Annotated in this window: 55 protein-coding genes, 1 pseudogene and 1 other annotated feature (1 of these 57 running past the window's edge); of the genes and pseudogenes, 29 read left to right on the forward strand and 27 right to left on the reverse strand. The window is 66.4% G+C overall.

Going from position 1 to position 56,291, the window contains the following annotated elements; translation table 11 throughout:
* Together ACWIGI_RS34385 and ACWIGI_RS34390 are read right to left on the reverse strand one after the other, a co-directional pair.
* A pseudogene (locus tag ACWIGI_RS34385) lies at positions 1-282 on the reverse strand (hypothetical protein); the annotation flags it as partial.
* Complete coding sequence (locus ACWIGI_RS34390; protein WP_454207492.1) at positions 283-1,200, reverse strand: ParA family protein; 918 nt, start codon at positions 1,198-1,200, stop codon at positions 283-285.
* Positions 1,201-1,425: 225 nt separating this feature from the next.
* On the opposite strand from ACWIGI_RS34390, the gene ACWIGI_RS34395 reads away from it, so the two are divergent.
* The 4 genes from ACWIGI_RS34395 (at position 1,426) to ACWIGI_RS34410 (ending at position 8,501) form a co-directional block, all read left to right on the forward strand.
* On the forward strand, positions 1,426-1,740 hold the full coding sequence (locus ACWIGI_RS34395; protein ID WP_454207494.1) for a hypothetical protein: 315 nt from the start codon (positions 1,426-1,428) through the stop codon (positions 1,738-1,740).
* Positions 1,741-4,532: 2,792 nt separating this feature from the next.
* Complete coding sequence (locus tag ACWIGI_RS34400; RefSeq protein WP_454207495.1) at positions 4,533-6,653, forward strand: hypothetical protein; 2,121 nt, start codon at positions 4,533-4,535, stop codon at positions 6,651-6,653.
* Between the two features lie 455 nt (positions 6,654-7,108).
* Positions 7,109-7,573 carry a hypothetical protein gene (locus tag ACWIGI_RS34405; RefSeq protein WP_454207497.1) on the forward strand — a complete coding sequence of 155 codons (465 nt, stop codon included), beginning with the start codon at positions 7,109-7,111 and terminating at the stop codon, positions 7,571-7,573.
* 109 nt (positions 7,574-7,682) lie between these two features.
* A complete protein-coding gene (locus ACWIGI_RS34410) occupies positions 7,683-8,501 on the forward strand; it encodes an alpha/beta fold hydrolase (protein WP_454207499.1) in 819 nt (272 codons plus the stop codon).
* A gap of 135 nt (positions 8,502-8,636) precedes the next feature.
* Here the strand turns inward: ACWIGI_RS34410 and ACWIGI_RS34415 are convergent, their stop codons facing one another.
* The 3 genes from ACWIGI_RS34415 to ACWIGI_RS34425 form a co-directional block, all read right to left on the reverse strand.
* Positions 8,637-9,281, reverse strand: a complete 645-nt coding sequence (locus ACWIGI_RS34415; protein WP_454207501.1) for a class I SAM-dependent methyltransferase — start codon at positions 9,279-9,281, stop codon at positions 8,637-8,639.
* Between the two features lie 168 nt (positions 9,282-9,449).
* On the reverse strand, positions 9,450-10,244 hold the full coding sequence (locus ACWIGI_RS34420) for a phytanoyl-CoA dioxygenase family protein (RefSeq protein WP_454207503.1): 795 nt from the start codon (positions 10,242-10,244) through the stop codon (positions 9,450-9,452).
* A 152-nt stretch (positions 10,245-10,396) separates the two neighbouring features.
* Positions 10,397-10,771 (reverse strand): STAS domain-containing protein, encoded by a 375-nt coding sequence (locus ACWIGI_RS34425; RefSeq protein ID WP_454207505.1) that lies wholly within the window; start codon positions 10,769-10,771, stop codon positions 10,397-10,399.
* Positions 10,772-11,051: 280 nt separating this feature from the next.
* On the opposite strand from ACWIGI_RS34425, the gene ACWIGI_RS34430 reads away from it, so the two are divergent.
* Positions 11,052-11,855, forward strand: a complete 804-nt coding sequence (locus ACWIGI_RS34430) for a SigB/SigF/SigG family RNA polymerase sigma factor (protein WP_454207507.1) — start codon at positions 11,052-11,054, stop codon at positions 11,853-11,855.
* Between the two features lie 68 nt (positions 11,856-11,923).
* On the opposite strand, the gene ACWIGI_RS34435 is transcribed toward ACWIGI_RS34430, so the two are convergent.
* On the reverse strand, positions 11,924-12,079 hold the full coding sequence (locus tag ACWIGI_RS34435) for a hypothetical protein (protein ID WP_454207509.1): 156 nt from the start codon (positions 12,077-12,079) through the stop codon (positions 11,924-11,926).
* Positions 12,080-12,410: 331 nt separating this feature from the next.
* Here ACWIGI_RS34435 and ACWIGI_RS34440 point away from each other — a divergent pair, with 331 nt between their 5' ends.
* Complete coding sequence (locus tag ACWIGI_RS34440) at positions 12,411-12,635, forward strand: CDGSH iron-sulfur domain-containing protein (RefSeq protein WP_454207511.1); 225 nt, start codon at positions 12,411-12,413, stop codon at positions 12,633-12,635.
* A gap of 9 nt (positions 12,636-12,644) precedes the next feature.
* Here the strand turns inward: ACWIGI_RS34440 and ACWIGI_RS34445 are convergent, their stop codons facing one another.
* Positions 12,645-13,634, reverse strand: coding sequence for an iron-containing redox enzyme family protein (locus ACWIGI_RS34445; protein ID WP_454207648.1), 990 nt, complete (start codon positions 13,632-13,634; stop codon positions 12,645-12,647).
* Positions 13,635-13,765: 131 nt separating this feature from the next.
* Positions 13,766-15,025: a carboxylate-amine ligase gene (locus tag ACWIGI_RS34450; RefSeq protein WP_454207513.1), complete on the reverse strand. Its 1,260-nt coding sequence runs from the start codon at positions 15,023-15,025 to the stop codon at positions 13,766-13,768.
* Between the two features lie 1,815 nt (positions 15,026-16,840).
* Here ACWIGI_RS34450 and ACWIGI_RS34455 point away from each other — a divergent pair.
* Positions 16,841-18,244 (forward strand): FAD-dependent oxidoreductase, encoded by a 1,404-nt coding sequence (locus ACWIGI_RS34455; RefSeq protein WP_454207515.1) that lies wholly within the window; start codon positions 16,841-16,843, stop codon positions 18,242-18,244.
* Positions 18,245-18,298: 54 nt separating this feature from the next.
* Entirely contained in the window at positions 18,299-18,772 is a 474-nt protein-coding gene (locus ACWIGI_RS34460; RefSeq protein WP_454207516.1) for a CinA family protein, read from the forward strand.
* Positions 18,773-19,347: 575 nt separating this feature from the next.
* Here the strand turns inward: ACWIGI_RS34460 and ACWIGI_RS34465 are convergent.
* The 4 genes from ACWIGI_RS34465 to ACWIGI_RS34480 all read right to left on the reverse strand — a co-directional run bounded on the left by ACWIGI_RS34465 (position 19,348) and on the right by ACWIGI_RS34480 (position 22,411).
* Positions 19,348-19,644 (reverse strand): tetratricopeptide repeat protein, encoded by a 297-nt coding sequence (locus ACWIGI_RS34465; RefSeq protein WP_454207518.1) that lies wholly within the window; start codon positions 19,642-19,644, stop codon positions 19,348-19,350.
* Entirely contained in the window at positions 19,644-20,570 is a 927-nt protein-coding gene (locus ACWIGI_RS34470) for a serine/threonine-protein kinase (protein WP_454207519.1), read from the reverse strand. Before ACWIGI_RS34470 ends, ACWIGI_RS34465 begins: the two co-directional genes overlap by 1 nt.
* Before the next feature lie 822 nt (positions 20,571-21,392).
* Positions 21,393-21,848: a DUF2834 domain-containing protein gene (locus tag ACWIGI_RS34475; RefSeq protein WP_454207521.1), complete on the reverse strand. Its 456-nt coding sequence runs from the start codon at positions 21,846-21,848 to the stop codon at positions 21,393-21,395.
* A gap of 89 nt (positions 21,849-21,937) precedes the next feature.
* Complete coding sequence (locus ACWIGI_RS34480; protein ID WP_454207523.1) at positions 21,938-22,411, reverse strand: tetratricopeptide repeat protein; 474 nt, start codon at positions 22,409-22,411, stop codon at positions 21,938-21,940.
* A gap of 202 nt (positions 22,412-22,613) precedes the next feature.
* On the opposite strand from ACWIGI_RS34480, the gene ACWIGI_RS34485 reads away from it, so the two are divergent.
* The 7 genes from ACWIGI_RS34485 (at position 22,614) to ACWIGI_RS34515 (ending at position 28,092) form a co-directional block, all read left to right on the forward strand.
* On the forward strand, positions 22,614-23,069 hold the full coding sequence (locus ACWIGI_RS34485; protein WP_454207525.1) for a nitroreductase/quinone reductase family protein: 456 nt from the start codon (positions 22,614-22,616) through the stop codon (positions 23,067-23,069).
* Positions 23,070-23,297: 228 nt separating this feature from the next.
* Positions 23,298-23,594 carry a hypothetical protein gene (locus tag ACWIGI_RS34490; RefSeq protein WP_454207526.1) on the forward strand — a complete coding sequence of 99 codons (297 nt, stop codon included), beginning with the start codon at positions 23,298-23,300 and terminating at the stop codon, positions 23,592-23,594.
* 103 nt (positions 23,595-23,697) lie between these two features.
* On the forward strand, positions 23,698-24,087 hold the full coding sequence (locus ACWIGI_RS34495; RefSeq protein WP_454207527.1) for a hypothetical protein: 390 nt from the start codon (positions 23,698-23,700) through the stop codon (positions 24,085-24,087).
* 154 nt (positions 24,088-24,241) lie between these two features.
* Positions 24,242-24,457, forward strand: a complete 216-nt coding sequence (locus ACWIGI_RS34500; protein WP_454207529.1) for a hypothetical protein — start codon at positions 24,242-24,244, stop codon at positions 24,455-24,457.
* 121 nt (positions 24,458-24,578) lie between these two features.
* The gene (locus ACWIGI_RS34505) at positions 24,579-25,412 is read left to right on the forward strand and encodes a SigB/SigF/SigG family RNA polymerase sigma factor (protein ID WP_454207531.1); all 834 of its coding nucleotides are present in this window, start codon (positions 24,579-24,581) and stop codon (positions 25,410-25,412) included.
* Positions 25,413-26,024: 612 nt separating this feature from the next.
* The gene (gene mbp1, locus ACWIGI_RS34510) at positions 26,025-26,270 is read left to right on the forward strand and encodes a microaggregate-binding protein 1 (RefSeq protein WP_454207533.1); all 246 of its coding nucleotides are present in this window, start codon (positions 26,025-26,027) and stop codon (positions 26,268-26,270) included.
* Between the two features lie 1,381 nt (positions 26,271-27,651).
* A complete protein-coding gene (locus tag ACWIGI_RS34515; RefSeq protein WP_454207535.1) occupies positions 27,652-28,092 on the forward strand; it encodes an ATP-binding protein in 441 nt (146 codons plus the stop codon).
* A gap of 115 nt (positions 28,093-28,207) precedes the next feature.
* Here ACWIGI_RS34515 and ACWIGI_RS34520 read toward each other — a convergent pair whose 3' ends face one another.
* A complete protein-coding gene (locus ACWIGI_RS34520; protein WP_454207537.1) occupies positions 28,208-28,438 on the reverse strand; it encodes a hypothetical protein in 231 nt (76 codons plus the stop codon).
* A gap of 178 nt (positions 28,439-28,616) precedes the next feature.
* On the opposite strand from ACWIGI_RS34520, the gene ACWIGI_RS34525 reads away from it, so the two are divergent.
* Positions 28,617-28,892, forward strand: a complete 276-nt coding sequence (locus tag ACWIGI_RS34525; RefSeq protein WP_454207539.1) for a GlsB/YeaQ/YmgE family stress response membrane protein — start codon at positions 28,617-28,619, stop codon at positions 28,890-28,892.
* 68 nt (positions 28,893-28,960) lie between these two features.
* Here the strand turns inward: ACWIGI_RS34525 and ACWIGI_RS34530 are convergent, their stop codons facing one another.
* From ACWIGI_RS34530 to ACWIGI_RS34545, 4 genes are all read right to left on the reverse strand, one after another.
* Positions 28,961-29,332: an STAS domain-containing protein gene (locus ACWIGI_RS34530; protein ID WP_454207541.1), complete on the reverse strand. Its 372-nt coding sequence runs from the start codon at positions 29,330-29,332 to the stop codon at positions 28,961-28,963.
* Positions 29,333-29,413: 81 nt separating this feature from the next.
* Entirely contained in the window at positions 29,414-30,325 is a 912-nt protein-coding gene (locus ACWIGI_RS34535; protein ID WP_454207649.1) for an anti-sigma factor RsbA family regulatory protein, read from the reverse strand.
* Positions 30,325-31,164 (reverse strand): MEDS domain-containing protein, encoded by an 840-nt coding sequence (locus tag ACWIGI_RS34540; RefSeq protein WP_454207543.1) that lies wholly within the window; start codon positions 31,162-31,164, stop codon positions 30,325-30,327. The genes ACWIGI_RS34535 and ACWIGI_RS34540 overlap by 1 nt, the downstream gene beginning before the upstream one ends.
* 128 nt (positions 31,165-31,292) lie before the next feature.
* Positions 31,293-31,613, reverse strand: coding sequence for a MerR family transcriptional regulator (locus ACWIGI_RS34545; RefSeq protein ID WP_454207544.1), 321 nt, complete (start codon positions 31,611-31,613; stop codon positions 31,293-31,295).
* Positions 31,614-31,749: 136 nt separating this feature from the next.
* Here ACWIGI_RS34545 and ACWIGI_RS34550 point away from each other — a divergent pair, with 136 nt between their 5' ends.
* The 6 genes from ACWIGI_RS34550 to ACWIGI_RS34575 all read left to right on the forward strand — a co-directional run bounded on the left by ACWIGI_RS34550 (position 31,750) and on the right by ACWIGI_RS34575 (position 35,118).
* On the forward strand, positions 31,750-32,211 hold the full coding sequence (locus tag ACWIGI_RS34550; RefSeq protein WP_454207546.1) for an Hsp20/alpha crystallin family protein: 462 nt from the start codon (positions 31,750-31,752) through the stop codon (positions 32,209-32,211).
* A gap of 338 nt (positions 32,212-32,549) precedes the next feature.
* The gene (locus ACWIGI_RS34555; RefSeq protein WP_454207548.1) at positions 32,550-32,684 is read left to right on the forward strand and encodes a hypothetical protein; all 135 of its coding nucleotides are present in this window, start codon (positions 32,550-32,552) and stop codon (positions 32,682-32,684) included.
* Positions 32,656-33,018 carry a cold-shock protein gene (locus ACWIGI_RS34560; RefSeq protein WP_454207550.1) on the forward strand — a complete coding sequence of 121 codons (363 nt, stop codon included), beginning with the start codon at positions 32,656-32,658 and terminating at the stop codon, positions 33,016-33,018. The genes ACWIGI_RS34555 and ACWIGI_RS34560 overlap by 29 nt, the downstream gene beginning before the upstream one ends.
* A gap of 35 nt (positions 33,019-33,053) precedes the next feature.
* Positions 33,054-33,284, forward strand: a complete 231-nt coding sequence (locus ACWIGI_RS34565; protein ID WP_454207552.1) for a hypothetical protein — start codon at positions 33,054-33,056, stop codon at positions 33,282-33,284.
* 108 nt (positions 33,285-33,392) lie between these two features.
* Entirely contained in the window at positions 33,393-34,229 is an 837-nt protein-coding gene (locus ACWIGI_RS34570; protein WP_454207554.1) for a SigB/SigF/SigG family RNA polymerase sigma factor, read from the forward strand.
* Between the two features lie 691 nt (positions 34,230-34,920).
* On the forward strand, positions 34,921-35,118 hold the full coding sequence (locus ACWIGI_RS34575; RefSeq protein ID WP_454207556.1) for a hypothetical protein: 198 nt from the start codon (positions 34,921-34,923) through the stop codon (positions 35,116-35,118).
* Between the two features lie 23 nt (positions 35,119-35,141).
* On the opposite strand, the gene ACWIGI_RS34580 is transcribed toward ACWIGI_RS34575, so the two are convergent.
* Positions 35,142-35,498 (reverse strand): STAS domain-containing protein, encoded by a 357-nt coding sequence (locus ACWIGI_RS34580; protein WP_454207558.1) that lies wholly within the window; start codon positions 35,496-35,498, stop codon positions 35,142-35,144.
* A gap of 744 nt (positions 35,499-36,242) precedes the next feature.
* Between ACWIGI_RS34580 and ACWIGI_RS34585 the strand changes: the two genes are divergently transcribed.
* Positions 36,243-36,440, forward strand: a complete 198-nt coding sequence (locus ACWIGI_RS34585) for a hypothetical protein (protein WP_454207560.1) — start codon at positions 36,243-36,245, stop codon at positions 36,438-36,440.
* Positions 36,441-37,257: 817 nt separating this feature from the next.
* On the opposite strand, the gene ACWIGI_RS34590 is transcribed toward ACWIGI_RS34585, so the two are convergent.
* Together ACWIGI_RS34590 and ACWIGI_RS34595 are read right to left on the reverse strand one after the other, a co-directional pair.
* A complete protein-coding gene (locus tag ACWIGI_RS34590; RefSeq protein WP_454207561.1) occupies positions 37,258-38,163 on the reverse strand; it encodes a hypothetical protein in 906 nt (301 codons plus the stop codon).
* 35 nt (positions 38,164-38,198) lie between these two features.
* Complete coding sequence (locus ACWIGI_RS34595) at positions 38,199-40,247, reverse strand: ATP-binding protein (RefSeq protein WP_454207562.1); 2,049 nt, start codon at positions 40,245-40,247, stop codon at positions 38,199-38,201.
* 439 nt (positions 40,248-40,686) lie between these two features.
* On the opposite strand from ACWIGI_RS34595, the gene ACWIGI_RS34600 reads away from it, so the two are divergent.
* Entirely contained in the window at positions 40,687-41,211 is a 525-nt protein-coding gene (locus ACWIGI_RS34600; RefSeq protein WP_454207563.1) for a GNAT family N-acetyltransferase, read from the forward strand.
* Positions 41,212-41,357: 146 nt separating this feature from the next.
* On the opposite strand, the gene ACWIGI_RS34605 is transcribed toward ACWIGI_RS34600, so the two are convergent.
* Positions 41,358-41,849 (reverse strand): hypothetical protein, encoded by a 492-nt coding sequence (locus ACWIGI_RS34605; protein ID WP_454207565.1) that lies wholly within the window; start codon positions 41,847-41,849, stop codon positions 41,358-41,360.
* Between the two features lie 747 nt (positions 41,850-42,596).
* On the opposite strand from ACWIGI_RS34605, the gene ACWIGI_RS34610 reads away from it, so the two are divergent.
* Positions 42,597-43,022 (forward strand): actin-binding ADF family protein, encoded by a 426-nt coding sequence (locus ACWIGI_RS34610; protein ID WP_454207567.1) that lies wholly within the window; start codon positions 42,597-42,599, stop codon positions 43,020-43,022.
* A gap of 317 nt (positions 43,023-43,339) precedes the next feature.
* Here the strand turns inward: ACWIGI_RS34610 and ACWIGI_RS34615 are convergent, their stop codons facing one another.
* Entirely contained in the window at positions 43,340-44,149 is an 810-nt protein-coding gene (locus ACWIGI_RS34615) for an abortive infection family protein (protein WP_454207569.1), read from the reverse strand.
* A gap of 340 nt (positions 44,150-44,489) precedes the next feature.
* Between ACWIGI_RS34615 and ACWIGI_RS34620 the strand changes: the two genes are divergently transcribed.
* Positions 44,490-45,377: a hypothetical protein gene (locus ACWIGI_RS34620; protein ID WP_454207571.1), complete on the forward strand. Its 888-nt coding sequence runs from the start codon at positions 44,490-44,492 to the stop codon at positions 45,375-45,377.
* Positions 45,378-45,389: 12 nt separating this feature from the next.
* Here ACWIGI_RS34620 and ACWIGI_RS34625 read toward each other — a convergent pair whose 3' ends face one another.
* Complete coding sequence (locus ACWIGI_RS34625) at positions 45,390-46,244, reverse strand: DUF1266 domain-containing protein (protein ID WP_454207573.1); 855 nt, start codon at positions 46,242-46,244, stop codon at positions 45,390-45,392.
* A gap of 305 nt (positions 46,245-46,549) precedes the next feature.
* A protein-coding gene (locus tag ACWIGI_RS34630; protein WP_454207575.1) for an IS3 family transposase occupies positions 46,550-47,793 on the reverse strand; the annotation gives its coding sequence in 2 pieces (ribosomal slippage) (positions 46,550-47,499 and positions 47,499-47,793; 1,245 coding nt in all).
* Positions 47,378-47,506: a sequence feature (AL1L pseudoknot), on the reverse strand. It overlaps the preceding gene by 129 nt.
* A gap of 344 nt (positions 47,794-48,137) precedes the next feature.
* Between ACWIGI_RS34630 and ACWIGI_RS34635 the strand changes: the two genes are divergently transcribed.
* A complete protein-coding gene (locus ACWIGI_RS34635) occupies positions 48,138-48,581 on the forward strand; it encodes a hypothetical protein (protein ID WP_454207576.1) in 444 nt (147 codons plus the stop codon).
* A gap of 66 nt (positions 48,582-48,647) precedes the next feature.
* Here ACWIGI_RS34635 and ACWIGI_RS34640 read toward each other — a convergent pair whose 3' ends face one another.
* Positions 48,648-51,854, reverse strand: coding sequence for an NACHT domain-containing protein (locus ACWIGI_RS34640; protein ID WP_454207578.1), 3,207 nt, complete (start codon positions 51,852-51,854; stop codon positions 48,648-48,650).
* Between the two features lie 924 nt (positions 51,855-52,778).
* On the opposite strand from ACWIGI_RS34640, the gene ACWIGI_RS34645 reads away from it, so the two are divergent.
* Positions 52,779-53,333 (forward strand): hypothetical protein, encoded by a 555-nt coding sequence (locus ACWIGI_RS34645; RefSeq protein ID WP_454207580.1) that lies wholly within the window; start codon positions 52,779-52,781, stop codon positions 53,331-53,333.
* Positions 53,334-53,540: 207 nt separating this feature from the next.
* Here ACWIGI_RS34645 and ACWIGI_RS34650 read toward each other — a convergent pair whose 3' ends face one another.
* On the reverse strand, positions 53,541-53,909 hold the full coding sequence (locus ACWIGI_RS34650) for a hypothetical protein (protein ID WP_454207581.1): 369 nt from the start codon (positions 53,907-53,909) through the stop codon (positions 53,541-53,543).
* Between the two features lie 546 nt (positions 53,910-54,455).
* On the opposite strand from ACWIGI_RS34650, the gene ACWIGI_RS34655 reads away from it, so the two are divergent.
* A complete protein-coding gene (locus tag ACWIGI_RS34655) occupies positions 54,456-54,878 on the forward strand; it encodes a hypothetical protein (RefSeq protein WP_454207583.1) in 423 nt (140 codons plus the stop codon).
* Between the two features lie 1,322 nt (positions 54,879-56,200).
* Here ACWIGI_RS34655 and ACWIGI_RS34660 read toward each other — a convergent pair.
* Positions 56,201-56,291 carry the 3' end of a DUF4189 domain-containing protein gene (locus ACWIGI_RS34660; RefSeq protein WP_454207651.1) on the reverse strand. It continues 350 nt past the right edge of the window, so only the last 91 of its 441 coding nucleotides appear in the window; its start codon lies off the right edge, out of view; its stop codon occupies positions 56,201-56,203.

Raw genomic sequence — 56,291 nt, forward strand, 5'->3', positions numbered from 1 at the left:
ACCGACGTGTGCCTCGGGGGTGGACTGCGCGGCTCGCGCCCGGGGGGCCTGGCGGGCGCGCTTGGTCGCTGCGGGCTCGGCCGCGGGGGCCGGGCGGGCCGCCGCCTTGCGAGCGGGCTTGGGCGCCGGTGCGGGCTCCGGGGTTTCGGCGACCCGGAGGGGTTCCACGAGCGCGGGTGGCGTCGGCAGTGTCGGAGGCACCGCTGCCGGGGGCGGCGGCGGGGGAAGCAGATCGTCGATGTCGTCGAGATCGTCGGCCTTGAAGGCGCCCTTCCTGCTCATTTACACAACCTCCTTCGCGCGTTCGCCGGCAGCGAGGCGAACGAGAATTTCCTTGGTCAGCGCCTGGTAATCCGAAGCCAAGGGTTCCGCGTCACGTGACCAGCGTTTGGCGGGCGCCTCGGTCGAATCCTCGCCGCCCTTGGGCGGAGTGAAGTCGATGAGCTCCTGGGGCGTGAGGTGGAAGGCGCGCGCGTCGAGCGCCGTCGCCTTGTCCTGCCGCACGAAGTTCCGGAACGGCTCGATACCGGTGCCCTCGAGCAGATCCATGATCTTGCCGAGGGTGTCCTCGTTGCGACGGACCGCGCGCGGATTGCAGTCGAACAGAATCATTCCCATGAGTTCGACGAGCGCGCCGTTCTTGCGGGCCCACAGGTAGCGGCGGGCGAGCAGCTCGGCGCCGTCGATGCTGCCGTCGTCCTCCTTGGTGGGAACGACCAGCCAGCTCACCACCTGCAGCAGCAGATCCAGGACGCCGCGGTCGCCCGGGCCGGAGTCGATGAGCACCAGATCGTACCGACCGGTGTCGATGAGCGCGTCGAGCGCGTTGAGCAGATTCTCGCGCGGATCGATTCCGTGCTGTTCGGCGTTGGACACCACCGTGCCCGCCATCGCGAGCAGCTTTCCGCCGCAGACGAGGTCGAGACCCGGGCGGACGTCGAGCACCGGTTCGAGAGCGGAGCCGTACTGCAGGGTCATCGCCAGCGAGCGCCCCTCATCGGAGTTCTTCACCCCGAGATCGCGCATCGTGCAGTTGCCCTGCTGATCGGCGTCGACGACGAGCACGCGCTTGTTGCGCTTGGCCACCGCCACGGCGATCGCGGCGACGATGGATGACTTGCCCACTCCCCCCTTCTGATTGGCCACGAGGATCGTTCGTCTGGCGGCTCGGGAAACGGGTAGCAAACGCGTACTGGTCACGGCGGCGACAGTACCCGAGCGAAGATCGTCGAAACAACAACCGCGAGGGGGTGTGTCGCGGTATGTGCCCGGGTCGGAGCGGGTGTCGGAGCTACCGCCAAATGCACTCCACTACAACTGATCTGCTGGTCAGCCTATTAAAGGGTCGTAGCTCGCGGCGTCGGAACGGCGGGTGCGGCGGTCCGGAAACAGATCGGTGTGTCGACACGCCGAAGGGGCGTGCACGTGGTCATCGATTCGGCCGTCGGCACGGTCCTGAGCTTGGGCTGTACGAAGGTCGGCGAAAACACCTGTGGGACAGCCCTGAGAGGTGTCGTGCTCGAGACCGGCGGCTCGGTCGGATACGTGGTCGAAGGCACGGCGATCAGGAAGGTAGATGATCCGCCCCTGAATTCGGCCGAGAGTGTGGTCTTTTCGACGGCCGAGATACGGACACCGTTTCGTGTCATCCTGAAGATCTGCGGTGAGGCGGAATGCGCGGCCGTATCCACGCGCGTACCGGGTGCTTTGCATCGGGTACGAGGAAAGCCCTTGGGGTAGCCCTGTTCCCGGACCGTTGTGGTCGCCTGACGTATTGCCTTCCGCACTGCCGAATCAGCGGTCGTGAGTACGACCGAGATATCGGCCCGAGGAACGGTCTTCATGGTGGTCTCGGATGCTGTCCGTGACAAGGGCCCGGTGACGACCTGTTCCATGGTCGAAGTCATGGGGGTTTGATCGACCGGATCAACTGTGCGTGAACGGGTATCAGTACAGGCGTTGTGACCTGTCGTAGAAGTCGCCCGTGCTGACCCCGTAGGAAATGTCGCTGAACAAGTCGATTCGAAGGTCTGGCACACGCCTCTACGGCAGGTCGTACTCACTGCCGTGGAGTGGGCGTCAATTAGGACGGTCGTAAAGACCGCATCGCACGTCGTCGCAATTGCCTTGCCGAACCCCGTCTTTGCGGTCGAATCGATGACCTGCGTCAGGGGGTACCGAAGGGTGGTGTCTACGGCAGCAGGTGAAGCACTGCCCAGGGTATGGAACAAGCCGCTTGATACGGCAACGCCTCCGGTCGATCTGAAGGTGGTTCCTCTGACTCTCGATGCGACCTCGAAGAGTGCTTTGCATCGGGGAATGAATGCGGCGTTCTCAAAGTCCTTGCGAGCGACCGAATCAGCGACGATTTCTACGTCCGTAGAATCCGTCGATCGTACTGCCTTACCTAACGTCGTATCTAACGTCGTACCGATAGTCGTAAACAGTGTCTTGCGTACGACGTTACATACGACCTTAGGTATGGAGGCTGATGCGGTAGCTGCTACGGCATATCCGAAAACAAGCAGTTCAAGGCAGATATTTGAACCACATCTCGAGTCTCTGAGTGCGGTGTATCTGCCTCTGAAACCACTGGGGTGCACGACTCTGGAAGGGGCTGCAGTGAGGGTCTCGCCAGTACCGAAGCGTCTCATCTGGTTGCCTCCTTCCTTCGGTTCAGGGTTCGTTCTTCGTCGATGGAAGTCTAACCATCTCGCAGGTGAAAAGCCTGTTGCGACAACCTATGAATCGTGACGGGCCGCCCGGTGGGAGAGGGGATCGCAACCCCTCCCCCATTCGGTAGGGCGGTAGCTGTCGGCGCCTGCGCCCGTCTTTCTCTGACCGGCTGTCCTCTGCCGTGTCGAAGGGGTTGGCGGCGACCAGGCGGCGCTGCCGGTGTCGCTCGCCGCGGCGTATCACGCGGAGAGCTTCAGCGCATCGAATGCCAAGTTGCCGACGGGAGTCGGTGCTTCCCCCGGGCGGCCTGGACGACCGTTCCGAACCTTGCTTCCCGCGGACAGATACACGGTTCCCGGGCGAACACGAACGGTTCCCATCGACACCGACAAACCCTGGGTTGTGTGCACCGGACTCGGCCGCGATGCGCTGTGCGCAGACTTGCACGGTCGCGATCACGACGGGCGCGTCCACGCGTGGTGCACACGCTGCTCGCGCAGTCGGAGCTTCGCTACCGGAGGTGACTTTCCACGCCGGCGGGTGTGAGTGCGCGGAACCTCCTACGAGAAGTGCTGCGTCCGAATCGATGAGATCGTCCGGCTGATGTGCGCGGGCGACAGCCGGCGCAAGGCTCGAACCTGACGGCCGGGTGCGGATCGATGCCTCCCCCGAGTCGCCGATCAACTGTCGCCCGTGTTGACAAATCCGTCGGCCCGGGGAAAGCACTGCGATTGTCCGAACCGATCCGTGCGCCGAGCCGTGGATCGTCGCCGCGGGTCGAGGTGCGAAGCAGGCCGCTCGTCGTCGCGCAGGACATGCGGGGTAGGGGAGTGGGAGTCACACCGACAGTGCACGAGTGAAAGGGCCCAGCGGCCGAAGCCCGCCCGCCCATGAACTCCCACGCCTATTCGTGCTCTCGAGCCGGAGCTCGTGGCGAGCCGCGACACCGTACGATCGCGCGGTGATTCCGGCATCCGGGCGACCGGCCGCAGCGAGTGCACGCGGGCATCGCTCGAAGGCCCAACCGGGTCAGGAATTCTCGACCAGGAAGGTCGCGCCGAGCGGGTAGACAGCAGTCACGGCATCGGCACTCGGCCGGTCGTATCGATGGCGTGCGGGCGCGACCGGGGCGGCGGGACGGTCCCGGAATCGTGCTTCACCGAGTGAACGGCTGCTGAGCACGGCGTTTGCTGGCGAGATGCTCAAATTCGCTCGAAAACAGCCGTTTTCGTCGCTGTTCACCCCGTCCGCCCGCCCCAAAACCCGGAAATGCCCCCTGAATGATCTTCTGCGCGAACAACACCGCGATCCGGGACCCGTGTGCGATTTTGCGGAGAAAGTCGCTCAGCGTCGAATCTGGCGGCATCAGGCCCCTGGCCTGCGGATTCGATGACCGCCGCGCTCGGATGCGGCGTTCGGACCCTTAGGCCGGGCCGGGTGGGGGAGGGGAGTGGCCGTCGGAACGCGAGCGAGCTCGGGCGCGCAAGCTCGCCGGCTCCGTGCCACGGCCCGGGTCGAGCGGGACCGTTGAGGAACGCGCCACCGATCGCCGCCCGCGGGCCGGATTCCGTGCTCGTGCGGCGGGATTCGACACGGTAAGATTCTCCGTGTCGAATCCCGCGAAATCGGCAGGTCAGCAGCATGATGGAGCCGGTGGCGAACGACGGAGGGGTCGTTCACGCGGCTACCGGACGTCGGGGTTGTCCGCCACGAATCACGGCCGGTCCCAGCCACATTGACGTTTTTTGTTCTGGCGCATGATAATTTGCGTGCGGAGGGCTCGAAACTGAATCGCCGCAGCTCAGTTCGTGTATTCGTGTCGGATTACGGCTGTTTCCCGGGCAGGAAGGCGCATCGTGACGACCGACCTCGCGGTGTTCGAGGGCGAAAACGGCGGCGAAACAGCCGTTCCGGCGGTATCGCCGAGTACCCGGCGGATGTACGACTCGTCCTGGCGGCGCTTCGAAACGTGGTGCGCGGACAACGGGCGCCGGGCACTGCCCGCCGACGCCGAGAGCGTCATCCGGTACCTGACCGAGGCGGCGGCCCCGCGCGCCCGCGGTGCACGCCGGTACCGGGCGGCGACCTTCGGAGCCTGGCTCGCCGCCATCGGTGATCGGCACCAGGCCGCCGGATACCCCCATCCGGGCAAGGATCCCCGGGTCACGATGGCGCTGCGCGACATTCGCGACCGTGCGAACCGGGCGGGGGGCCCGGTGGGGGAGTCCACCCGACCCGCCGTCGCGGACCTTTCCGCGCTGGTGCACGCCACCGAAGCCGCCGCCCACGGCTGGGCCGCCCGGGTGCTCGCTTGCCGCGATATCGCGCTCCTGGTCCTGGGGGAGCGGCTGAGTCACAGCGCGCTGACCCGGCTGCGGGTCGAGGATGTGCGCCCGGCGGACGGTGGGGGAGGGGAGGGGCTGACTATCCGGGTCCGCAGAACACGCGGTGACAGTGCCGAATACGTGTTCCTGGCCGGGAACCCGGCGGACAGCCGCCGCTGCCCGCCCTGCGTGGTGTACCGGTGGCTCAGCGTCCTGGCGGCCTACGACCGGGCCGAAGACCGGTCCGGGGCGGCCGCCGGGCACGTCGGCCCGGATGCCCCGCAGGATGACGGTCCGATCCCCGAGGATGGAGCGCTCGCGGTCACCCGGTTGATGACACGGGATACCGGCGATTCCGGGACCCACGTCTGTGCCGGCCCCTGGCCCGGTGCGGTGGCTCCGGCCGCACCGCTCTTCCGGCCCCTGCAAGGCGGTGTCCCGCGCGAAAAACAGCCTCTGACGGCGAGTTCCGTCGGTCGGGTCTGGCAGCGAAGGGTCACGGCGACGGTATCGGAAGCGGATTCGATGACCGTCGCGGATCACGGCGGAACCGTTCGATCGACGCGGGCGGGACAGCCTGCCAGCCGACCCGATGCCCGCCACGGCGACGACATGCCCGAAAAAGCACCCGCGCAGCCCGATTCGGCCGACATCGACCGCCCGGCGGGTCTCGCTCGGCGATACCACCGCCCCTGGGACGTGTTCGCGCGCTGGTGCGCGGCAACCGGGCGAACCTCCCTACCGGCGACGCCGACCACCGTGGCGGCGTTCCTGCACGACCATCCCGGCACGCGGGCCACCCAGCGCGGGCGGCTGACCGCGGTGAATCGGGCGCATATCGCGGCAGGCAGGCCCGCGCCGGGTCGCGCGTCGGCCCTGCGCGACGCGCTCAACGACCATCGCGCGCACCGCCGTTCGGAGCTGCGCCGGCGCGTCGAGCGACTGCTGCCGCAGCTGCCGATCTGGGGATGGACCGCGGGCCTGTTCGGCCGCCGGAACGCCGCGCTGCTGGTCCTGGCCGGGGCCGGGCTCAGCTATCCCCAAATAGCCGCTCTCACACAGCGTGACCTGCGCTCGAGCGGCGAACAGGTGATCATCGGCGACCATCTCGCGGTCCTCGAGGCGACCGGCGATCCGGTGACCTGCCCGATCGAGGTGCTGTGCCGCTGGACCGATGTGCTGCGCCTGGCTCCCCATCCCGCCGGTCGCGGCCGCCTTGCTCACCACCTGGCCCACCGCGACCTGCCCGCCACCGGCTTCGATGTCACCCACGCGCATCTACCGCTGTTCACCAGCTTCGACTCGCGCGGCTACACACCCATGCACGACCACGAGACCCTCTGGCTACACCCGTTGTCCGCCACCGCCATTGCCGCGATCGTCGCCACCCACCTGCGCGGCCCGGTCCCGGCCTACCGCCTGATGTCCGCCGCCGCCCGCGCCGAACAGCTGCCCGAGCCCCTCGAACCGGTCTACGCCGAGCCGGTCCTGGCCGACACCTACGACGCCGGGATCGCCGCCCGCCATCGCGATCACGAGCGCCTCGGCGAACTCGAGGAGCTGTGGGACGACTTCGACGATCAAGCCGACGAGGTGGCCCGAATGCTCGAACGCGCACTCGAACTCGCCCAGGGCGGCTCCGTCGCCACGTGACGAATCATCGCCGGTGTCGAGCCTCGGCGGCCCTCAAACGTGGGAACATGTATATATGCGCAATTAACCACTTAAGTCGCGTATGTCCGTATCTCGGACACTGACAAACCTCACGACCCAAAACACCGCCTGGACGACAGCCGGCCCTGGCCACGCGGTCGTCGTGACGACGATGCCCTGGCGCCGGCCGATCGGGTCGCGGTGCTGGACGGCAGGCGGATCGCCGAACTCGGTACGCTCCTCGACCGCAACGCTCCAGCCCCGGCCAAGCCGGTCGTGGGGGCGCAGGCGCCGTTGTGTCCGCGCGGTTGATCGAGGGGGACGAGCAGGTCCGCGCCGGGCGACCTCGTCGCGGCCTTGTCCACTCGCCACAGTCTCGTCGAGGGGTCGAAAATCCGCCTAATATGTTGGGGCAGAACGGGTCCGGGTGACCTTGCGGGGGATAGGGTGTGCACATGCGAACCGCGGTGCTGCGAGTGAACGTCGATCCCACGAAGGAACTCGACGACGTCCGGCTCGCGGCGGGCCTGGCATGGTTGCGGGAGCAGGCGGGGGAGCGCGGGGTCGTGATCGAGGCCGCTGCGGGTGCGCTGGACTCGCGGGAGATTCAGGTTCTGGTCGACACCGCCGATGCCGGGCCGGCGCGGCGGGAGGTCGTGCGGTGGTGCGCAGGGGTTTTCGGGACCGTGCCGACGGTGGGTCCGGTGACCTTCCTGAGCCGGGGCACCGACGCCGACGCCCAGGGCGTGCTCGCGGGGTTCGGGCTCACGGGTGCAATCGAACGCTCCGCGGACGCCGACGGATTCGACGTCGTGTCGGTGACGCTGCGCGCGGACGATCTGGAGCGGGTGCCGGAGAGCCGGGTGCAGACCGCGTTGGAGGCGGCGCTGAATTGCGAGGTGCGAATCCTCCTCGCATGACCCGTAGCCGCGGACACGATCCGCGTGCATGACCTCGGAGGTTATCGCCCCCGGGCATCGCTGCGGATTAGCGTCGGGATCGACAGCGACTCGACGATCGGAGCGATGAATGGGCAAGGGCGGCGACGAGTTCGAGGTGACCGAGGGCGTGCTGCGGCACGGAATGCCGTACCTGGCGTTCGGCAGCGGACTTCCGCTGGTCTTTCTGCGCTGGTTCACTCCCGATCACGCGAATCCGACCGGCTGGATGCGGGCCTCGGAGCTGAAGAAATTGGCCGGGCTCGCACGGTATTTCCGGGTGTACGCGGTGGGTCGGGCGCCAGGCACGGCGGCAGGCGCCACCATGGCCGACCTCGCCACCGAGCACGCCGAGGCGTTGCGGGCCGAGTTCGGCGAGCCCGTGGACGTCATCGGCGTGTCCTCCGGCGGTTCGATCGCGTTGCAACTGGCCGCCGATCATCCCGACGTGGTGCGCCGCCTTGTGGTGGTGTCGGCGGCGGCCCAACTGGATCCGGCGCTACGCCGCGGTCAACGCCGCTACGCCGAGGCGGTGCTGGCGGGCAACCGCGCCCTCCACCACATGGCGCCCGCGACCGTCGCCAACCCTGTCGCCGCCCGCCTGGCCGCCGCGGCGATGTGGCTGGCCGATCCGCTGGTTCGCCCGAAGTCCCCCGCCGACACCCACCATTTCCTGCTCGCCGAAGACGGTTTCGACCTCACCGACCGCCTCGCCGAGATGAAGGTTCCGGTGCTGGTCATCGGAGGTGAGCGCGATACCGCCTACAGCGCAGAGACTTTCCGTCGGACCGCCGACGGGGTTCCGGACGGTCGCCTGATCCTGTATCCGCGCACCAGCCACATGGGCGCGGTCACGCATCCGGCCTTCGTCGATGATGTCGTGCTATTCCTGAGCGGCACAACGGAGTAGACGGTGCCGGCCGATCGGCGGACAGGTCGGAGAGTGCGGGTGATGGCGGCCGTCTGTGCGGGGCGGGACAGGCGCTGGCAAGCCTTCGTGGCGACGCGGGTGTTCGCAGATGAGGAGTTGGCGCGGCGGCGGAAGTCAGTACTTACTGCGTGCGAAGAGAATCGCTTGCTGAGCTTTCGCATCCGGGTCGAGCAGCATCTGGGCCTCGACCACGAATCCGGCATCGTGCAGCCAGGATGCCACCTGGTTCGGCCGGCGGTGGTGGACATGGACCTGCATCGGGTGACCGCCGTAGCCCTCCGTCTTCAACAGCGACTCGTCGCCGACGTGAAACAGGAGTTGCAACGGTCCGCCGGGACGCAATGCTTGGTGGAAGCGCTCGAATACAGTCGGCACCTCGTCGTCGGGGATGTGGATCAACGACTGCCAGGCGAGCAGGCCGGCCACCGAAGCGACGGGCAGGTTCAGTTCCGTCATCGAGCCCACCTCGAACCGCAGGCCGGGGTGGTCGCGCCGGGCCACGTCGATCATCGCCGGGGAGAGGTCGATACCGAAGGCGTCGACACCGAGCTCATGCAGGTGGGCGGTGACTTCACCGGGGCCGCAGCCGATGTCCGCGACCGGTCCGCCGCCGGCGGTCCGCACGCTGTCGGCGAACAATGTCAGCGCCGCGCGAAGGTACTGGTGTCCGGCGAGGGCGCCGCGCACTTGGTCGGCATAGCTGACCGCGACCGTGTCATAAGAGGTTCGGGTGTCGGCCAACCAATCATCCGTGGTCATGACCGGCACGATATTCCATGATCGCGGCGGACTCGGCGCGACCCGGAACGGCGCCATACTTCAAACCGTTCCCACAGGCGATGCGCGAGCTGACTTCGATCGTGGGACCGGGAGCCGAACGCCGACGCTGACCAGCAGCTACGTCATCCGTTGATTTTTCGGCGGTTATTACACTCCTCGTACCGACTTCGCTTCCAGTCCCAGGCGGATGGCCTGCTCGACCGGCGAGTAGGCGCCGTCAATCCGGTCGAGCTCCAGTGCCATCGCGGGCGCCACCTTCTGGGTGGCCAAGAAGCGCGGCGTCGTGCCCCTGTGGGCGCTGGCGGCATGAACCAGAAACGGGTGGCACAGGTAGATGTCCCCGGCGTGCCCGGTCGCCTCGACGACCGGCAATTCGGCTGTCGCCTCCAGGATCCCGGTCTCGGCGATCCGGCTGGCATCCACACCCGCCTCGCCATAGGCGAGTAGCCGGCGGGGTACGGCCAGGTGGGAACTGGCGCGCAAGCGCGTGGGCGCGTCGGCAGCGGTGACGTCGGTGAAGAGAACAAGCAGGAACAACGCAAGGGCCCGGGAACGGTAGTTGGTGAATGTGTGACCGGTCCAGCCTTCGGGTAGATAGCTGCCCTCGAAGTGCCAGTAGTCGTCGGGCTGAGGGCCGGTGTGGGGGAAGCGCACCGGAATGGGACCGAACCCGGATCCACGCACCCAGCGCCCGGGCCCGATGAGCTGGTCGAGGGCCTTCTCCAGCACCGGTTCTCGGGCCGCGGCGCGGAACGGTTCGCTGTCGTACCCGGGCAACCGCACCAGCGGTGCGGTCCAGTTGGCCGAATCACCGGGCGAACACCCGGTTCCCGGCCACATGATCCGCACACAGCGTTCCGCGATCGAAGCGGCGAAGACAGTTTCCAGCTTGACGAACCCGCGCTCGATGAAGGTATCGATTTCCTGCTGTCCTAGACCCACCACATCCGCCTTCGGTCACCGAGAGCGGCTCTCTCGAAACGTCATTCGGCAAGGCACCGGCCCTCGAACGGGTACGACAGGGTACTTGCCGGCACCGTGCGCACCAAACACACTCCCGCGTGGCCATCCCACGTACGAACCCGCAGGGTGAGTCAGGTCCCGGGTGGGGCGACCGCGGCCGCGGTGCACACCATTGCCATCGCCCGGTACGGGTAGACCGCTATCAGGGTGTCGACGCCGACGGTGTGCAGTACGTCGGCGGTGGGCCCGGTGGCGATGACCGCCACCAGCGTGTCCCCGGCGTCGGCGTACGCATCGAGCAGAACTTCGATACCGGCGGAACCGATGTGGGCGACGCCGGTCAGATCCAGCAGCACACGGCGCGGGCCCGCGTCGACCGCGCGCGCGAGTTCGGTTGCCAGCTCGGGAGCGCTGTGGGTGTCGATCTGTCCACTGACCACCAGCATGGGCCCGTAGTCGTGGTCGTCCTCGAGGTGAATGTGCAGGCGTCCGGCACCGGTGATCATCGCGCACGTCCTGTCCCGGCAGCATCGTGCCGAATTCGGATCGGTTGTGTTCGGTGAAGGCGTGCCCGGATCGAACCGGTTCTACACCCGCGCGCCGGGGCGCCGAGGGGCCCACGCGCATCTGCTGGTGGGCTTCGGAGTGCGCGCAGTCTTTATCGGAGCGGTCTTGAACTGCCCGTACAGGTGATTACCATGATCAACGCGTGAAGTTTCTGGACTACCGAGGACGAGCAAGGCCCGGACTATCCATGAACGGCTCCCCGAATCCGAGGACACGCTCATGTCGACCGCACACACATCCAGCACACGAGCCGACGGCGATTCGTACGACCACCTCGAACCCCGGCTCACCGAACTCGCGAACCTGGGCCCGGACGACCCCGAGCGGGCGCGGCTGCGCGAGCACATCATCGAGGCCGCGCTGCCCCTGGCCGAGCACATCGCCTCCCGCTACGGCGGCCGCGGTGTCGAGCACCAGGACCTGGTCCAGGTCGCCGCGTGCGGAGTGGTCCTGGCGGTCGACCGGTTCGACCCCACGCACGGCTCGTCGTTCCTGGGATTCGCCATCCCCACGGTGATGGGCGAGGTCAAACGGTATTTCCGGGACAGCACCTGGGCGGTGCGGGTACCGCGCAGGGTCAAGGAACTGCGCCAGCGCGTCACCCTCGCCGTACCGGAGCTGATCCAACGCCTCGACCGCGAACCCACCGCCCGCGAACTCGCCGCGCACCTGGACACCGACATCGACGAGATCACCCAAGCGCTGATCGCCAACAACGGCTACACCGCCCACTCCTTCGACACCGCCCTGCCCACCGACGACGGCGACACCACCACCCGGATACCCGACGCGCTGGCCGTGATCGAGAACGGATACGCGTTGATGGAGGACTCGCTGACCCTGGGCCCGCTGCTGGCCGGGCTCACCGACACCGAACGCACGATCCTGTGCATGCGCTACGGACGCGAGATGACCCAGAACCAGATCGGCAACATTCTCGGCGTCTCCCAGATGCAGATCTCCCGAATTCTGGCCCGCGTCCTGGACACCCTTCGCGCACAAGCACTCGAGCCCGCTGCCTAGCGGCGAGGCGGTGATCCCCACCGGCGACTCACCGGCTGATGCTCGCTGACCGCTGCCACAAACCCTGTTCAGTCCTTGCTTTCTTCCGGTGTGCAGGCAGGGTCGGAGTCCGTGTCGACTTCACGAGTCGCCATGCCGCCGTGCCCTCCCCGATCGATCGGTCCCGGGCGTCCGCCCTTGGGTTCGTCGTTTTCCGGTGTGCGTGTGTCCTTGCGTTCGGCCATGAGAATTCCTTTCGAAGCGCAATGTGCGATGGTGACGCCACCGGCGGGGTCAGGGCCGCGAAAATCCCTCGCGCCCGAAGCAGCCCGGTCGATTCGGCATCGCTGGTCTACCACCGCCGCTCATGGGCAAACGGCCAGCACCAAAGTCGACTGAAACGAGAGCCTGCCCGGTGTTCGCGACGAAGGTCGAAACCGGAGGCCTCAACCATGGAAATGACCCCGGATCGCAGTGTGCTCGGCGGGTCGATGACCAGACCCCACCACAGTGTCGGCAGCGCGAGGCCGGTTGGCTGCTGTGGTTGCGGGCCCGATGCCGGGGTATGGCCTGCTCATGGAAGCCGATGAAAGCCGTTCCGTGGGATCGACGACCTCGACGCGAATCACCTTTCGATCCGATGGTCCCGCGTTGGTCGAGGGTCCGGTGGAGTTGGTTCGCCCCGATGGCACAACGGTGTGCTCGGACAGGTTTCTAGTGGCTGTATGCATGTGCCGGCGCAGCAAGTCCTATCCGTTGTGCGACACCAGCCACCGTAAACGCGCCAAACGCACGTGCTGACAAGTCCGATCACCGCGTGAACGGGATCTCTGCCAGTAACGAACCGCGCCCGGCTCGCCAGCGGTCGAGCACGAACCGTTCGAACCGGGCCTCGAGCGCAGTCGTGGCCTGGATCCCGAACACGACCGATTCGGCGAGGTCTGGTTCGCGGGCCAACAGATTGCCCACCACGTCGTGCCGCATGACCTGTTCGTGTACCGCGTCAGCCTCGACGTGCTCGGCGTAGAAACGCAGGCACTCCGGAGCAGGGCACAGCCTGTCCACGACTTCCATCATCCGCCGCGCCCCGGGCGAGGAGGTGATTTCAGCGGCGGCCAGATGCCCCACGAGCGCACCGCGGTAGGCGCGATGAAGTCCGAACAGCGACATCATGTTCACCACGGCCAGCATCGGGGCGGGAACGATATCGAGGTAACGCAGGTAGACGGTGTCCAAGCCGGCCGCGGACAGCAGATCCACATACAGCTGGGCGTGCAGCCGTTCCGCGCGACCACCGCCGAACTCGTCGAACTCGACCGCGACGAGAGACGCCTTTTCCTGCCCGCGAAGACGCGGAATCGCCCACGCGTGTGGATCGCCCTCTTTGTGGTGGTAGATCGAGCGGTGCACGAAGAACTCGCGCAGTTGCCTGAGGTTGCCTTCGCCGATCAGATACCCCGCCACGCTGTCCTGGTCGACGGCCTCCACCAGCAAGGCTGAGAACTCCGCGTCGACATCGCGACCACCGCCCACCTGCTCACCCAGCGCCGACAGGAACGTGCGCTCCATCGCCGCACGCAGCCGCAACAGCTCCGGATCCCATTCCCAACCCGGGTCCACCGTGTCGAATCCGCGGTAGTGCAGCTCGTAACACAGATGCAGCGCCAGCTGCAGATCCTCCCCGAAAGGGTCGATGTCGTCCGGGAAAGGCAGGATCTGCTCGCGGGGCGCGCGGGCCCCGAGCAGATTCACCAGCGTCGCCGACAGCTCACCGCGTGGTTCGGGCAGCCCTCGTGTCAGGGCATCGACGACGTCTCGGCGGCGCGGGGACACCGTCACCGGCGTCAGCGACCCGCTGGAGCCTCCGGCTGCGTGCGGGTTGCTGACCCCGGGCGAGGGTGACAAGGGATCCAGCTGGGCGTTGGTCACGTTCACGCTCCTTCTCGAGGGCGGTGTGCCCGCGAATCTCCCGCGTACGCTCGGGTGCGATACGACCCACCGGAGCTCGTTTCGGAGGCGGACGATGCTGTATCGCAAGTCTTTTCGTCGTTGCGAGTGTTTCTCAGCGCGAAGGCGTCGACGAGCGGAGCCAGTCCTGATCTGGCTGCCGCGCGCTGGCGTACCGCACCTGTGCCGTGTCGTGTGAGCGCGGCGATCAGCCGGGCCGTCTCGACCCGGTCGCAGGTTTCCTCCAACGCGTCAGCGATCCACGCGGTCAGTTCGTTCAAACGCTGCGGCGCGGGTACGCGGACTTCTGCGACCGGATCGATCGCCGGGCCGTCGAGGCCGTACCGGGCGGCCATCCAGATCGCCGCCGCGCCGGCCTGCTCATCGATCCGCGGCCCCTCGATCCCGCACTCCAGTTTGCGGATCGCCGTGTGCACCAGGCCACGCGTGAGCATCGCCTGCAGCACCGCGTCGTCCACCGTGAGAGCGGTATCGACCGCACGCACCTCGATGGTGGGATACGCGTCCGAGGGCCGCGCCATCCAGAACGACATGTGCTCGTCGAGCAGAACACCACACTCGATCAGCATCGCCACTCGCTGCGCATACTCCCCTGCCGAACGAAAGAACGGCGGCAACCCCCCACCGGGAAACCGGGCCTGTTCGGCGATGCGCCAGGACGCGTACCCCGAGTCACGGCCGCCATGAAAAGGAGAATTGGCGCCCACGGCGACCAAGATCGGCAGCCAAGGACGTAAATGGTTCAGCACCGCCACCGCTTGCTCCGGGCTGTCCACACCCACATGCACGTGCACCCCACACGCGGTGTACGAGCGCGTCATTCCAGCAAAACGCTGATGGACCCGCTCGTATCTGTCACACGAAACACCACCCCGCAGCCACGGACCGGTCGCCGGCGCGGTGCCGACCGGAAGGACACGAAGATCGCAGGCACGCGCCGCGGCCGCCAACCGAGCGCGGGCGGCACCGAGATCAGCCCGCAGCGCGCCCATCTCGACATGAACACCGCTCACCGATTCGACCTGCACCGGCTGCAATTCCGGCTTGAACGGCATCGGCTCCCCAGCATCGGACCGCTCACACAACCAGCCCAGAACCGTGTGCGCTCGCGGCACCGGCACCCCGGCGTGATCGACCAGCAGGAACTCCTCTTCCACCCCCAGCGTCCGCCCCATCGGCATGAACCGTCCCGCCTCTCCCTCGAAGTGCACGCTGATGAGCACTTACCCGGCAAAAGAGACAGCAAACTCCAGGACAACGCGAGCCCGGAGAAGGCAGCAACCAGCGCCTCCTACCCGATGGCGAAGTCCGTACCCGCAGTGGCCGAGCAGCGTGCGCCGCGATCGATGCTCGAGCAATGGGCACAATCTCGGCCCATTGTCGGAAACCGGTCAATGTGGCGTCAGTGCTTAAGAGCCCATGGCTACGGTGATGGATCACCCTTGCCGCGCCGGCGCCGAGCGCGGTACCTACTCTCGATAGCCAGACCGAAACGATCGCGCGACCCGCCCAGGTCGGGCAGGACTAGGTTTCGGGCAGGGACAGCAGGTCCCGACTGCGTCCGATTCTCACGACCTCGGACCGCAACGGCGCATCGACGACGGAATTCGGTGGCACACCAGGGTATTCGGTCAGGTCAATCCGCCGTCGGCGCGGATGTTCTGGCCGATTCCGCGCGATCCTCCGGTGACCAGTGCACCTCGCGGCACGGATCGCTCCGCGATCGGTGAGACGCTGGATCAGCACGGTTGCTGAGGCCGTACCGAACTCCCCACATCCGATACCGGTAGGAGCGCGCTGCGACGGCTTCGGCAGGCGCGTCCACGACACTCGGGCGGTGTAGTTGTTCTCCCATCCTGACCGTCCTGCTGCGGCCGGAGGATGGCGTGCCGAGTTGATTCCCACCAGGTTTTCTGGGACCGGATCCGCCGCAGATAGACCATGTGCAGCACTACTTCGGCTAACCTCAGCGTTGCTGGCGGTGGTTTCCGCATTCTCCCTTACGAATTGTCTACGAAGTACTTCGTTTCGCACCAGCCATTGTCGAAGCGAAGAATGCACAGGCGGACCCACGCGCCGTACGTAGGATCCGTTCCGTTCAGGAAGCCATGGCTGGGGTATATTGAACTGTCGATACTGGCGGCGATGGTCCGGAAAGGCGTATTCGACATACCCTTTCGATTGAGGCTGATCTGAACCGTAAGGTTATGCCCGTCAACAAATGCGTCCTTGACCGTCGCACCCGCTCTCCATGACCAGCCATTTCCCCAATCGATGTACACGTTGGACGCGCATCCGCGGCGTAGATAGGAAAGGTCGTAACACCAGATACCAAACCGATCAGTCTCGGCGACTGCTAATTGCGGAGTCATCGCGAGCGCACAGGCCATGGCTGTGGCGGCTATGGCAATTCGGATGCACCACCGGTAGATTCCAAGATTTGCACGAACCACTTTTCTGAACATTTCTGATCTTCTCTGTACAGACAGTAGTGATGATTGCGGGCATGGAGGGTGCCCAGTCGCGTTGCACCAGCAGGCGGTTTGACCGTAATAGTCGACGTAGTCGGTAGGCAGTTCGAGTGGCGGCTCCGAGTCTTGGGCGGTTCCGAGTGCCTCCCCAGCGCTCATTGAATTTTCCCCATTCGGGGCCGGCGTTCTGTGCCGGTATTCGCTCGCCCATACCTTTCAAGTTAAGAGGGCGGCTGGTCGGTTTCATAGGCCTATAGCGAGGTGCAATGGTGCTGTGACCTGAGGTGTTGGCATGTTCCTGTCCCTTACGCGGGTATAGGCCATGGCGGGTGTGGGCGCCGGCGACACGGTTCGGGTCGGCGCCCGCCGACAGGCACCTGCGGCCCGCCTCCGTTGACCATGCACAATCGGCCGCTGAGCGCGCGGAGTGAACCAGCTGTTCAATCGGCCCGCGCGGTTCAAGCGGCCGGATCGGGGCACTCCGCACCAGTGACCTCACTGTGGCTCGATCAAGGCCCTTCAAGGACCTATCCGACCGCCGAACCGGGTTCGAGGTTCGACTGCGTCGTGGCCGGGGGCGGTCTCACCGGAGTGGCGACAGCCCTGCTGCTCGCGCGCGGCGGCGTCTCGGTTGCCCTGCTCGAGGCCCGCACCCTGGGCGCCGCCGCGACCGGCAACACCACCGCCAAGCTGAGCCTGCTGCAGGGCATCCAGCTCTCGACCATCGCGAACAAGCATTCCGAGCAGACCCTGCGCGCCTACGTCGAGGCGAATCGGGAAGGGCAGCAATGGTTGCTGAACTTCTGCGCCGCACACGGCATCGACACCCAGCGCGTGCCCGCCTTCACCTATGCCGGAGCACGCTATGCCACAACCGATGTCGAGGCCGAACTCGCGGCCTGCCGCACCGCGGGACTCGACGCGCACTGGCAGGACGAGCTGGAATTACCTTTCCCCACCTATGGGGCGATCCGCCTCGACGATCAAGCCCAGTTCGACCCGATGGCCGTACTGCGCGCACTGGCCGCCGACGCCGAGCGGCAGGGCGCGGTGATTTTCGAGAACTCCAGGGTCACCGGCGTCAACGGCTCGGTGGTCCACACCGAGCACGGTGGCATCCACGCCGGAACCGTCGTCATCGCCACCGGCACACCCATTCTGGACCGTGGCGCGTTCTTCGCCCGGCTCGAACCGCACCGCTCCTACGCGCTGGCGTTCGAGGTACCGGGCCCGATACCCCACGGCATGTACCTCTCCGCCGAGGCACCCACGCGATCGCTGCGCTACGCACCCCATCACCAGGGCGAACGCTTGCTGGTGGGCGGCAACGGGCACATCGTAGGACGGGAAACCGCCGCCCGGTCGAAGGTCGAGGACCTCATCGACTGGACCCACAAGCATTGGCCCGCAGCCGAATTGACGCACACCTGGTCCGCTCAGGACTATTTGCCGATCGACGCGCTGCCGTACGTCGGCCCTGTGCTGCCGGGCAGTGATCGACTGCTCGTGGCCACCGGCTATTCCAAGTGGGGCATGACCAACGCGATCGCCGCGGCCTTGGCGATCTCCGGCCGCGTGTTCGGCAAAGCACCCGAGTGGGCACACATGCTGCAGGCCTGGCGCCCCCGCGAACTGACCGGGCTCGCCACCGCCGCGAAGGCCAACGCCGGAGTCGGTACGGCCATGGTCGGCGGCTGGGTGCGGGCCGGACTGCGCGGTGACAGTCACAGTCCTGTCGAAGGCACCGGGTACGTGCACCGCGACGGCGTCCGCCCCACTGCGACCTGCACCGTCAACGGCGAAACCTTCACCGTGTCGGCGATCTGCCCGCACCTCTACGGCATCGTCGAATGGAACGACGCCGAGAAATCCTGGGACTGCCCACTGCACGGCTCGCGCTTCTCTCCCGGCGGGAAGGTGCTCGAGGGCCCCGCAACCCGGCCATTGGAACCCCGACGTCACGAACGATGATGATCAGCTGAGACTCGCGCGGTCAGGCACCGACTCGTGCCCTACGGTGGGGTGATGTCCGAGTGCGAGGAGTACGCGAAGCAGATAGCCGCCGCTGCCCAATCGTCACGGCGCACCGTGGCCATCGCGGAATCATTGACCTGCGGCAAGCTCTCGTCCGCCCTCGGTGCCGCACCCGACTCCGCGCAATGGTTGCGGGGAGCGGTGGTCGCCTACAGCGCCGAGGTCAAACACCAGGTCCTTCAAGTTCCGGACGTGCCGGTGGTATCCGAAACCGCAGCGCGAGCGATGTCAACGGGCGTGCGAGCCTTGCTGAACGCTGACATCGCAGTCGCGGTGACCGGTGTCGGCGGCCCCGACCCCCAGGGCAGCGAGCCCGCGGGATCGGTGTGGATCGCGATCGACAGTGCCAACGGGCAGTCCGCGCGCCACGAACAGTTCGACGGCGAGCCCGAAGAGGTGCTACGCCAGACTGTGCAGGTCGCGCTCGAGATGCTGCTCGACGCCCTCGACAACGCTTCACACTAGCCAGGTTGAACCATTCCTCCACCGCGCCAACACTCAACGACTGTGGCCCTCATTCGGCATTCCGCATATCGCCGCAACCCGGCAGACGCAAGGCCACCAGCAGCGGGCCCGCCAGAACGGGCGGCCGACCTCAGCAGGGCGCGTGCAATCCGCCCAGCGTGCGATGCAGCTCGTTTACGGCGCACAACCAACACTTCAGCAGGGCCTGGAAACAATCCGGACGAACGCGCACCTACTCTGACGCTCGAAAAGACCGATGATCACCCCTGGACCCATGGATGCCAGGGCCGAGGCAGAAATTGGTCGTGGTGCGCACAGGCGGACTCTCCTGCTGACCCGACGCTGTTGCCATCATCAACCTGTTGCAGTTGCCTACGGCCACAAATATTGGCCCCGACGCGATGACACGAACCCAACCCCTCGAACCAATCGACGGGCGGGTTCACCCACCTCCAGCTCGGCCCGCGGGAGGACCACTTCGTTCGCCAGATAACACCCGGAAGGGTGACCCCGGACCAGATTGCCCAGCGGGGTCACGGCGGTGCCGAAAATTGGGTTGGTCAGGTAATACGCCATTATCTGACATCCGGTGGGGCCGTGGCATCTTGGTACCTCTGAAACCACTCGCCGGCTTCGGTGACCTTGCCCTGCTGCTCGAGCAGGATCCCGAGGTTGTTCATGGCGTTGGTGTCGACCACAGCGATGGCTTTGCGGTACCAGGTCGCGGCCTCGGCGAGCTCGCCGCGTTCCTCAAGCAGGATCCCGAGGTCGTTCATGGCACCGGTGTCGCCCGCGTTGGCGGCTTTGCGGTACCAGATTTCGGCCTCGGTGAACTCGCTGCGTTCCTTGAGCAGGAGCCCGAGGTTGAACATCAGTGCGGTATTCCGCGGATCCGCGGAATGAGCACGCGCCGTGCATCGACGACCTTCTGGTCTTCCCCGGATGCGGCTGGTGCTTGTTCGTGCCGTGTAGGTGCCAGGGTCGTGGCGGTGATCGCGCGCAGCAGGTCCGAGACGAGTTCCTGGCATGAGGAGTACCGCTCGGCGGGATCCTTGGCCAGCACCGTCGCGATCACCGTGTCCAGGAACGCGGGCAGGTCCGGGCGCCGGGTGCGGAGCGAGGGGATCGCCGCGGTCAGGTGCGCGGTCATGTACTCGATCGGCGCGTTCCGTGGGAACGGTACCTGTCCAATGAACAGCTGGAACATCGTGCACCCGAGGGAGTAGATGTCGGCGCGGTGATCGACCGGGCCGGCGGTGAACCGCTCCGGCGCAGCATAGGGCAGAGACATCGCGATGCTGGTCGCGGTCGTCGCCGAATCCGCCGCCCGGGCGATCCCGAAATCGGTCAGGACCGCTTTCTGCCCGTGGCGGGGATCGTTCTCCACGAGGAGGTTCGCCGGTTTCACATCCCGGTGCAGGATCCCGACGGCGTGCGCGTGATCGAGCGCGTGCGCGCTGTCGGTCACCAACGCCACCACCTGCTCGACCGGCAACCCGTTCGGTGCGAGCTTCAGCAGCGCGGCGACATCGCCGCCGGTGATGTGGCGCATCGACAACCACAGCGCTTCCTCCTCGGGTGCGCTGCGGTCGTAGACCTGCACGATGTTCGGGTGCTCGAGCTGGGACACCAGCGCCGCTTCCCGATCGAACGCCGCCCGTGTACCGGGGTCGTGTGCCCACTGCTCGTGCAGAACCTTCAGCGCCACATCGCGTTTGAGCCGCGGATGCCGGGCCCGGTAGACCACACCCATGCCGCCGGCACCCAACCGTTCGCGGATCAGGTACCCCTCGAACATCGACCCCACCGCTACCACCGCGCGCCCACCCCGATCCGCCAGCCGTACAATCTTTGCTCGCAGCGTACGGACCACCGCTTGCACTGGCCCAGCAAATCCCTTGTCTCCTCGGCCGTCTCGGGGACGGTGATAGGGAGACCGGGTTCGGAGACCAGCCTGTCGAGCGGATCCGTCTGCCCGACGAAGGTTCTCGGAAGCGATCGTTTTAGAGACAGATGTCGGCGAATTCCGACATCACGCCAGGTCTGCTGAAGCCGACTTCGAACATCCACAGAGAGCTTCGAACGCTGGTAGCCGCCGCCTGATCACGTAGCACGAGCGCACCGTGGGCCCCTGAAAGTTGGGGCGCACGGACTAGTTGAATCGTCGATATTTCACTATGTCGGGCGGTTAGTGTGTGCCCCGCACAGCACACACTCTGGAGGTAAGCGTGAAACGTGGTCTCGCAATTGTTGTTCTCGCAGGCGGGTTGATCAGCGCGGTGTCGGTCGGTTCCGCGGCGGCGGCTCCGGGCGCGGGCACTGGGCCCGTCGCGGACTCCGGCAGCTCTCTGCTCTCGGCCGGTTCCGCGATGTTGGGGGGCATGTCATGCGCGTCCAAGTTCCCGGTACCGGAGAGATGTGACACCGCTCCCGAGCGGTTGCTGAACGGGATCGCAGCCGGATCGGCCGAACTCTCGCGCTGATCGGATCGCACAGGCGCGCGCCCGAAGGTCAACGAGCCGAGGCCATCTCGATGATCTGCACAGCACGCTCGCCTCGCTGATCGCGCGCCATGGTCACCGACTCGGGCGCAGTATCGCGTACCGGGTGCTGCGACCGGTCACGGCAGGGCGACCCAGACGAGTTGGCCGGCGACGAGCACGGTGACGATCATGAGCAAGGCGAGGTCGACCGTGCGCACCCGCGCGTCGTCCGCGGGAGTCATCCGCATCTCGCGGGCAATGAGGAACAGCGGGAACGTGAAGGCCATCGCGGTCGCGAATCCCCCGAAGATGTACAGCCACACGAACTTCACACCATGCCGACGGGCTTCGATCACCATCAGCACCACCGCGGCGAGGGCCAGTATCAGCAGGTCCCCGGTATAGGAGCGGCTGGCCGGGGTGACTCGCAGATCACTCATGAAGTTGTCCATGAACCCCGTGAAGGTGTAGCCGAAATTCGGCAACCAGGTAGCCAGGAGCCCCGCCAGCGCGATCACCGCGTAGACCGAACACCGCACCGTCCGCGACGCGAATCCACTCGGCCGCGCCCGGCCCGGATCAGAGGAACTCATGCGGTAACGGTAGGAGATCCACGCGCCGTCCCGATGGCGAACCGGAGCGATGTTCAAGCGATTTGGGAGAGGGTGCTGTAATGATGCCCTTACAGCCCGTTCCGCACCGCAGTAGCCTCCTCACAACGTCCCGCAGAATCCAAGGCAGCGGCGAGGTCGCGCCTGGTATCCAGGGTGCGGGGGTGATTCACACCCAACACCCGCTCGTGATCGATCAGAACCCGCGCGAACCGATCGATCCCTTCCGTCAGCCGCCCGGCCTCGCAATGAATTTTTGCCAGGTTGTTCCGCGTGATCAGGGTGGTACGGTCAGAAACACCCACCCGCACGTCGGCAGCCAGGCCCTGCTCGAAAAGGTCGATCGCCTCCGCCAGGCGCCCAGCCTCCCAGCACGCGTAGGCCAGGGTATGTCTCGCGGCCATGGTGGGGAAGTGATCCTCACCCAGCTCTCGGATGTGATCGACCAGATCCCGCTCGTACAGCTCGATCGCCTCGGCCAGGCGCCCGGCCTCTCGATACGTGTTGGCGAGGCGCTTCGTATCGGAGATTCCAGCGTTATCCACACCCAATACCTAACCGCGACTTCACCTCCGCCGCAGCACCGTGCCGCTCGGTGGATCGCACTGGAGCGCGCGGTGGCGACACCCGCCTCACCCCGTCGCGCACCTACAGCCTCACCGGCGAACTGATGGCCCGGGCCGCCCACCGACTGACCGCCCGCCGTAGGTTCGTTGCAGGCACGATGTTCGATCTCAGGAGTCTGCGATGCCGTCACCATGGGAGCAGGCGCTCAACCGCCGCCTGATCCACCCCGTCGTCATGTTCTCGCTGGCCCACGGTTTCGCCCCGCCCACCTTCGCGCTCCTGGAGACAACCGGTCGCCGGACCGGCCGCAAGCGCGTCCTACCGGTCGCGAACGGTTTGCAGGGCAACACCTTCTGGCTCATCGCCGGCCAGGGTGCAGCGGCGGCGTACGTGCACAACATTCGCGCGGACCCGCGAGTGCGCGTCAAAGCCACGCCCGCGCGCCTGCGCGAGGGCTTCGGCTTCCAATGGCGCTCAGGCACCGCCCATCTCCTGCCCGACGACAACGCCATTGCCCGCCACCGCGCGCTCGGCCAGGGACGCCCCGGCTACCGCCTCGACGGGCTGGCGCTACGCAGGCTCGCCGACGGCCGGGACATGCTGACCATCCGCATCGACCTCGACCAACCACGGTGAACAGCCCGGTCGTGGACTGGCTGGCCGCCCGCACCCGCGGCATCCCGCCCGGCCTCCGGGAGAAGAACCGGGCGGGACACATCCCACAGGAGGCCGCCCCAGACAGCGGCCCGCAGCGATCGTAGTGATCACACCCCCATCCGGCACTGATGCCACGCAGGCACATCGGCCGAGTTCGCGGCCCAGCTGATCGGTGAAACGGACATTCGGAACTGTTTCGCGCGCAGGGTGTATGAACCGCGCCGGCTCGGGGTGCTGCGGCCCAACCCGGCGTTGATCCGGGAGGTGCCGGTGCGCTTGTACGTGTTCGACCTGCTGTCCTGGCACGGCCGTGACCTGCGCGAGCTCACCTACACCCAGCGCCGCGAACAACTCTCCCGCCTGGCGCTGCCCGCGGGCGGGCCGATCGCGGGGCGGCCGATACCTCGCCACCCAACCCCTGCGACGAGCTATCGCGGGCAGAACTATCCGCCCTGTCCGGGCCCAAACCCGGTGGCCGTGAAGTGGTCCGCAATGCCGGATTGATCGGTATCGAGTGCCAGGAACCGTTTTGTGGTGGTGCGTGTTTCACGCGGGCGGGGCAGGTAATGCCCATCACATGGCCGTTTCCGCAGGCGAAAGACGTGTCATGACAACCATTTCCACTCCACGCGCTCACCGCCGTGGCCGCGCCGCGCAGGCCGCCCGCGTTCGAATCCGTGAGTTCATCACCGAATTGGTCGCCGCCGGGATCCGCCCCACCGAGCATCATCACGGCGCGAGCGCGGGCCGACGGGCCTCGATCAGCGTGGTCGGCTGGAGCGTGGGCGGATGCCGCGGCCTGGTGCGCGGCTGCGGCCCCGACTGCGACCTGGTGATCACCACGAACGCGCAGCTGGTGATCCTGTGCGAACAACCCCCACGCGCACGCCTGTCCCGGACCCGCCCGCGCTATGTGGACCTGGGCAACTTCCCGGACCTGGACGCGGTGCTGGTCCTCGCCCGGGCGACGCTGCTGCCGCGCGCCCGCACCGCCTAACCCGCCGGGGCGCGCGGTGCCCGGTTCGGGCGCATCGTCCCCCGAATCGAAAGAAATCTTTTCGGGGCCTCTACCAGCGTGAATGTGAGCTGACGGTAGCCTCGGGCCGCCTGTTCCCGGTTTCGTCTGCGAGAGTGCGGGCTACCACCGGGCCATGATCAGCCCTACCGCGCGCTTGCGCTTCGCCCGTGCCCGGACCGATCTGACCACGGCCGCGCTCACCACCCTGACCTGCCTGGTGCTCTTCGGCGGTTTGGCCGCGCTCACCGGCTCCTACGCCACCGCGCTGGCCGGCGCACTCGCTCTGGCGGCCGCGGTCGTGGCGGCGGTGAAGATGATGGCCCTACCGCCCGGCCCCCGCCCCGCATGATCCCAGGGTTGGCGACCAGTTGTCGATGTCGTTGCGAGCGAACGGTCTTTGTTTCGAAGCACCGAGGCTGGGCACTGACAGGGATAGCCCCTGTCCGACAACCCGTTTCGAGGACACCGACATGTCATCCACCACCGGCACGACCAACGGAACCACCCCCGGCACACGGATCAGCGGCGATTCGTACGAACACCTCGAACCCCAGCTCACCGAACTCGCGAGCCTCGATCCCGGCACGCCTGAGCACACTCACCTGCGCGAACGAATCATCGAGATCGCACTCCCGCTCGGTGAGCACATCGCCCAACGCTACGGCGGCCGCGGCGTCGACCACGACGACCTCGTCCAAGTCGCCGCCCTCGGCGTCGTGCTGGCCGTCGACCGCTTCGACCCGAGCCTCGGCTCCCCGTTCCTGGGATTCGCCATCCCGACGGTGATGGGCGAGGTCCGCCGCTACTTCCGCGACAGCACCTGGGCCGTGCGCGTCCCGCGCCGCACCAAAGAACTCCGCCAACAGATCTCGGTCGCGATCCCGGAGCTGGCCCAGCGGCTCGACCGCGAGCCCACCGCGCGCGAACTCGCCGCACACCTCGATACCGACCTGTTCGAGGTCACCCAGGCGTTGATCGCGAACAATGCCTACGCCACCCAATCCCTGGACACACGCCTGCCCTCCGAGGACGGCGACGCACCGACGATCGAATCCGAGAAGCTCGCGGTCATCGACGACGGGTACGCGTTGATGGAGGACTCGATCACCATCGGCCCGCTCATCGCCGAGCTGCCCGCACGCGAACGCCAGATCCTGATCATGCGATACGGGCAAGACATGACCCAGGTCCAGATCGGCAAAGCCCTGAACATCTCCCAGATGCAGGTCTCTCGCGTCCTGGCCCGCACCCTGGCCGGCCTGCGCGACAAAGCACTCGACGAACAAGCTCTCCACGTCGCCTGACCCAACAACACCGGTGAACGACCGGGCACCGATCCGGGGTTCGCCGAGTGAGGGGTGGGCCGCCGAGGTCCAGGGCAGCCCGACGGCCGAACACGGGCGAGGCGGGTTCCAGCACCCGCCGACACGAAGCCCGCCGACCGTCGCCGACGATCCTAGCCAGCGCGCGGGGACCGTGTCGGTCGTTTCTACCACTGCGCAGGTGACATCACCCTTTGGCCGGAGGAACCATGGCCACACCCGGAGTCCGACGTCGCGCACTGCCGACGCTGCGGTGTCCGCACCAGATGAACCACGGGCGAACCGGCGCCGAGCCCGCCGACAACCCCACGCCCCGCCTCCCACACCCGGCAACTCGACACTCCGTCATCACATTCAGAACAACGGCTGTCGGCGCGCTCTCGCCCATACGAGAGTCAGGGTGGTACCCACTCATACGCAGCGCAGTCGCGGCCGAGCGGTTTCCCGTCCGAGCACCGACCATCGTCCGCACTGGCGGCTCGCGCGAGGCAGATGCCGAGCACGGCGCGTATCGCCCGATGCCCGATTCGGTCGTCATCGGGCGGGTATGTCGCTGTTGTCGAAGTGCGACACCATGTTTGGGAGGAATCAGCGATGACCGAGCACAAGAGCGGGCCACTGGAGGGCGTGGAAGGTGTCGTCGAGGGCGCCAAGGGCAAGATCAAGGAAGCCGCCGGCGCGGTAGTGGGCAACGATTCGCTGCGCCAGGAGGGCGTTGCCCAGCAGGACAAGGCCGAGGCGCAGCGCACTGCCGCGCAGAAGGAGGCCGCCGCGGAGAAATCCCGCACCGAAGCCACCGTCGATGAGCAGCGCCAACGTGCCTACCAGCACGACCAGTGACCTGATCGCCTCGAACCGCGAGCATGGCCTTCGGCACCGCAACGGCGGGTCCGAGGGCTGTGCTCGCGGTGAGGCCGGTGATCTGCTCGTTCGCTACGACACGAGCGGGGGGCGAACGGGTTTCGGGGTCGCGTGCGAGTGGGTATCGCCTGCGCGTGGCCCCGGGTGGTCGCGGAGAACGGAGGACCATGGGGCTGGCAGTCGTCGCGGTGGCCACGCTGGCAGTCGGTGCGGCCGGGTACGCGCGCATGGCGGCGCTGTGGTGGTGGCCCACCCATGCCGGGTTGCCCGCGCCTCGCTATGGCTATGTGTGCATGAGGGACGTACCTGTCGGCGAGCGGATCCACTGGCCCTAGAACCGATGCCGGATCGGTCGCGCAGTCCAGTTTGCGCAGCGTTCGGGGCCCGGTTCCGTCGCGTATCGGCCGGGGTTTTCTCCGGCCCGGCCCCACGGATTGTTCGAGGGTGAGTTGTCGTCGCTACAGGTCGTGGGTTGCGGGTGAGTCGTCCGTGAAAGCATCAGCGTCGTAGATGATTCGGCGGCCGGTGTCCGCACGCTATCGCCCGAGTGTGCGTGATGCGCGCCCGACCGCCGGGCCTGGCGCGTGCGAGTCGGCTGATCGAGAACGCCGGCCGCGAACCGGCCGCTGTACTCGTGTCCTCACAAGCTCAGCAATACCGCACCGACAGCGACCAGGACCAGAATCCACAGCCCGAAGATCGTGTACGCGGAACGTTCTCCGCCGAAACAGGGCGCAACCGTTCCCGCACCACGCCGTTCCGTTCGCGTCCCTGCCATAACCGCTCCTTCCGTGCACCTGTGCTCCACGCTCACTCCGGTGATACCCCGGATCGAGCACGACCCACCCGGGACGGGCCCGCTATGACTGCACTCACGCCGTTCGGGACCGCCAGCTATCGGCACCTGGGGTGCACCGCCGCGGCGAACTGTCCGTAGCAGCGCAGTGATTCCGGCCGACCATCGGCTGAACACGGATCGGACGCCGTCGATGTAGTCGGTGTCGATCCGATTCTGCCGCCGTGGAACTCGCCGATCCTGCGTCACAACGCCAAACCGATCCCGGCAGGGCTGCTCTCGCGCGAGCTTCCTCGGTGATCCTCGCCGGCGCGCTTCTCGCCGCAGTGCTCGCGTCGAGCCCGAGCTTCCACCGCCGAGTCACCTCACCTGCGTGCACAAGATCGCAGTGCCGTGTTTAGACACGGTCGAGCGGTGCAAGCCAGGGATGAACGGTCTACTCGAATCGGCTGGTGCCGAGACGCGCGTGACCTCGATCGCTGGGATCCGGCGCGAGCGAGCGAGCCGCCGCGTCCGCGGTCTCGAGGTGTCCGCACCGCACACATGCCGAGGAAAGGGGATGCGATGAACTCGGCCTCATCCCATGCGACCACCGGCGATTCCACCCCGGGCGCGACCGATCCGTACCTGATGGTGAAGTCCGTTCCCGCTGTGGCAGAACATCTTCCGCCGCTGCGAGCAATGCTCGAACGATGGGCCCACGACGCCGGCCTGTCCCAGGAACAGGTCCTGGATGTGACCCTGGCCGCCTACGAGGCCATGGCCAACGTGGTAGACCACGCCTATCGCGGTCGCGCCCGGCCCGGCGATTTCGACCTCGAAGCCAGGATCGACCACGACGCGACAACCATCACCGTGACCGATCACGGAAAATGGAGACCACGCGCCGCACACACCGATTCACGGCGCGGACGCGGCCTCATCCTGATCCGCGCACTCGCCCCGGACACGCGCATCTCCTACCACCGCGGCACGCGAGTGCACCTGAGCTGGCCCCACACCTGAAATCTGGACACGCCGCTCCACACCCTCGCCCCCGGCAACCGCGACCCAGTTGTGCAGACCGTCGCGTCACCTCGAGCGGCCACGAGTGGTCGCGGTTCATCGGGTTCGACCGAGCTCAATACTGCGCAGGCGTCAACATTTTCGCGGTCAAAGCCCATGCTCCCGCCAACGCGGCCGTTCCGAGCGCCGCGAACGGCACCGACTGGGACAAGAACGTCACACCCAGGAAAAACAACGCACACGCGAGGATGGCCAGCACCGAACTCGGATCCCCGCTCGTACTCGGGATCCGATTACGTGAGCTGATGATCATGTCTCCAGGTTCGACCACCGAGCCGGTGATCAAACCGCAATCATCCGGCATTCCTGGCCGCGAAGCCTCACCCTCGTCGATGCTCCAGGACCACCGGTGGGTCCTGCGGGTGTGGCCGTTGTCGCGGGTGCATGGTCCGGGCGAGCGCGGGTATGGCGGGTGAGCAACGCAGTTCGCTCCGGAACTGATATCGAGGAAAGGGGTCGAGGCCATGCTCGGACTGGGAATTCTGGGTTGGATCATCATCGGCGGTCTGGCCGGTTGGATCGGCAGCAAGATCATGAAAACCGATGCCCAGCAAGGCATTCTGCTCAACATCGTCGTCGGCATCATCGGCGGATTGCTGGGCGGTTTCCTGCTCACACTGCTCGGGGTCGATGTCGAAGGCGGGGGCCTGTGGTTCAGTTTCTTCACCTGCCTGGGCGGCGCGGTCCTGCTGCTGTTCCTCGTCGGCCTGGTCACCGGCCGCCGCGGCGCGATCCGCTGACCGGACCGGCACGATCGAGGGCAGCTCACCGGGTGTGCTGCCCTCGACAACCGGCCCGCTCGATAGTCCTACGCGGTATCGCTCTCGGAGGTGGCGGTCGCTGCTCGAGCCTCGTCGAGTGTGTCGAACAGCTGCACCACCGCGTCCATCCCGGTGACCTCGATCGGTCGTCGCACCTGCGACGAAGCCACCACCCGTATCGGCCGAGCACTGGCCCGCGCGCACATCACCAGCACCGTCAACCCGGACGAGCCGAAGAACCCGACCCGCGACAGGTCCACCACCAGCACCGGTGGATCCTCACCCAACACCTCGCGGATTGCCCGCTCGAGCAACGGCGCCGACACCAGATCGACCTCACCGACCGCGGACACGACCCGAACCGGGCCCTCGTGTACTACGTGAACCTGCAGCATCCGCTCAGGATCGGTTTCGCTCATCGTGCTCTCTTCTCGCGAGGACAACGGTCGACGTCGTAAGCAATATGTACGCTCGCTGGCATCGTCGCAGTCGTGTGGAGGTCAGGACACCAACTGCAGTACGGCGTAGTGCGTGGTCCCGTCCGCGGTGGTGTGGGTGCGGAACAGATCCGAGAGCTGGTGCACCAGCAACAGCCCCCGGCCACCGAGCTGGCCCACTGCCGCGGGTTTGCGGCCGGCGAGCGGGTCGGTGATGTGGCCGCGGTCGCGGGTTTGGCAGATCAGCTGGTCTCCGTGCCGATACAGCCACAGGCGACAGTCGCTCACACCGTGGGCGAGGGCGTTGGTCACCAACTCGGTGGTGATCAATTCCAGATCCGGCACTCGATCGGGCGAAAGTCCCAGCGTCGCCGCCTTTTCCACCGCCACCATCCGCGCCGCACGCACATCCGGTGGGGTGGAGACGATCAGGTCGGGAGCATGCTCGGTGGCCAGCATCGGCTGGTTGTAGCGCTCGATCACCGCCGCGGGGTCGAAACACTCACTCGCGTACCGGCGCCCCGGCTCCCAGATCTCGGGATGGGTTTGGCGGGCGTCGGCGACAACGGTGGGGTCCAACGCCGACACATCGTAAGGGCACAGAATGCTCACCTCGCGCCCGGCGAACGCGTAGTTGATCAGTGCTTCGTGCTGGGCGCACGCGGGGTATTCGAGGTCACTGCGACCCGCCCAGATCGGCTCACCCACGATCTGCACCTGCTGATCGGGATAGCGGTCGGCGAACGCACGCAGAACCGTGGCGATGATCCGGCCCGGATTGCGCCCGGCACGGGACATGTCGATCAAGGTGACCGCGTCAGCGGCCGGACCCAATGCCGAACGCAGCAGCTCGAGCCGCTCACCCGGGACCGCCGCGGCGGCCGGTGCTCCGGTTTCGGTCAGGAACGGCACGATCGTGTCGAGGTATTCGGTGTCGGTGCGGTAGAACAGGGCCGGGTGGTCGTGCGGGCGCATCAACACGCGACCTCCACTCGAACACTCGACAATCCCAGCAACTCGACCAGCCGTTCCACACCACGCCACTTCGTGCTCACGACCAGGTCCGCGTGGCGGGATTCAGCATAGGCGGCCAGGCGCAGCAAACTGTTGTGGTCGAGGAAACTCAACCGGGTGGCGTCGATCCTGACCACGCCGTCGTCGGGGTCGGGTTCGATCCCGGCCAGGGTGTCCTCGAACAGCGCACCGCTCGAGGAATCCACTTCCCCGACCACGGCCGCTGCGTACTCGACGGAGCCGAACATGCGGAAATGAGTGCGCACGTTACCGTTCGGGTGCACCGAGGACAGCCGCGTGACCGCGTCCTGGCCCAGCTCGGTCCGGTTGTAGGCACACATCGCCGAAAACGGTTGCGCGGCCATCAATCCGTCGACCAGGTATTCATAGCGCACGAACGCCGCGAGCTGTTCCGGGGTCCGCACCAGCGGAGTGGCTTCGGCCGCGATCCGCAATCCGTTGTACCCGGCCGCGACCGCCGCCTCGGTCGCGGTGGCATAGGTGTGCACCTGATCGGGGGCGATCACCGGCGCGCCCGGCTCGTACACGTCCTCGATCGAAACCACCCGCGCGCCACCGGATGCCAGCGCATCGCTCCAGCCGGGGAGGTCGTCGAGCTCCGCGGCCAGCGCAGCGGCGGCACCGGAGGCGATGTACCAGACCCGACAGCCCAAACGCAGTCCCTCATCGAGGAACTCGCGGGCGCGGACCCGGAATTCGTCGGGTTCATCGAACGCCCAACAGAGGTGGTCGTGCACCCCCAGGCCCTGCGCTCGCTGAACTACCGCTGACTGCCGCACCCGATGATTCTAACCGTGAGCCCGCAACCAGGGCCCGGGCCGAATCCTCGGTCCAGAACGCTGCCGGACCGCATCGGAGCGGTTGCCGGTGACGCCGACAAACACCCCACCTTCTGCCCCGGGGACTGTCACGAATGTGGTGGCTGCTCGCGGCGCCGATCGTGTTCACGGGCCAGTGCGGTGTTCTCGTCCTGCAGGTCCAGGATGCGCGCGATGCCGGCGAGGTTGACCCCCTGCGCGACCAAATCGGTGATGCGGTGCAACCGCTGCAGGTCGCGGCCGCTGTAGCGGCGTGTGCCGCCCTGGCTGCGGGTGGGAGTGATCAGGCCGTGCCGCTCGTACAGGCGCAGGGTCTGGATCCCGATCCCGGCCAGCTCCGCGGCGACCGAGATCGCGTACACCGCCTGACCAGCGGGAGGAATCGCGTTCGGTTCGTCAGATGGAGGCATCGGTGCTCCCTTCCGCGGCTCGCATGCGAACAGATTACCTGTCTTCCACTCTTGCGCTTACCTGGCTTCAGTGCTAGATAATATCTATGCCAGAAACAAGAGGTTTTCTGGTGACGCTACGACAGAGAATGGAGTGTTGGAGGTGGCGACCATGCTGATGCGCACTGATCCTTTCCGTGACCTGGATCGATTGACGCAACAGGTGTTCGGCACCGCGGCCCGACCCGCGGCGATGCCGATGGACGCCTGGCGCGAGAACGACGAATTCTTCGTCGAGTTCGACCTGCCGGGCATCGATCCCGAGTCCCTGGACCTGGACGTGGAACGCAACGTGGTGACCGTGCGCGCCGCGCGCCCGGACATCGACCCCGCTCGGTCGATGCTCGCGGCCGAACGCCCCCGCGGGGTGTTCTCCCGCCAGTTGGTGCTGGGCGAGGCCCTCGATACCGAGCAGATCCGCGCCGACTACCGCGACGGGGTGCTGCGCCTGTCGATCCCGGTGGCCGAGAAGGCCAAACCCCGCAAGATCGAGATCGCCAGACCCGCCCGCGAATCCGATTCCCAGGTTGCGCGGGATCGCCAGGCCATCAACGCCTGACCCCGGAATCCGGGCGCGGACCACCGCGCACACCACCCCCGAATCCAACACCGATTCGTGAAGGTGAGGTGATGCCTGTCCAGAACACCACACGCATATCAGCGAGGGCGTGCCGCCGGCGGCGGTGATCACCGATCGCGGCCGCGACGGTGCATCACGAGGCTGGTGCACGGCCACCGTTGCGGCCCAACCGATTCCGCCACCCGGGTCCGCGCCCTCACGACAAACGCACAGCACTCGTTCGATTCGCACATCGCATCGGGTGGGCGCGGCCCGCCGGATTCCGGGCCACGCCCACCCGATGCCCCGACGCCCGACGCGAGAGGAGACACCCCGAGATGACCGACACCACCGGCGATGCCGAGCACACCCCGCCCGACACCGACACCGGCACCGGCACCCCTACCGCCCGGACCCCGATCTCCTGGACGATCTCCGATGACGATGACCACTACTGCTGCCTCGCCTACTGACCACGCCCCCGACCCCCACGGCCCCGACGAGATCCCAGCCCGCTGGCACCACGCCCACGTGGCGTGGTTCAACCCCGAGAAAGGATTCGGGTTCCTCACCCCCGAGCACGGCCCCGCGGTCTTCGTGGACTTCTCGGTGATCGAGGCCCCCGGCTACAAAACCCTCACCGCCGGCCAGCCGGTCATCTACACCGCGCACAACGCTCCACGCGGGCCCGAAGCCACCCGCGTCATCCCCTACCTGCGCGGCACCACCACACCGGCGCCCGACACGCCGACCCGCGGCGCCGCACTGCGCCGACTCGTCTGCCGGGCCGGGCGCCGCGCGACCTGAACCACCACCATCCACCCCCTCGATCGGACACACCCGTGAGCACGACAACGGCACCCGACCCCCGCACCCGGCACCACCGCGATGATCCGGAGGTGGTGCGCTGGCCCGACCCCAGCCCGCTACGTCCCTGGTGGGACACCGTCATGGGCCCGGCCCAGCGCGCCACCCCCGCCGGACCGCGCTCGCCCGACCCCCGCCACCCCCGAGCCCGCGACCCGCACCGGGCCAACCGCGCCGGTCGCGCTCACCGCGACCGGCGCCGGTAGGACGCAGGTTTCGACTAACCGGTCGATCTCTGTTTCGACCCCAGCGGGCCGGGGCACGCACGGGGATAGAGCCTGAACCAGCCCGATACGCCGTACCGAGGAACCGATATGTCTCCCACCACCGAAACATCGATCGGACCCCAGCACCACACACGGATCACCGGCGATTCGTACGAACACCTCGAGCCCCACCTGCTCCGGCTCGCCGAACTCGAACCCGGCACCCCCGCACACACCGCACTGCGCGACCGGATCATCGAGATCGCGCTCCCCCTCGGGGAACACATCGCCCTGCGCTACGGCGGCCGCGGTGTCGACCACGAGGACCTGGCCCAGGTCGCCGCCCTCGGCGTCGTCCTGTCGGTCGACCGCTTCGACCCCACCCTGGGAACGCCGTTCCTCGGGTTCGCCATCCCCACGGTCATGGGCGAGGTCCGCCGCTACTTCCGCGACAGCACCTGGGCCGTACGCGTCCCGCGCCGGACCAAGGAACTGCGCCAGCACATCTCGGTCGCGGTCCCCCACCTCGCCCAACAACTCGACCGCGAACCCACCGCCCGCGAAATCGCCGAACACCTCGACGCCGACCTGATCGAAGTCACCCAAGCCCTGATCGCGAACAACGCCTACAACACCCAATCCCTGGACACTCGCCTACCCTCCGACGACGGCGACACCGGCCCGACCGTGGCCACCGACGCCCTCGCGATCACCGAAACCGGCTACGCGTTGATGGAGGACTCCATCACCGTCGGACCGCTGCTGGCCGCACTGCCCGAACGCGAACGGCAGTTGCTGACCATGTACTTCGGACAAGAAATGACCCAGGTCCAGATCGGCAAAGCCCTCAATATCTCCCAAATGCAGGTCTCCCGCCTGCTGGCCCGCACTCTGGCCACACTCCGCGCACAAGTCCTCGACGACAACGCACTCCAGGCCGCCTGAACGCTCCACGCACGGAAACCCGAACCGTGCCCGAGCACCCGAGATCGCGCCGGGTGGGCGGCCGAGGTCCGGCGCCGCCCGGACGAGCCGATACCGGACCAGGGGTGCCGACACGAGCCGGGCTTCTTCCCCCACTGGGCTTTCACGGTCGTCGAGTCGACCCTAACCCGCGCGAGTCCCGCACCGGCCCGAAATCCCCTCCGAGACCGCCCATTTCGCACCCCTCGCAGCGCCCGCCCGGCCTCCGGGAGAAGAACCGGGCGGGCACCTTCTACATCGGACCACCCCCAAGGCGGCCGCGGCCGAGCCTAGAGAACACCACCACCCGCCGCACCCCGCCACGCCGAGAACCAACCCCGCCGCCCACCACGCGGCGCGGCCCCCTCCGCGGTGCGCGCACTCCCCCCAAAGCGGACATTAGCGACGACTTTGCTCTGCGAGGTTTAGTGCCTGTGATCAGCGGATAGTTGTAGTGCTGGAGCCTTCCGCCCGATCAGGGGCGACGGCACACCGAGTAGAACGGCCGTATGCCCAAGCGGCCCTTCCACTCCCGTGCCGCAACGGCGGAAACTCCATCGGATACGCGCACCTGGCGGGAGCCCCACCCAACCTCTCCACCACTCACTCCCGCCAGGTGCCGGACCCGGCCGCACGGGGAACGATGGGACGGCCTCGAACACAAGGGGATGCGGTGGACGATTCACGCACCACGATCAACCTGCGCCGCCTCGCGGAACAGGCGCTCGACCGCTACAGCATCGACGCGTTCTGTGCGCACCTCTACCTGCTACTGGACGACCCCACCACCGAACTTCCCATGACCGGACCCCGCCAGAGAGCATGTTTTCTGTCTGCGAACCACCCCGCGCCCGCCGCCCGTGCCCGGTGACAACGCAACGAAGCAGCCTCGTTTCACTCCAGGGCGGCCTCGGCGAGCGCTTCGTCGAGGGTGTCGTGCACCTGTAGCAGGGTGTGCATGCCGGTGACCTGGATCGGGCGCTGCACCGGGGGCGAGGCCACCACCCGCAACGGGGCCCCGCATTCCTGCGCGCAGCCCGCCAGCACTGCGAGCCCGGCCGAGCCCAGGAACACCACCCGCGACAGATCCACCACCACCGCCTGCGGATCATCTTGCAGCGCTTGACGTATCACGCGCTCGAGCAGAGGCGCGGACAGCACATCGACCTCGCCGGTCGCGGTCACGACCTGGGCGGTGCTGTGCGTGGTGGTGTGGACCTGCAGCAGCTGTGCAGGGTCGGTCCCGGTCATCGGCCCTCCTTCTCCGGTGTAACCGTACGCTCGTCCTGTTCGAACGTCAGGACGTGAGACGAAACCCAGGGACACGAAGGCGGACACCGCGCGTTCGTGCGCGGGGACTGCTGGAGCAGGTTCTGCTCGGACGTGGTGGCGGTAGCGAAGTTGCCACGGCAGGCCAGGTGAGGTTGACTCCCTGCTCTGTCGGCTCGGTGATGCGCTGTAGCCGTTGCAGTTCCAGGGCTGGCGAACCTCCGCGTCCCACCGAACACGAAGCCGCTCTGTTCGAACGCATCGTCATCGAGGACGGCCGACCCGAAGCACGCCCAAAGCCGCCGGCGCCCGTGCCTCACCATGCGCCGACCTCGCTGCCACCGCCGGGGAGTGAGCTTCCGGGCCTTGCGCTCGCCTTCCATGCGCGGATTCCACCAGTGGCATTGAGATCGTTTGTGGCAGAGCCGGTTACCGCCGCGTTCGCTCGCGGCAACGCCCCCTGTTCGCGCGCTTCGGCGCACGGTGGGCGGGGAGACGTTCAGGGCACACCCACTCTGTTAATTGCTGAATGTTTGCTGTGTCTCATGAAAATGGGTGTGGCACATAGACTCTGGACCGAACAGCCCATATCGTGGTAACTGTTCGGCTCGATCCCGAGCCTGAACACGCATCACCCAAAAAAGGCGCTGCCCCCACCTGTTCGAGCAGGTGAGGGCAGCAGTTTGTCCAATCGTCCGAGCGCGAACTCTGAAAATCGGAGCAGTAATGAGCGTAACCCCAACCGCCGAGAACAACCATCCACGCCCGCCCGAGTCGCCCAGTGATCATCCATTGCTGGCACTGAGCCTGGCCGTCTCACTGTCCGTTGCTGTCGGGATCCTGGCCGGATGGCAGGCCGCAGTGAGTGTTCTGGTCGCAGTACTGGGCTTGTTCGTGGCCTACCGCAATTCACGCACCCACTAGCCCCACCCGGCAGGATCCGCGGGACGCGGCTCACCACCCAGATGCGGTGAACCGTGTCCCGCTCCACCGATCCCCCGCACCGCGACTCATTCACGCGGTGGTTGCTATCTGTGTGCTCGCAGACGGCTTGCCGACCCTCGATGCCGGTCCGCCTGCGCCGTCGAAGCCTTCCTCGACATCGTCACTCGCGATCCTGGGCCCGCCCGGCGCACGCCCCGGCCGCGTGCGGGGGGAGCACGCGGCCGGGGAGTTGGCGCTAGCGAGCACGGCATGAACGTCGTGGTTGCCCCGAACGGGGCGAGCGTGACCGCGTACCCCGATCCCGGCCAGCCGGGAGTGGGACGCACAGGGCCGGACGGTCGATGAATCTGACTGTCTCGAAACAGAACAGGAGGTGCGTATGCGCGACGAGGCCTGCGCAAGGTGCCCTCGGTGATCATCGAGCGCGACCGCATCGGACACAACCTGTTGGCCGAGCATGACCTAGATGACGCATCTCGCTAGTCAGCGCTCGATCGGCGCGGCCGAAGGTCTGTGCAGCGGCTCGCTCCGTGGTGGTTCGAATCCGTCGCACGGATCTGTGCGTTGCGATTGGCCTCAGTCCGCTGTGTTGCCATGCAGGCGCACCAACCTGCGCGGCAGTGTTGATACTGGGTCGCCACGAATCGGGGACGGGGAACTGGGACGTGTGGGGAGGTATGTCAGTTGCTCTCGTCCAACGAATCGAAGCCGGACTTCGTGGGGATCATCATCGACATCGACCGAGCACGGTCTGGCGAGCCGCCGGCGGACCATCGCTCACGCTCGCGGGTGGCTCTCAGCCGTGCCAGCAGAGCCCGTCGTCGTACTCGTCGGCGTCGGAGGTCGCGGAGTGGTTCTCCGGGCGGTCGCGGTAGGCGGTCGCGGCGTCGTGGTCGGGGATCGTCCGGACGGTGGCCAGGATCGCGTCGCTGATCTGCTCGCCGTCGTGTCGGGCGGCGACGAACAGCTTGCACACGCGCATCTTCTCGCCCCGGTGGTCACGAGGGACCGCTACCACGTCTGCGGGATCGACGAACACCAGAATCGTGGCACTGCCGAACCCGGTGGCGTAGCTGTACGTTCCGACATGCAGACCGGCCGCGCAGGACTGATCACGGTCTTCATCGACGAGTTCACGCGCCATGGAGACGGTCGCTCCGACCGGGTACGGCACGTACCCGAGCACCGATTCGACGGTGCCGTCCTGGTGGGTGATCGTGACGTGTTCTCGACCCGAACACAGTGAGCGACCCTCAGCGCTGACGCCCTTGTAGCCGACGATCATGCCGTCGGGGGTGAGGGTGAAACCACCGGCGGCCAGCCACGCGAACAGCTGTGACCGCGATGCGGCCGAGGGGTTGGCTTCGAGACGGCGGGTGAACGCGCCGAACGCGGCGAGGTCACCGCCTTCTCGACGGACCCTGACCGCAGCCGCCAGGACGACCGCGTCAACGGGGTCGCCGTGGCTGATCCGGTAGGGGGTTTCGCAGTCACCGTCCACCGCGTCACGAACGTCGGCGGTGACCTGACGGATCTCAGCTTTTCCGGCGTGCGCGAGCTGGTGGACGCGGGTGATGTCGCGCCCGCCGTCGATGAGGTAGTCGCGCACGAGCGGGAACGCCGGGTCGGACGCTGAGATCATGATGTACTCGCCGCCGTCACCGATGACGGTGACGCCGGACTTGTCGATGATTTGCCGCATTGTGTTGTGTCCCTTTCGATGTGGTCGGTACTGGTCTACGCTGCGGCGCACACCGATGTTGCAGCAGCGATCGCGGGCACACTCGCGATGTAGTGGCCCAGGTGAACGATCTCGTGCTTGCGTGCGTGGGCTCCCCGCGTGGCCAGGACCGCACGCACCAAGGGATAGGTGCTCTCGATCTCCTGGGCGAGTGCGCCGATCCGGGTCTCGGCGGCAATGAACTCCGGGGTCTTGTGCAGGTGCATCGCCCGCCACAGCGGACGCAGGGCGTGGCCCGGTCGATCCGGTTTCGTGTGGTGTCGGTGAATCTCTGTCATGCGGTGCAGGATTCGGCCGCCGGGGTGGTCGGCGGGAACGTGCTCGGAAAGCGCCGAGGCCAGGGTGAACAGGTTCTGGTGATCGCTGTTCCTCAGGGCCACCGCGTCGAGGTCGAGTTCGGTGACCGACTCGGTGATGCGGATGGAGTGGCGCTCGTTCCAGTCGGTGACGTCGATGGCGTGGGGCACTTCGGCGGTGAACCGTGCGGGTGACTTCCGGTTCAAGCTCACGAGCACACCGTCGGCCAGGCTCTCGGGCACCGTGCCGGGCCCGCTCGCGGCGTACAGCACGGTCGTGGTGAGCGCGGCGATCCGGGAGAGCGTCATCACCTGAGTGCTGATGGCACCGTTCTGTTTGACGCTGACCGTGAAAGCCGGATCGGATTGCGCGGCACTGTGTTTGGCGCGCAAGCTCTGGAGTCGGGTGTGCATGTCGGCGTAGGAGACCACTGCCACCCCGGTGGTGCGCACGCCGATGGTGATGCTCTGGTCGTGACCTGCGACCGGCAGTTCGACGGCCTCGGCCGTGCCGCGAAGGGTCACGATGGTGGTCGTGTTCGCGGCGAAGTACTTGATGTACTTCGCGACTCCGCGCAATGTCCGGTTCTCGGGCACTCCGTGCACGACGAGCACCGTCGTGCACCATCGCCCGAACGCTCGCATCGGCACCGATTCGGCGAGTGTTCCCCGATTCCACGCCGTGCGAGCGGTGTCCGGCGCGCGAAAGTACACAGACACATCGTCTTTGAGCGACATGTGCTGGTGGATCGGCAGGTGCGAGGGGTTACCGTCACCGTCGAGTGTGGCGGCGCGAAGCTGCTGTGCCGCTTGTACATCGGTGGCGGCGAGGGCGGCGATCCGGTCCCCCAGCACCGCCCATGCGCGGGTGAACTCGGCCAGGGCGTGCTCGACGGCGGCTTCGGTGCGGGCGGTCGCGATCAGCGACTCGCGACTGGGAGTGTGATCGAAACTGCCGATGGGCAACTCGAGCACGCATCCCATATCGACCCGCTTGAGGATGGTCGCCGCGAGGTCGGTCGGGATCGCGAACAGGGTGCCGCCCGAGAGCACCGTCACGGTGCGGCCACCGTCCACACCGCCACAGCGGATCGGCCCGACCCACCTCGGCCCGCCCTGCATACTCGCCACCGGGCGACCGTCCACCACCACCGTCTCGGGCCGGTGCGCCGCCGCGACCGACTCCACGATCGGTCCCCACTGCGACAGCTTGTCGGCGCTGACCGGGATCGTGATCGTCGTGCCCGATGGCTGGTCGGTGACCACGTCAGCGACCAACACCTGGTGCTCGAGGTCGCGTGCCGCGCGCACCACCGTGCGGCGACCGTCTTTGACCGTGTCGATCACGAACGAATCGGTGACCGTCCACGCGGACTTCGCGCCGACACCCAACCCGCCGACCTGAGTGTTGGTGTCGCGCTTGGTCGATGCCGCGAACGCCAGATAGACCGCCTCGACCTCGGCCATCGTCATGCCCGTGCCCCGGTCGGTGACAACCAGAGTCGGGGTCAGCGCATCCGGTGTGCTCACCTCGACCGGGAACCTCGATCCGGCGGCGATCGTCGCATCGACCGCGTTCGCGATGTACTCACGCGCCACAGCGGTCTCGGGATTGGAGTACATGTCAACGAGCATTCCCATGATCCGCCGAGCACCGTCCTCGTCCACGAGCGAGGTCATCGTCGCGACCTCCGCCTCGGCGTAGTTGGTGTCGATGACGGTCACAGGTGAGACTGCGGGAATAGCCATGAGGTGCTCCAAATCAGTGGGTCGAACGATCAGATGCACCAATCGTGTTGTGCCCCAACGCAGATGTTTCAGGAGTGCGGTTCGACGAAATCACCGCCCGCCCTCGACCGCTTTGGATGCGGCAGCGGCGAACTGAATTGGGGAGGCGGCGGTTTCGGGCAGGTCGGCAAACCTGGTTCACCGCTGCCCGTGGACTTGTCGCGGTATCGACAGACCTCGGCGCGGCCGATCTCGGAGGCCGGCATCGTGGCCTGAAATCACCATCGCGTGGGCATGACCCGAGTTGATCTCGCCGTGGTGCAACTGCTCGGTCTCGGTCGCGATGTTCCGGAACCCTCGCAGGGTCGAGCTGGTGGTACCGGATCACTCGGTCGGGTCGGCCAGCGGGACATGTCAGTGCCACGCGGCAGAATCGAGCAGACCTCGAAGGGGAAAGACCATGGCGCACAACGAGTTCGATGACAGGCTCCGTAACAACCCGGGCAGCATGTACGACTACACAGAGTATTTGTGGCCGCGCCCGACACATCCGATCCTGCGCAAACTCAACCCGCGCCGCCTCCGATCGCGGCGCCGGGCCCGGCACGCGATCCGATACGAGCACTACGGGCCGGCGATCAGCGAAGGTCGTGCAACCGACGTTCGTTCAATCACCCTCTGGCACCGTGATCACGGATGGCCGGTAGGGAAGGTCAGCTACCTGATCTGCCATGATTGCCGACGCGGTTTCATCGGCAATCTGGACGTGGACAGAAGCCTGTGGGGCCAGGGCATCGCGACCCGCGTCCTGGAGCACATCCGCGAACCGATCCCTGGATATCTCTGGCGTACCAGCCTGCACCAGCCTTCTGCGAAAAGCTTCTGGCTATTGATCGCCGAACGCACCGGCGAGGACTACATCGACACCGATCGCGTCTGCGCGCACATGGAGCCGTTCTGGCACCGCGGATCAACACGGGCTTGAACCCGCTCCCATTGAGCGGATGCCGTGGGCGCGCTGATGAATTAGGAAACCGGATCACCGATCTGCCCGAGCTTCGGTTCCCGTTCGCGCCGGACGGGGGCCGTCGCAGTCACACAGCCGCGCCGACGAGAACTGCGATGCCCTTGTCAGGCGAGCATGTCCAGCACCTTGCGGGCCATGACCGCGTCGGGGCCGTCGGTGTCAGCGTGCGCGAGCACTGCTTGGGCCCACCGGTGCAATCCTGCGATGTCCAGGGTGGTTTCGAGCTTGGTCGAGTGCAGGCGCTTGAAGGCTTCAGTGATGGCGGCGTGCAAATGGTGGACGACCGCCCGAGCATTGGGATCGCTGTTCGCCAGTGGCGCCAGCTTCACGTGGACTTGGCCACCCACCACGTGGGCCTCGAGGTAGGGACGACTGCGAGGTCGTCCGTCCACGGTGAAGACGACGTTGTCGATGTCGGGGTGGGAGCGCAGATAGGAGTGGAATGCGTCGGAGATCCGCTGCGGCGAGGCAGTGATCGGGAAACGGCCCCAAGGCCAGTCGTCGCGGCCTTCTGCCGTTGCGACGCTGAGCCTGAGGCGAGGCGAGTCACAGGTCAGATGGAAGCGTGCCGGTTCAGACAATGGTGCGGTTGTCATGGGGCTGAGGTCCTCGGGTGAATTGTCGTCGGGTTCGGTAAGGCAACGGATCAACCTGCGGGCTGACACCAACGACACTTCCAACGGCCTCCTCTGATGTTGCACCGAGCGAGCCTCTTCCGTGGTATGCGGACCACGTGGCCGCGCCCTTGCGCTCAGGCGTGGACCGAACTTCCGGATCCAGTAGCGGTGGTGAGCCGAAAGATTGAGGAACTGGGGTCAGCGCGGATGGGGAATGTTTGGTAGCGGGCCCGTCGGTCGAGAATGCGAGGACGGGCACGATCGCTGTGGCCTGGGGGAATGCTCGCGTCCGCCCGCAACCCTGTGTGCCAGACGTGCCCCAACGAGGGATGTTCCTCCAGGTGTTCTGCAGCGGACAGGATGAATTGAGCCGCAACCGCGTTGCCCGCGGCTGCCCACCGGCAAATCTCCGCCGGGTCGCGAGCGCCGATGAGCTTGACGCGGCGCGCGATCTGACCGCCCGCTTCTTGCTGCTGGTCCGTGCCAGCACCAGTTGATTGACCTCGCGGTGTGTCTGGTTCGTCCCGCACCCTGGCAGGCGAAACAGACGGTCGACCAGGCATCGATAGCCGTACCGCCTATCCCTCGAGATCGCCGGGCAACCGGTTCGTTCCGAAGCAGAGCGACACCCGGGCGTGGAATGATCTCAGCGGCACGACATCTCAGCGCACACGAACCCGCAGCACCCGGACCTCTGCAGAATCATCTCGAAAGGATGACTCCCTCATGACATCTGGTGTCACCGTGTCCGACGACGTCGTTACACAGTTCGACGGCTTCAAGTCGAAACGGCTCACATACCGGTACTTCATCTACAAAATCGACAACGACTCGCAGATCGTCATCGAATCCACTGGTCCGATCGAAGACGACTACGAAAAGTTCTACGACACCCTGTCCAAGATCAAGGACGAGTGCCGCTACGCCCTCGTCGATCTGGAGGTGACGACACCTGATGGACGACCGACCTCGAAGATCGTCTTCATCAGCTTCTCGCCGGACACCGCCACGATCAAGAGCAAGATGCTGTACGCCTCGAGCAAGGAGGCCATCAAACGCGCCCTCGCCGGCGTCGAAATCCATCTCAATGTCACCGATGTCAGCGAGCTCGAGCGCAACTCCGTGATGGACAGCATCAAGAAGTACCTCTGACCGCAGACCCCACCAGTCGGCGACGGTGTTCGATCACCCCGACTGCATGAGGGAACCCGGACGTCCACCTCTCGGCGAACCTTCGACTGCGGCAGGAACGATCAGGAATCTGTGCAGGCGGCAGCCGGAGTCACAGTCGAGACCTCACAGGCCCGCGGCCGTTCGAAGCGCACACTGCACGGCCAGGTTCCGGATGTCCCTGCCGCGGAGGGGGTTCGCCGGGCGCGGTCTCGACGCGGTTGAAGTGACGGACATCGCCGCTCAGCATGAGGGGAGACGTCCGGATCCACTCGGCGTGTACAAACGTACGCGGTCCATCACGATCGCGGCGGCAAGGCCGCGAGGGTGTCGAGCATGAACGCCGACCACGCGGTTGCTGCCCGAACCGCGAGTCGGCCGTGCCGGAGTTCGAGCTGATCGGGGATGTGGCCGTGGTGGTGCCCTTCTCCCGCCGCGTTGCGGTACTCGATCACTCCTGCCGCCACTGCGCCGAGCCGCCCGAGCAGGCCCGCGAGTTTCTGGTCGTGCGCGGCCGCGGTCCGCTTGTCCAGGCCCAGCGCCTTCGCCGCGGCAGTGGTCAAGTGCGCGACGGTCGTGGTGGGGGCGAAGTCCTCGCCGCGTGCGGTGAGCACGGCCTTCGCGGTGGCCTCGAGCAGGTTCTTGGCTCGCCCGATCGCCACTGCCGGGTCGCTGTCCAGGGCGGCTTCGATTCGGCGTAACTCTGCGCGTAGCTCTTGCGGGGCGTCGAGCGCCTGCCCGGCTGTGTCGCCGAGCTCGCGCACCACGGCCACGACGTCTCCTGCGGCATCATCGTCGATCCGGCGCTGCAACTGGTCGAGCAGTTGTCCGGTGAGCTTGTCGTAGAAGGCTTTGCGTTCGGCGTAGGTATCCCGCAGGCGGCCGACTGCGACGCCCTGCTCGAGGCTCGTCCACCGGAAGGGGTTGTCGATACCGGCGCGCCGGAGAATTGCGTTGAGCTCGAGGCGCTCACGCCGATACTGCCGCTCATCCCGGTCCCCCGCGCCCGTGGCGGCGGCGGACAGCCGCGCGCACAACTCCCGGGCCAAGCCGACCGCACGCTCGCTCGCCGCGGGTGGGCGGGAGCAGCGACTCCTCGTCGTCGTCATCGGTCACGGAATCGAGTGTGCCGTGACCGCGAGCAGCCGGGGTGCACGCCGCGGCCCGCGAGTCGCCGCGGCCGGCGGCGGTAGTGGCTGCCGCGGCTACCGGTTCTCGCGAGCGCCGGCGTGCGAGCCGAGGCGAAGTCGCCAGCACGACAGCGGTGATGTAACTCGCCGGCGACCACGTGGTCCGGCTCCATCAGCCGGCCCTGGCCCGCGGCCGCACGCCGGATGTGCGATGAACAGGCCCACACCGTAGATTTTCAGCGAATGTACTTCACCACGCATCGGGGTGGTTCATGCACGGCGGTCGGGTGTGGTCAGTTGTGAGAGATCGGCGGGGGAAATGATCGAAGTCTGGGGCCGGCGAGTAGCCATCCGGTACGACCGGATGCGCCTCTATATCTCACCGTTGCAGCAGGACGCGAGCGTGCCGATCGATATCGGTCTCGCTGATCTGCTGCGCGTGCGGACCGTACTCGACCCGCAGGGTCGGCCGTTGCTGTTGCTGTTCCCGCGCTCACCCCACTTCGGGGTGAATGGGATTGCGCTGCAACGCCACCCGATCCCGATCGCGCTCGAACCCGAACTCGGGACACAGATTCAGGGGCTGGTCGCAGCGATCGAAAACGACCTCCGCGCGCTGCGGCGGGTGAGCCGCCCGCGCCGAGACCTCACACCGCCGCACCCGGTCGCTTCGCCTGCGGGCTCGCTCCGACCGGATGTTCACGCGGCCGCGGACCGCATGCACGACACGGGCAGCGTTCTCGACGAAATCGCCATCGTGCACGCGAGTGCTCGTCCCGATGAATACGTGCTGGACATGGCAGCCGCCATACACAGCCACGACAGCGTGCAGTGCGTGGTCGTGGTGAGCACGGTGCGCCTGATGGCCGTGTCCACGAGCAAGATCCGCGCGATTCCGGTCGGCCTCCTCGACCGCTCGGAGGTCACCGGCGACGCGGCAGCAGCGGTGTTGGGTGTCCGGGTGCAGGACCACGTCCTGCAATTCCACGACATGCAGCGGCGGGATGCGCGCCGTGTCGCGTTGGGCCTGGAGGTCGCGCGCGACATCGCGCGATTCGATGGATCGATCGAGATGGCTTGCCCCTCATCGGCGCAGCTCTTCGGCGAATGGCAGCTGCTCACGGAACGGCGCCGACTGGGAATGGTCCCCGACGATCGATTCCAGCACGAGGCCGTCGGCATCATGGTCGCCGCCGACGGGCACTGACCACCGGCGAGCTCACCCCTGCGGGGTTTCCCCGAACAGTGATCCGCCCGGGTGCAGCGCCACTCGCCGCCACGCGCTACCGGGCGCGATATGGATGTCCCGCAGCGTTTCTCTCCGGTCCGGGATCTGACGCTGCGCCGCGGCGAGATCCTTGGTCGCTGCCCAGAACACCGAGCCGGTGAGAAATCCATCAGCGAACTGGTGCCAGTTAGCGTAGTTGTGTTGCGCACGATCCAGACCCGCGTGCAGATACGACCATCCGGACTGCTGATCCAGGTATCCGGCGGTATAGGCGCCGCGCACGATCAGCACGAGCCGGGCCAGGTCCCAGGCGACGGTGTTGGTGTGCAACGGCTGCGGAAGCTGCTCGGTGATGCCGAGCGTGATCGCCTGCCGCCACGCGTCGTAGTCCCGCACGAGCCCGTCCACATCGCGGTAGCCGCGGTACCGCGCCATGACACGCAGGAAATCCCGATGCTCCTCGACCAGGCCGCCGCGGTCGATCTCGGTCCGGTCCGCGGCCGCGGCTGCCGCGAGAGGGTGAATCAGGTCGAACAGTGGCGCGTGCATGCCGTGCAGCAGCCGGCTCAGGGTGTCGCGGGCGTCGTCGGCGTTGTCCACACCCCACGATTCGTGGAGCATCTCGATCGCGCTTTCACGTCGTGTCGAGGTATCGGTGTGGTGCCGGGGTTCGAGCGCGAGGTCGTCGTTGTAGACGCTCCACTTGCTGGTGTAGAACGCACCGACCGCCAGGGCACGGATCTGGTCATCGGTAACTGCGGCGCCGGACCATTTCTTGACGAACGTTCCACCCAGCTCGGCAAACCCCATGGTTTCCGGCACCACCACCGTGGCATCGTCGGTCAACGTCTCCCCCTACTGCGCCGTGCCGCCGCTGCGGCCGCGGCTACCGATCGTACCCAGACCTGCGACCGTGCAACGCTCAGCCGACACGGCCGCGGAGAACCGCGGCAAGGCCTGGGTCCCGCAACACAATTCGGCGACCTCGCTCACCGATCACGCGTTCTGTCAGCGTCAGCACGCTATCCAGCGAGTGTTGAGACCGTGGGCGAACATGGCGATCACCGGGCGGCTTGGCAGTGGTCAACGTGGCCGGGGGCCGCACCCGCGACCAGCAATGAACCGTCACGAGTAAGGGACCGGCTTCGGATTCAGACCAGCGCCGGTCGGCGTGGCGATTGTTGAGAGTAGTACGCGGCTTCGTATTCGGCCGGACTCAGGTAGCCCAGTCGGGAGTGGAGCCGGGCGTTGTTGTACCAGTCGGCCCACTCCATGAGCGCGAATTCGACCTCGGTGAGCGTCTTGAACGGGCCGTGCCGGTTGACGACCTCGGTCTTGAACAAGCCGATGATCGATTCCGCAAGGGCGTTGTCATAGGCATCGCCAACCGAGCCAACGGATGCTGAGAGTCCTTGCAGAGCAAGTGATTCAGTGAATTTCACCGACGTGTATTGCGACCCGGCATCCGAGTGATGGATCAGACCAGGCTCGATCGGGTGCCCGTAATGGTCGCGGCGCCACACGGCCATATTGAGTGCCTTGGACACCAGCGAGGTCGTTTTCGTGGCCGCGGTGGTCCAGCCGACGATCGCGCGGGAGTAGGCGTCGAACACGAACGCCACATACGCCCATCCGGTCCAGGTCGACACATAGGTGAAATCGGCGACCCACACCAGATTCGGTGCGGCGGCGGTGAAGTCGCGATTGAGCTTGTCACCGGCGCGCACGCCATCCTTGGCGGCGATGGTAGTGCGCAGCTTGCGGCCTCGCACCACCCCGTTCATGCCCAATTCGCGCATGATCCGATCCACCGTGCAGAACGCCACGTCATGGCCGCAGCGACGTAGATAGCGGGTCATTTTCCTGCGGCCATACATTTGCTCCGCCTGGCCGGTCAGATCGCGTAACGCGTTCTCCACGTGAGCATCTGCGATATCCCGCGCCGAGGCCGGCCGACGCCGGGCCTTGCGATAGGTCCTGGGCGCGATCTGGATTCCGTGCGCAACCAGCGCACGGCAGATCGACTCGACGCCGAAGACCCGACGGTATTCGTCGATGAACCCGACGATCAGCGGAGTCGCGGGTCGAGTTCCCGCGCGAAAAAAGCCGAGGCAGCTTTCAGAATGTCGTTGGCCTGCTTGAGATCTCGGACCTCTTTACGCAGCCGCGCCAGCTCCTCACGCTCGGCCACCGACAGCCCCGCACCGGCCTTGCCGACCGGCGGCGCGCCCTGCGCGAGCGCCTTCTTCACCCATACTCGCAACGTCTCGTAATGCACATCCACCAGCGGACCGATCGCCCTCGCGGCGGCATACGGAGACTCGAACTCATCGAGGCGCTCCAAGACCAGACGCACGGCCTTCTCACGAACCTCGGGTGGGTAACGCTTCGTCATGATGGGAACCATCTTCCACTAGGAAGAAGCGGCCCCCAACCCGTGACGGTTCACAACCGTTCTTGCCCAGGCCGATGCGGGCAGTCAGCTTCGGAGGTGTGATGATCCTGTTTCAGCCCGAGCGGTATCGTCTGTCTGCCCCCGGTCAGGGTCGTTGCCCAAACACTGCACGATCAAAGGCTCGGCAGTGCCGCGGGCAGCACATATCACCCGGCCCGTGAGGACTGAACCATGTTGAACGCGCCGCGCGCGGACCTGACAACGCTGTCCGGTGAGGTCGAATGACTTCTCGAGATCACTCTCAGGGAAGTGTGTCCGAAAGTGCTGTCCTGCAATATCTTCGGATGATCGCGGATGTTTCGACCGAAGCCGGACACGGCTGCCCTGAGTGGGTGTATCGGTCCTCCTATCACTTGCTGCTGGACCTGGGGCGATTCTTCGTATCGGGGCCGCGGCCTCCGGGCATCGCCAAGATGCCCGATCGATTGTGCTACGAGAACGCAGCGGCCACCGCACGCGCTCATCACGGCCTGCTCTACACCGAGGGGCTCGCGACGCCCAGTGTCGCCAGCGCACTACCCCTCGAGCACGCGTGGTGTGTCACGCCCGACGGTAGCGTGATCGATCCGACGTGGGAGTCCGCTGGGGCCGTCTATTTCGGTGTTGCGCTGGCCGATTCGACGATGGTTCCCACCGGTGGTGGCGGGCTGCTCTCGGATTTCGACCGATGTCTGCCACTGCTGCGGGACGGCCTGCCCGCTGCGGCGTTGGCAACCTTCCATCGTTGACCGCACAGGATGCCTTCGGTGCCGTCGGAAACCCCAGAATGACTACCACGTCAGAGAGGTACCCAGTCAGGGGTAGGTCTGTCGTAGGCGCTCACCGATCGGCGCTCGGTAGATCATCGGAAGAACTGTCCTTGCCAGGGCGAGCTGTGGCCAGGTTGCGTGGCCGAGAAGATTTTCCAGCGCCATTTCCAGCAACTCCGCAGTGTGTGGATCGCGCAAACCGGTGATCAGTGGCGCGACGTCCACATGTCCGTCGCTTGGTGACAGATTCTCGAGTGTTGCAACTGCATCCTCGAGTATCTTCCTGGACGGACCTGTGCCGGACAGTTCGGTCAGGGTCTCGACGTACCGGGCCGCTGCCCGTTCGGATGCCTCGTGATCGTGGCGGCGAGGTCGTTTGCCTCGCATCGTCGCCAGGCTGCGGACACTCGAGGGGACAGAGATCTCGCGGGTGGCGGTTTGCATTGCGCCACAGATCGATTCGGTCGTGTCGCGGATGATGAATGAGCCGCCGAGACCTTCTGAGAGCGCCTTGGCGACCTCGACACGCACCTGGGTGTTCGCTGTGGCTGCTCGAACCAGAACTCGTGCCACAGCCAACGGGTCGGGCAGGCTCGGAATCTCGAGGATTTCGAAGGCGATGTGCAAGAGCCGATCCCGGTACTTGGGATGCGACCTGGTCATGCCGTCGTCGATCAGATCCAGCGCGAGAGCCGGCGCGATCGGACAGACTCGCCCGAGTCGGTAGGCCGCGTCCCGGTCGACCTGTTCGACCAATGTCACCACTGCCTCGTGCTGGTGCGGCTGAGGCTCGGAGAACTGATGGCCTGCGGCGAAGATCCATGTATTGCGCCAGTGCGGGTTCGCTGCCGCGATCCGCAGGCGGGCGATGATGTCCTCGATCGGTCCGGTCGTCAGGAACCGTGCGGCCATGAGTTCCTGCAGCGATCGCACATCGAACCCGAGCCCCTCGTGCCCCCGTGAGATCGGCGTGAGCAGCACCAGACGATTGGTCGCCGCGGTCACGATACGGTTCAACAGCTCCGAGTCCACATCAGAAGGACGGAATCCGTTCTCCTGCAGCACCTTCCAGGCCACGTCGCGCAACTCCTGAGGCGTCATCAACGCGGTGGAGCCGTCGTTCTCACTGCGGACCTGCAGTTCGAATCCGACACGTTGATGCAGGGTCAGGATCGTCGAGGCATGCTCCTGCAGCAGCTTTGCCAGTCCCGTCGGTTTCTGCCGTTCCCGTTTGAACACCGTGTCGTAATAGCTCCAGAACAGGCTGTAGCGGTCAGGGCCGATCTGCCCTGCGCCTTCGACGATGATCGTCATGATGAGTACCTGCAGCGGTGTCTGCATCAGATGCCGAAGTGCGTCGTCGGCCGCGGCACGCACCAGTTGTTTGTCGATGCGCTCGATCTTCTCCTCGTCGTCCTTGAGCCGCACGCGGGTCACGTGCTGGCCGTATCGGACTGCTTCGTCGATCTCGAGCCGCGCCAGGTCGAGGCGCTCGAAGTGGGCCGGTGCGATGTTCTCGACGTATCCGGTGGGGCGGGTGGTGAGCACCACCAGCAGGTCGCAGTTGTCGCCGTCTGCTTCACTGACGAATTCGGTGATCTGTTCGATCAGCCGCTTGCGGGTGCGCGGCTCGGTAACCTCGTCGAGGCCGTCCAGTACCAGGAACCACGGCCATTGCTGCATCCACGAACTCATCGCGCTGGGTGTGACTGCACCGACGTCCGAACGTTGGGACACCTTGTGAGCGATCCAGCGCAGCAAGGTCGAATCCTGGTTGAGTCCCTGCTCTTCGGCATATTCGGCGAGGTCGATTCGCATCGGCCAGCGCCGGAACTTCGGCAGCCCGCCACGGCCGAGTTGACGCAGGGTGCGCCCGGTCTCCTCGATGACCACATGATGGTCGGCCCCCAGGTCCTCAGCTCCCTCGAGCAAGGCTGCGCGGTATGCCTGCACCAGGAACTTCGACATGGTCGTCTTACCGTTGCCGGGGCCACCCACGACCACGATATGCCGCGGCCCGCGGTGCAGGCGAAGGAACGGTTTGAGGACAGTATCGCCGTGATCGAGAATGTGCCCGAACACTGTGCGGCGCTTGCCGTCCGGTCCTGGTGCGATCGGCAAGTCGACCGCGACGCGGTCGATAGGCATGCCGCTTTCCACGCCCGACCCGGCTTCGTCGAAATAGATCCAGCGATCACCGACCAGCCGGGCGCGCGCGTGCCGACGTAACCCGGTCTCGAGCTGGTCCACCGGAAGCCGGTCGGTGAAATCGGCCAGGTGTGCGAACACATCAGGCACGGTCAAGAACGCGCCGAAAGCCCGCCGGACGTTCTGGTGCACGGAGAGCAACCCGTCGATCTGGTTACCGTCCCAGATACGCCAAGCGTGGATCCGCTGCAAACGCCGCAATTTCTCCTTGCGTACGGCTCCCGAATCCACGTCCCGGCTACTGTCCGCGAAAGAGTCGATGTACTGCTGGATTTGCTTGTTCAGCATGTCGAATCCGCCCACACCCGGGGTGGGTGTCAACGGCACATTGGTCACGATCACCCAGTAGTCCGGCACTTTCTCGCGCTCGGAGTCGGGATCGGCCCAGGCCTCCAGCTCCTTGCGTACCTGTGTCCACAGCCAGGTCGCGTTGTCGGCGGCAACCGCGTCGAGTCGCAGCTTGTGTTTGGCTTGAAAGACGGTGTAGCCGTCCCAGGTCTCGCCGGGTTCACTGTCGGTGCCGGCCCACGCGATCTTGCCGTTGCAGATCATGTCGCGGCCGCCGTCGCGGCCGGGACCGAGGGGCTGCACCTGCGGACCGAACGCGGCGATCGCCAGCGCCGCCGCCAGATCCTGAAATCCGTACGGGCCCACACGAGCCAGATCGTGTTGCACGGTAGAGATCATGTCACGCCCGGCCGCGCCGATCGCTCGATCGGCCGACTCGCGCCTGTCAGGAATCGCTGTGCCCGCGAGCTTTTCACCGGATCGGGACAGCCAGAGCGTGCCCCTGCCTTTCGATTGTCTGTCGAGAGAGGCACTGCGGTGCCGGTGCGTCACGCCACCACAGGACCACCGGGTGCGCGTGTTCGGGAGTCTCTTCGGACAGGACTGACATCGCTCGATCATGAACACTGGCGTGCTCAGGCTTGGCAGCGAGCGGATCGACGCAGCACCAGTGACTGCTGGAGCCGCACCCTTACGACGGTGCGATCCCCCCACCATGTCCTTGCCGATCGTGCCGACTAAGGGCTTCGCGTTCATCGTTGGCCCGACCTGAAAACCGGTGCGAGCGCACGCAGTACAGCGGGACGGTCCTTGGGCGGCACATCCTTGAGCGCATACACGGTGATGATAATCCGGGTGACAGCAGCGAGCAGTGCCGTCACACACGCGAGAATGGCGGTGATCGCACCTAATGTGAGCATAGTTGTACCCCAATCCGGTCCCACATGGAGCAGCAGCTAGAGGAGCCTCTGAACTGGGCTTTCACTGCTGTGGAGACAGGATAGGGGCAGGTGTACGAACAGCCAAGCGCTACTAATTTCGGGATTCAGCACACCCCTTCCTATGTCCGATTCTTCGTCCGCTGAACATGTGACCCGAAGCAAAATGGACCGTTCACCGGAATCGTCCCAGCTCAGCGGCTCAGTGCCCGGCGATCAACGGTGACAGCGCGCGAGGCAGCGGATTGCATTGGATGACTACAGATCATCCCTCTGGTGCCCGAAACCGGTCGATTCATCAACCTGCGATAGGGGTTCACGCACACGCTTTATGGATGCAACAGGTTCCGGGATATGCCGGCTCGTTCGGTTTCGTCGTGCATGGTGGAACGGCGCACGTCCAAAGGTGACGCCGTTGCGGCTCCAGGGATCTGTGAGATGGCCGCCCGCGATGAGCACCCGAGCGGAGTCAGCAGACCGATCGGGCCCGTTCAATCGGCCCCCTCGATCACGGTCCCACCAATCAGCGAGACGAGCCTGGTCACGACCGCGAAGGTCAGGCACGGCTCGATGCTGTCGAAAGGTGTTGTTCAGCAGCATGTTAGCGGTATTGCGAGCGCTTTCCGCCACAGACACGCCTGCGCACGAGCCGGCGTCGACGCGCCGTCCGCTCACCGGCGACCGACCTGAGGTGTGGTCCCATGAGCATCTCCATCCAGATCGCCATCCGGGAGCCACGACCATGCCACAGATCAGCCCGTCGGTTGCGGTCAACGCCGACCTCACCGCACTCGTGACCGCTCGGGCCGAGGCCGTCGCGACCGAGTTGGCGTTGATCAACGGCGTGTACGCCGCCCTGCGAGAGTCGGGAGCGTCGTTGCCGCCGAATACGAGGTTGCTCGCCGAATGCGAACGGCTCTCATCCATCGCCGCCGGTACCGATTCCTGCGATTCAGCGGTGGACGAGGCCGCGCGTGGTCTGAGCGAAGAGATCATCGCCCAGCTGCGGCCCGCTCTGCGCAAGGACATACCGCGGGTGGCCGGAGCCGTGCACGAGTACCTCACCTCGATGGGAGGCGCTAACGACGCTCCGCTGCTCGGTGCGACCCTGGCCATGCTCGGCGTCCGGCTGCCGGACCGCATCGATCAACGCATCGCCCTGGTGGAAGCGGCGTGCTCGAGCCTGGCCGAGGATCCAGCCTCGATGATCGTGCGCGGGGCACCGCACTGGCTCGCCGGCCCCGACGAGCAATACCCCCTCTACGGCCACCGCGACTTCATGGCCCGCTCCACATGACCTCCGCACTCACGATGAGAAGTCGGCGGGCAGTGAACCCTCGATCACGCGCGAAGCCGACCCACACCGGCCGACCGGCTTAGATTTCAGAGCCCGCGGCTCCAGTCGACCTACCTCCGCCGGTCCGCTGTCGCGGCCGGGTTCTTCTGCCTGCAACGGCCTGGAGGTCGCCGCTGAAGTGTTGCGGCGCTCGAATGCCGCGATGCGCTAGCGGTCGGCTACATACCCGGCGATCGTGAGGACCGCTACGGTGCTCACCGCGATGGCCGTCATCGCCAGGATCGGAATGGGCCAGATCGCTTGGCGGTCCCGGACGGCGGCGATGATCGACACCAGCGACCAGATCAGCGCGCCCGCCACAATCACACCGTCGGCGATGATGATCACTGCCGGAGCGTAGCCACAGTCCGGGGTGTCCAGGCACAACCCAAGCACGGTCACCATGAGCGTGAACCCGACCGCGAACACCCCACCCACGACAGCGGCCAGCCACAGCGTCCACCCGGCCACCAGATCGGCTACCTGCCACCGTGTTCGGGCCGGCCGGACAGGGACCTCGGGTTGCTGTGATGCCATGCAAGCGATGCTTCCAGGGCGCGATCTGCCCCTGCAGAGCAGAAATACTCGAGCAATCCCGCCGTCCTCACGCCGGCCTCGGCTCCGTGCCGGCGAGTGTTTGTCGTCGACGGCCCGCGGTGACCGCATCGCGGCCATGGGTGGTGCGATCCATCGGCAACCCGCGAGCACGGCGCCGGGCTCCGCTCATGCCGCTGTTCTCGTGATCGCCGCCCCGCTTCCGGTCCCCGGGAAACGGGATGTCGATCGCGTCCGGCGGGCGGCGTCGCTGGTCGGAGTTGTCGACCTGGGCGGTGTCGGGCCGTCACTGGCGGAATTCGGTGTGGCTAAGGTGTCTGCGGGGGCGGTGGTGTGCTGCCACGACAGTGACTGGAAAGGGGCGGGGCCATGGATTCGTATCCGGCAGGCGGAGGCGGTGGTGCGCAGTGGCATCAGGGGCCGGCACACCCATACCCCGGCCCGCAACCACACTGGCAGGCCCCGATCCATCCCGGGCCGCCCCCGACCCCGCCGGGTTCGGCGCGGCGCCGGTGGTTGGTGCCCGCAGTGATCACCGCGGGCGCGCTGACGCTGGGTTCGTTCATGCTCTGGCGCGGGATCACCAACGACGACCGGCGCACCGATGTGGGAGTCAACGACCTGCGCATCGGTGACTGCATCGACATCTACGGCGACGGCCAGGAACTCGCGTCCTCGGTGCGCCGGAACTGCGCCAAACCGCACGAGGCCGAGGTGCTGTACCGGGGCCCGATCGACACCTCCGGCGGCGAAGCCACCGCCCGCCCCGACGCCCACGCCCAATGCGAAACCCGCGCACGCCCTCTCCTGACCGCCGCCGGCCTCGAGGACAGCGTCGAGCTGCGCGTGTACTACTCGCCCGACAAAGCCAAGTCCTACAACGACTTCCACGGAGTCCTGTGCGTGGCCGTGGGCAACTCGAGCCTCACCGGACAGATCGTCACGAAGTAACCCCCGGTCCGCGCCCGCTGGAACGCGGCACCTTCGTCACGGTGGCCCGAACCGCTGTCGAACCCGCTGTCGGTGGGCAGGGTCGACGGCCGCCGCGGGCGATCGTGCCCCATGGGGTGTGGGCGGAATCGGCGAATCCGTGTGTCCCGCTGTGCTGTTCGTGTCGTTCGCACACCACACGGTTCGGGGTTAACCCGCTGTGCGGAGGTCCGACGCACGCCCGACACCGGACGTGCCCCGTGCACGACCTCAGCCATGCACGGGGCAACGGTTCCGGCTGCCGCGGTGACTACTCCGGATTCCACCGTTCACCAGCGGCCAGCGGATCGAACCACGACGGCGGGGTATCGGTGTCCGGGAACTCACGACCGATCCGATCGATCCGAGGCTGTACCCGGCCCACGTATTCGCGATACCCCGACTCGCAGCGCGGGTACACACTGCCCGACCCCGACAGCGCCGGATACCAGCTCACCGGTCCCCCGCACTCACGCGAGTCATCATGCTCCACACATTCCGAACCCATTACCACTCTCCGATCGCTCGAACTCCGTTGTCCAGCAACAGTGTTCGCAGCCTTTCGGAGCGTGTTGCACATACGCCTGCATGCTGCGATCGCCGGGCCCGGTCCTGTCCTTCGCTCGGCCGCGCCCCGGCACGCCATCCCAACCTGGTACCCGCCGCTCGCGCGGACTCGGCTTCCGGGGCACCACACACGCCATCCCGGCGAAATCTCACTCACGCGCCAGGACAGCGGAGATTCGGGCCGCGGCGACGCACCCGGCAAACGCCATACAGAACTCCGACGGCTGCAAACGATTACGCCGAGTCCAATCGCGAGGTACCGCTGCCAAGGAACCCTTGACCGCGCGCACTCGCCTCGGCCCAACGGTGTGCCACGGTCCGAGGGCGAACGACGCCGGCAGATCCGGGCGTCGAGGCAGCCCCCGAAGACAGCAAGGCATCGCCAAAGACGGCAGCCCCGGGGTGAGCCGGTCGCTTCGAGGCCCGCAGCTGAGGTCAGTTGTGCGCGCGGGGACCAGGTAATGGCGATCTCGCCAGCGGACAGGGCTGCGGCAGGCGCGCACCACGCGAGATCAGCTGCGTTCCATAGGGGTTCGTGACGTTGCTGTCGGGACTGTCCCGATTCCCCGTGCCGGTGGGAGTCGTAGCCCTGTCCGACGATATGACCGGCCGAGGCCGTCATGGTCCGTGCACTCGGTGAAGACCTGACCCTGTCCCCTGCCAGGATCAGGTCGTTCCCTTGTCACGAACCGGTCCATGGCCTCCGCGGCCAACAGGGCACCGGTGTGAAGTGCTTGCTAGTCGGTGCATTTGATGACGATGACGTGTGGGACCAAGCCCGGGCTGGCAGCGGAGCTTCCGGTGGCCGCCTTGGGAGCGAACAAGGCC

It is taken from the genome of Nocardia sp. NPDC055321, assembly GCF_053645575.1.

Excerpts from the sequence above, each read along its gene's own strand:
- ACWIGI_RS34430 (WP_454207507.1), top strand. The coding sequence starts at position 11,052 with ATGTCGACCGCACACACATCCAGCACACGAGCCGACGGCGATTCGTAC.
- ACWIGI_RS34435 (WP_454207509.1), bottom strand. The coding sequence starts at position 12,079 with ATGGCCGAACGCAAGGACACACGCACACCGGAAAACGACGAACCCAAG.
- ACWIGI_RS34470 (WP_454207519.1), bottom strand. The coding sequence starts at position 20,570 with ATGTTCGAGGGGTACCTGATCCGCGAACGGTTGGGTGCCGGCGGCATG.
- ACWIGI_RS34545 (WP_454207544.1), bottom strand. The coding sequence starts at position 31,613 with ATGCCTCCATCTGACGAACCGAACGCGATTCCTCCCGCTGGTCAGGCG.
- ACWIGI_RS34525 (WP_454207539.1), top strand. The coding sequence starts at position 28,617 with ATGCTCGGACTGGGAATTCTGGGTTGGATCATCATCGGCGGTCTGGCC.
- ACWIGI_RS34505 (WP_454207531.1), top strand. The coding sequence starts at position 24,579 with ATGTCATCCACCACCGGCACGACCAACGGAACCACCCCCGGCACACGG.
- ACWIGI_RS34650 (WP_454207581.1), bottom strand. The coding sequence starts at position 53,909 with ATGGCATCACAGCAACCCGAGGTCCCTGTCCGGCCGGCCCGAACACGG.
- ACWIGI_RS34585 (WP_454207560.1), top strand. The coding sequence starts at position 36,243 with ATGAGCGTAACCCCAACCGCCGAGAACAACCATCCACGCCCGCCCGAG.
- ACWIGI_RS34440 (WP_454207511.1), top strand. The coding sequence starts at position 12,411 with ATGGAAGCCGATGAAAGCCGTTCCGTGGGATCGACGACCTCGACGCGA.
- ACWIGI_RS34560 (WP_454207550.1), top strand. The coding sequence starts at position 32,656 with ATGACCACTACTGCTGCCTCGCCTACTGACCACGCCCCCGACCCCCAC.
- ACWIGI_RS34485 (WP_454207525.1), top strand. The coding sequence starts at position 22,614 with ATGCCGTCACCATGGGAGCAGGCGCTCAACCGCCGCCTGATCCACCCC.
- ACWIGI_RS34460 (WP_454207516.1), top strand. The coding sequence starts at position 18,299 with ATGTCCGAGTGCGAGGAGTACGCGAAGCAGATAGCCGCCGCTGCCCAA.
- ACWIGI_RS34415 (WP_454207501.1), bottom strand. The coding sequence starts at position 9,281 with ATGACCACGGATGATTGGTTGGCCGACACCCGAACCTCTTATGACACG.
- ACWIGI_RS34515 (WP_454207535.1), top strand. The coding sequence starts at position 27,652 with ATGAACTCGGCCTCATCCCATGCGACCACCGGCGATTCCACCCCGGGC.
- ACWIGI_RS34535 (WP_454207649.1), bottom strand. The coding sequence starts at position 30,325 with ATGCGCCCGCACGACCACCCGGCCCTGTTCTACCGCACCGACACCGAA.
- ACWIGI_RS34405 (WP_454207497.1), top strand. The coding sequence starts at position 7,109 with ATGCGAACCGCGGTGCTGCGAGTGAACGTCGATCCCACGAAGGAACTC.
- ACWIGI_RS34605 (WP_454207565.1), bottom strand. The coding sequence starts at position 41,849 with ATGACAACCGCACCATTGTCTGAACCGGCACGCTTCCATCTGACCTGT.
- mbp1 (WP_454207533.1), top strand. The coding sequence starts at position 26,025 with ATGACCGAGCACAAGAGCGGGCCACTGGAGGGCGTGGAAGGTGTCGTC.
- ACWIGI_RS34495 (WP_454207527.1), top strand. The coding sequence starts at position 23,698 with ATGACAACCATTTCCACTCCACGCGCTCACCGCCGTGGCCGCGCCGCG.
- ACWIGI_RS34410 (WP_454207499.1), top strand. The coding sequence starts at position 7,683 with ATGGGCAAGGGCGGCGACGAGTTCGAGGTGACCGAGGGCGTGCTGCGG.
- ACWIGI_RS34610 (WP_454207567.1), top strand. The coding sequence starts at position 42,597 with ATGACATCTGGTGTCACCGTGTCCGACGACGTCGTTACACAGTTCGAC.
- ACWIGI_RS34640 (WP_454207578.1), bottom strand. The coding sequence starts at position 51,854 with ATGAACGCGAAGCCCTTAGTCGGCACGATCGGCAAGGACATGGTGGGG.
- ACWIGI_RS34615 (WP_454207569.1), bottom strand. The coding sequence starts at position 44,149 with ATGACGACGACGAGGAGTCGCTGCTCCCGCCCACCCGCGGCGAGCGAG.
- ACWIGI_RS34555 (WP_454207548.1), top strand. The coding sequence starts at position 32,550 with ATGACCGACACCACCGGCGATGCCGAGCACACCCCGCCCGACACCGAC.
- ACWIGI_RS34635 (WP_454207576.1), top strand. The coding sequence starts at position 48,138 with ATGATCGCGGATGTTTCGACCGAAGCCGGACACGGCTGCCCTGAGTGG.
- ACWIGI_RS34590 (WP_454207561.1), bottom strand. The coding sequence starts at position 38,163 with ATGCGGCAAATCATCGACAAGTCCGGCGTCACCGTCATCGGTGACGGC.
- ACWIGI_RS34570 (WP_454207554.1), top strand. The coding sequence starts at position 33,393 with ATGTCTCCCACCACCGAAACATCGATCGGACCCCAGCACCACACACGG.
- ACWIGI_RS34500 (WP_454207529.1), top strand. The coding sequence starts at position 24,242 with ATGATCAGCCCTACCGCGCGCTTGCGCTTCGCCCGTGCCCGGACCGAT.
- ACWIGI_RS34425 (WP_454207505.1), bottom strand. The coding sequence starts at position 10,771 with ATGATCACCGGTGCCGGACGCCTGCACATTCACCTCGAGGACGACCAC.
- ACWIGI_RS34580 (WP_454207558.1), bottom strand. The coding sequence starts at position 35,498 with ATGACCGGGACCGACCCTGCACAGCTGCTGCAGGTCCACACCACCACG.
- ACWIGI_RS34475 (WP_454207521.1), bottom strand. The coding sequence starts at position 21,848 with ATGAGTTCCTCTGATCCGGGCCGGGCGCGGCCGAGTGGATTCGCGTCG.
- ACWIGI_RS34620 (WP_454207571.1), top strand. The coding sequence starts at position 44,490 with ATGATCGAAGTCTGGGGCCGGCGAGTAGCCATCCGGTACGACCGGATG.
- ACWIGI_RS34465 (WP_454207518.1), bottom strand. The coding sequence starts at position 19,644 with ATGTTCAACCTCGGGCTCCTGCTCAAGGAACGCAGCGAGTTCACCGAG.
- ACWIGI_RS34595 (WP_454207562.1), bottom strand. The coding sequence starts at position 40,247 with ATGGCTATTCCCGCAGTCTCACCTGTGACCGTCATCGACACCAACTAC.
- ACWIGI_RS34645 (WP_454207580.1), top strand. The coding sequence starts at position 52,779 with ATGCCACAGATCAGCCCGTCGGTTGCGGTCAACGCCGACCTCACCGCA.
- ACWIGI_RS34600 (WP_454207563.1), top strand. The coding sequence starts at position 40,687 with ATGGCGCACAACGAGTTCGATGACAGGCTCCGTAACAACCCGGGCAGC.
- ACWIGI_RS34530 (WP_454207541.1), bottom strand. The coding sequence starts at position 29,332 with ATGAGCGAAACCGATCCTGAGCGGATGCTGCAGGTTCACGTAGTACAC.